This window comes from Streptomyces sp. CG 926 (genome assembly GCF_003148825.1).
Classification (GTDB): Bacteria; Actinomycetota; Actinomycetes; order Streptomycetales; family Streptomycetaceae; genus Streptomyces.
The window spans coordinates 340,850-397,366 of record NZ_QGGZ01000007.1 but is presented as its reverse complement, the minus strand read 5'-3'; the positions used below and the strand labels follow the sequence as shown (position 1 = coordinate 397,366).

The 56,517-nt window shown below is 72.9% G+C and carries 51 protein-coding genes (1 of these 51 running past the window's edge); 25 read left to right on the top strand and 26 right to left on the bottom strand.

Annotated elements, in window-relative coordinates; all coding sequences use genetic code 11:
• The first annotated feature begins 377 nt into the window (after positions 1 to 377).
• The 3 genes from BCL76_RS21025 to BCL76_RS21015 all read left to right on the top strand — a co-directional run bounded on the left by BCL76_RS21025 (position 378) and on the right by BCL76_RS21015 (position 5,995).
• A complete protein-coding gene (locus BCL76_RS21025; RefSeq protein WP_109780978.1) occupies positions 378 to 3,959 on the top strand; it encodes a DNA polymerase III subunit alpha in 3,582 nt (1,193 codons plus the stop codon).
• Positions 3,956 to 4,966: a DNA polymerase Y family protein gene (locus BCL76_RS21020; RefSeq protein ID WP_109780977.1), complete on the top strand. Its 1,011-nt coding sequence runs from the start codon at positions 3,956 to 3,958 to the stop codon at positions 4,964 to 4,966. Before BCL76_RS21025 ends, BCL76_RS21020 begins: the two co-directional genes overlap by 4 nt.
• 168 nt (positions 4,967 to 5,134) lie before the next feature.
• A complete protein-coding gene (locus tag BCL76_RS21015; protein ID WP_109780976.1) occupies positions 5,135 to 5,995 on the top strand; it encodes an esterase/lipase family protein in 861 nt (286 codons plus the stop codon).
• A 25-nt stretch (positions 5,996 to 6,020) separates the two neighbouring features.
• On the opposite strand, the gene BCL76_RS21010 is transcribed toward BCL76_RS21015, so the two are convergent.
• The 5 genes from BCL76_RS21010 to BCL76_RS20990 form a co-directional block, all read right to left on the bottom strand.
• Positions 6,021 to 7,112, bottom strand: coding sequence for a lytic polysaccharide monooxygenase auxiliary activity family 9 protein (locus tag BCL76_RS21010; protein ID WP_109780975.1), 1,092 nt, complete (start codon positions 7,110 to 7,112; stop codon positions 6,021 to 6,023).
• 212 nt (positions 7,113 to 7,324) lie between these two features.
• Positions 7,325 to 8,401, bottom strand: a complete 1,077-nt coding sequence (locus tag BCL76_RS21005) for an HNH endonuclease (protein ID WP_109780974.1) — start codon at positions 8,399 to 8,401, stop codon at positions 7,325 to 7,327.
• 33 nt (positions 8,402 to 8,434) lie between these two features.
• A complete protein-coding gene (locus BCL76_RS21000; RefSeq protein WP_109780973.1) occupies positions 8,435 to 9,109 on the bottom strand; it encodes a histone deacetylase in 675 nt (224 codons plus the stop codon).
• 374 nt (positions 9,110 to 9,483) lie between these two features.
• A complete protein-coding gene (locus BCL76_RS20995; protein WP_109780972.1) occupies positions 9,484 to 9,966 on the bottom strand; it encodes a DUF402 domain-containing protein in 483 nt (160 codons plus the stop codon).
• Positions 9,963 to 10,910 carry a GNAT family N-acetyltransferase gene (locus BCL76_RS20990; protein ID WP_109780971.1) on the bottom strand — a complete coding sequence of 316 codons (948 nt, stop codon included), beginning with the start codon at positions 10,908 to 10,910 and terminating at the stop codon, positions 9,963 to 9,965. The genes BCL76_RS20995 and BCL76_RS20990 overlap by 4 nt, the downstream gene beginning before the upstream one ends.
• 71 nt (positions 10,911 to 10,981) lie before the next feature.
• On the opposite strand from BCL76_RS20990, the gene BCL76_RS20985 reads away from it, so the two are divergent.
• A complete protein-coding gene (locus BCL76_RS20985) occupies positions 10,982 to 11,371 on the top strand; it encodes a GntR family transcriptional regulator (RefSeq protein ID WP_030773253.1) in 390 nt (129 codons plus the stop codon).
• A 127-nt stretch (positions 11,372 to 11,498) separates the two neighbouring features.
• On the opposite strand, the gene BCL76_RS20980 is transcribed toward BCL76_RS20985, so the two are convergent.
• On the bottom strand, positions 11,499 to 12,596 hold the full coding sequence (locus tag BCL76_RS20980; RefSeq protein WP_258309815.1) for a DUF5925 domain-containing protein: 1,098 nt from the start codon (positions 12,594 to 12,596) through the stop codon (positions 11,499 to 11,501).
• Between the two features lie 206 nt (positions 12,597 to 12,802).
• On the opposite strand from BCL76_RS20980, the gene BCL76_RS20975 reads away from it, so the two are divergent.
• On the top strand, positions 12,803 to 13,609 hold the full coding sequence (locus tag BCL76_RS20975; protein WP_109781063.1) for an SGNH/GDSL hydrolase family protein: 807 nt from the start codon (positions 12,803 to 12,805) through the stop codon (positions 13,607 to 13,609).
• Here BCL76_RS20975 and BCL76_RS20970 read toward each other — a convergent pair.
• Positions 13,579 to 15,423, bottom strand: coding sequence for a serine/threonine-protein kinase (locus tag BCL76_RS20970; RefSeq protein ID WP_109780969.1), 1,845 nt, complete (start codon positions 15,421 to 15,423; stop codon positions 13,579 to 13,581). The two genes, BCL76_RS20975 and BCL76_RS20970, sit on opposite strands and share 31 nt — an antisense overlap.
• Before the next feature lie 279 nt (positions 15,424 to 15,702).
• Between BCL76_RS20970 and BCL76_RS20965 the strand changes: the two genes are divergently transcribed.
• Positions 15,703 to 15,972: a hypothetical protein gene (locus BCL76_RS20965; RefSeq protein ID WP_030723188.1), complete on the top strand. Its 270-nt coding sequence runs from the start codon at positions 15,703 to 15,705 to the stop codon at positions 15,970 to 15,972.
• 49 nt (positions 15,973 to 16,021) lie between these two features.
• On the opposite strand, the gene BCL76_RS20960 is transcribed toward BCL76_RS20965, so the two are convergent.
• Positions 16,022 to 17,218, bottom strand: coding sequence for a CaiB/BaiF CoA transferase family protein (locus tag BCL76_RS20960; RefSeq protein ID WP_109780968.1), 1,197 nt, complete (start codon positions 17,216 to 17,218; stop codon positions 16,022 to 16,024).
• Positions 17,219 to 17,662: 444 nt separating this feature from the next.
• Entirely contained in the window at positions 17,663 to 18,787 is a 1,125-nt protein-coding gene (locus BCL76_RS20955) for a type ISP restriction/modification enzyme (RefSeq protein ID WP_181382645.1), read from the bottom strand.
• A gap of 154 nt (positions 18,788 to 18,941) precedes the next feature.
• Between BCL76_RS20955 and BCL76_RS39045 the strand changes: the two genes are divergently transcribed.
• On the top strand, positions 18,942 to 19,106 hold the full coding sequence (locus tag BCL76_RS39045; protein WP_181382635.1) for a hypothetical protein: 165 nt from the start codon (positions 18,942 to 18,944) through the stop codon (positions 19,104 to 19,106).
• 92 nt (positions 19,107 to 19,198) lie between these two features.
• On the opposite strand, the gene BCL76_RS20950 is transcribed toward BCL76_RS39045, so the two are convergent.
• Entirely contained in the window at positions 19,199 to 19,948 is a 750-nt protein-coding gene (locus BCL76_RS20950) for a GntR family transcriptional regulator (RefSeq protein WP_109780966.1), read from the bottom strand.
• A gap of 96 nt (positions 19,949 to 20,044) precedes the next feature.
• Entirely contained in the window at positions 20,045 to 21,358 is a 1,314-nt protein-coding gene (gene hmgA, locus BCL76_RS20945) for a homogentisate 1,2-dioxygenase (RefSeq protein WP_109780965.1), read from the bottom strand.
• Between the two features lie 215 nt (positions 21,359 to 21,573).
• Here hmgA and BCL76_RS20940 point away from each other — a divergent pair, with 215 nt between their 5' ends.
• The 8 genes from BCL76_RS20940 to BCL76_RS20905 all read left to right on the top strand — a co-directional run bounded on the left by BCL76_RS20940 (position 21,574) and on the right by BCL76_RS20905 (position 33,687).
• Positions 21,574 to 23,736 carry a right-handed parallel beta-helix repeat-containing protein gene (locus BCL76_RS20940; protein WP_109780964.1) on the top strand — a complete coding sequence of 721 codons (2,163 nt, stop codon included), beginning with the start codon at positions 21,574 to 21,576 and terminating at the stop codon, positions 23,734 to 23,736.
• Between the two features lie 160 nt (positions 23,737 to 23,896).
• The gene (locus BCL76_RS20935) at positions 23,897 to 24,742 is read left to right on the top strand and encodes a hypothetical protein (protein ID WP_109781062.1); all 846 of its coding nucleotides are present in this window, start codon (positions 23,897 to 23,899) and stop codon (positions 24,740 to 24,742) included.
• 295 nt (positions 24,743 to 25,037) lie between these two features.
• Positions 25,038 to 26,339 (top strand): hypothetical protein, encoded by a 1,302-nt coding sequence (locus BCL76_RS20930; RefSeq protein ID WP_109781061.1) that lies wholly within the window; start codon positions 25,038 to 25,040, stop codon positions 26,337 to 26,339.
• Between the two features lie 36 nt (positions 26,340 to 26,375).
• Positions 26,376 to 26,996, top strand: coding sequence for a TetR/AcrR family transcriptional regulator (locus BCL76_RS20925; protein ID WP_109780963.1), 621 nt, complete (start codon positions 26,376 to 26,378; stop codon positions 26,994 to 26,996).
• 214 nt (positions 26,997 to 27,210) lie between these two features.
• Positions 27,211 to 29,409, top strand: coding sequence for a molybdopterin oxidoreductase family protein (locus tag BCL76_RS20920; RefSeq protein ID WP_109780962.1), 2,199 nt, complete (start codon positions 27,211 to 27,213; stop codon positions 29,407 to 29,409).
• Positions 29,410 to 29,482: 73 nt separating this feature from the next.
• Entirely contained in the window at positions 29,483 to 30,958 is a 1,476-nt protein-coding gene (locus BCL76_RS20915) for a CitMHS family transporter (RefSeq protein ID WP_109781060.1), read from the top strand.
• A 98-nt stretch (positions 30,959 to 31,056) separates the two neighbouring features.
• Positions 31,057 to 32,469 carry an aldehyde dehydrogenase family protein gene (locus BCL76_RS20910; RefSeq protein WP_109780961.1) on the top strand — a complete coding sequence of 471 codons (1,413 nt, stop codon included), beginning with the start codon at positions 31,057 to 31,059 and terminating at the stop codon, positions 32,467 to 32,469.
• Positions 32,470 to 32,601: 132 nt separating this feature from the next.
• Positions 32,602 to 33,687, top strand: coding sequence for a Zn-dependent alcohol dehydrogenase (locus BCL76_RS20905; RefSeq protein WP_109781059.1), 1,086 nt, complete (start codon positions 32,602 to 32,604; stop codon positions 33,685 to 33,687).
• Between the two features lie 47 nt (positions 33,688 to 33,734).
• Here BCL76_RS20905 and BCL76_RS20900 read toward each other — a convergent pair whose 3' ends face one another.
• Positions 33,735 to 34,382, bottom strand: coding sequence for a TetR/AcrR family transcriptional regulator (locus BCL76_RS20900; protein WP_109780960.1), 648 nt, complete (start codon positions 34,380 to 34,382; stop codon positions 33,735 to 33,737).
• 68 nt (positions 34,383 to 34,450) lie between these two features.
• Between BCL76_RS20900 and BCL76_RS20895 the strand changes: the two genes are divergently transcribed.
• From BCL76_RS20895 to BCL76_RS20885, 3 genes are all read left to right on the top strand, one after another.
• On the top strand, positions 34,451 to 35,602 hold the full coding sequence (locus BCL76_RS20895) for an acyl-CoA dehydrogenase family protein (protein WP_109780959.1): 1,152 nt from the start codon (positions 34,451 to 34,453) through the stop codon (positions 35,600 to 35,602).
• Positions 35,603 to 35,709: 107 nt separating this feature from the next.
• Positions 35,710 to 35,997 carry a YiaA/YiaB family inner membrane protein gene (locus BCL76_RS20890; RefSeq protein WP_109780958.1) on the top strand — a complete coding sequence of 96 codons (288 nt, stop codon included), beginning with the start codon at positions 35,710 to 35,712 and terminating at the stop codon, positions 35,995 to 35,997.
• Between the two features lie 97 nt (positions 35,998 to 36,094).
• The gene (locus BCL76_RS20885) at positions 36,095 to 36,733 is read left to right on the top strand and encodes a TetR/AcrR family transcriptional regulator (RefSeq protein ID WP_109780957.1); all 639 of its coding nucleotides are present in this window, start codon (positions 36,095 to 36,097) and stop codon (positions 36,731 to 36,733) included.
• Positions 36,734 to 36,776: 43 nt separating this feature from the next.
• On the opposite strand, the gene BCL76_RS20880 is transcribed toward BCL76_RS20885, so the two are convergent.
• A complete protein-coding gene (locus tag BCL76_RS20880) occupies positions 36,777 to 37,238 on the bottom strand; it encodes a MaoC family dehydratase (RefSeq protein WP_030768259.1) in 462 nt (153 codons plus the stop codon).
• Positions 37,239 to 37,352: 114 nt separating this feature from the next.
• Between BCL76_RS20880 and soxR the strand changes: the two genes are divergently transcribed.
• Positions 37,353 to 37,796 (top strand): redox-sensitive transcriptional activator SoxR, encoded by a 444-nt coding sequence (gene soxR, locus BCL76_RS20875; protein ID WP_109780956.1) that lies wholly within the window; start codon positions 37,353 to 37,355, stop codon positions 37,794 to 37,796.
• On the opposite strand, the gene BCL76_RS20870 is transcribed toward soxR, so the two are convergent.
• The 4 genes from BCL76_RS20870 to BCL76_RS20855 form a co-directional block, all read right to left on the bottom strand.
• Positions 37,777 to 38,499, bottom strand: coding sequence for a 3-keto-5-aminohexanoate cleavage protein (locus BCL76_RS20870; RefSeq protein ID WP_309136860.1), 723 nt, complete (start codon positions 38,497 to 38,499; stop codon positions 37,777 to 37,779). The two genes, soxR and BCL76_RS20870, sit on opposite strands and share 20 nt — an antisense overlap.
• Before the next feature lie 98 nt (positions 38,500 to 38,597).
• Positions 38,598 to 39,197 (bottom strand): hypothetical protein, encoded by a 600-nt coding sequence (locus BCL76_RS20865; protein ID WP_109780954.1) that lies wholly within the window; start codon positions 39,195 to 39,197, stop codon positions 38,598 to 38,600.
• Between the two features lie 95 nt (positions 39,198 to 39,292).
• Positions 39,293 to 40,615 carry a serine-threonine protein kinase gene (locus BCL76_RS39040; RefSeq protein WP_181382634.1) on the bottom strand — a complete coding sequence of 441 codons (1,323 nt, stop codon included), beginning with the start codon at positions 40,613 to 40,615 and terminating at the stop codon, positions 39,293 to 39,295.
• Between the two features lie 83 nt (positions 40,616 to 40,698).
• Positions 40,699 to 41,982 (bottom strand): exo-beta-N-acetylmuramidase NamZ family protein, encoded by a 1,284-nt coding sequence (locus BCL76_RS20855; RefSeq protein ID WP_109780953.1) that lies wholly within the window; start codon positions 41,980 to 41,982, stop codon positions 40,699 to 40,701.
• A 95-nt stretch (positions 41,983 to 42,077) separates the two neighbouring features.
• Here BCL76_RS20855 and BCL76_RS20850 point away from each other — a divergent pair, with 95 nt between their 5' ends.
• From BCL76_RS20850 to BCL76_RS20840, 3 genes are all read left to right on the top strand, one after another.
• Complete coding sequence (locus BCL76_RS20850; RefSeq protein WP_109781058.1) at positions 42,078 to 42,842, top strand: SDR family oxidoreductase; 765 nt, start codon at positions 42,078 to 42,080, stop codon at positions 42,840 to 42,842.
• On the top strand, positions 42,827 to 44,641 hold the full coding sequence (locus tag BCL76_RS20845) for an AMP-binding protein (protein WP_109780952.1): 1,815 nt from the start codon (positions 42,827 to 42,829) through the stop codon (positions 44,639 to 44,641). The genes BCL76_RS20850 and BCL76_RS20845 overlap by 16 nt, the downstream gene beginning before the upstream one ends.
• 68 nt (positions 44,642 to 44,709) lie before the next feature.
• Positions 44,710 to 45,315, top strand: a complete 606-nt coding sequence (locus BCL76_RS20840) for a TetR/AcrR family transcriptional regulator (protein ID WP_033223888.1) — start codon at positions 44,710 to 44,712, stop codon at positions 45,313 to 45,315.
• 157 nt (positions 45,316 to 45,472) lie between these two features.
• Here the strand turns inward: BCL76_RS20840 and BCL76_RS20835 are convergent, their stop codons facing one another.
• The 8 genes from BCL76_RS20835 to BCL76_RS20800 all read right to left on the bottom strand — a co-directional run bounded on the left by BCL76_RS20835 (position 45,473) and on the right by BCL76_RS20800 (position 52,014).
• On the bottom strand, positions 45,473 to 46,672 hold the full coding sequence (locus BCL76_RS20835) for a S8 family peptidase (RefSeq protein WP_109780951.1): 1,200 nt from the start codon (positions 46,670 to 46,672) through the stop codon (positions 45,473 to 45,475).
• Positions 46,673 to 46,861: 189 nt separating this feature from the next.
• Positions 46,862 to 48,094, bottom strand: a complete 1,233-nt coding sequence (locus BCL76_RS20830; protein ID WP_109780950.1) for an acyl-CoA dehydrogenase family protein — start codon at positions 48,092 to 48,094, stop codon at positions 46,862 to 46,864.
• An 11-nt stretch (positions 48,095 to 48,105) separates the two neighbouring features.
• Entirely contained in the window at positions 48,106 to 49,167 is a 1,062-nt protein-coding gene (locus BCL76_RS20825) for a phosphotransferase family protein (protein ID WP_109780949.1), read from the bottom strand.
• 142 nt (positions 49,168 to 49,309) lie between these two features.
• Positions 49,310 to 50,221 (bottom strand): MBL fold metallo-hydrolase, encoded by a 912-nt coding sequence (locus BCL76_RS20820; protein ID WP_109780948.1) that lies wholly within the window; start codon positions 50,219 to 50,221, stop codon positions 49,310 to 49,312.
• Positions 50,222 to 50,299: 78 nt separating this feature from the next.
• Entirely contained in the window at positions 50,300 to 50,596 is a 297-nt protein-coding gene (locus BCL76_RS20815; RefSeq protein WP_109780947.1) for a hypothetical protein, read from the bottom strand.
• Between the two features lie 174 nt (positions 50,597 to 50,770).
• A complete protein-coding gene (locus BCL76_RS20810) occupies positions 50,771 to 51,088 on the bottom strand; it encodes a DUF202 domain-containing protein (RefSeq protein WP_109780946.1) in 318 nt (105 codons plus the stop codon).
• Positions 51,085 to 51,483: a YidH family protein gene (locus BCL76_RS20805; protein ID WP_030768298.1), complete on the bottom strand. Its 399-nt coding sequence runs from the start codon at positions 51,481 to 51,483 to the stop codon at positions 51,085 to 51,087. Before BCL76_RS20805 ends, BCL76_RS20810 begins: the two co-directional genes overlap by 4 nt.
• Before the next feature lie 9 nt (positions 51,484 to 51,492).
• Complete coding sequence (locus tag BCL76_RS20800) at positions 51,493 to 52,014, bottom strand: NUDIX domain-containing protein (protein ID WP_109780945.1); 522 nt, start codon at positions 52,012 to 52,014, stop codon at positions 51,493 to 51,495.
• An 85-nt stretch (positions 52,015 to 52,099) separates the two neighbouring features.
• Here BCL76_RS20800 and BCL76_RS20795 point away from each other — a divergent pair, with 85 nt between their 5' ends.
• Positions 52,100 to 53,755 carry an FAD-binding dehydrogenase gene (locus tag BCL76_RS20795; RefSeq protein ID WP_109780944.1) on the top strand — a complete coding sequence of 552 codons (1,656 nt, stop codon included), beginning with the start codon at positions 52,100 to 52,102 and terminating at the stop codon, positions 53,753 to 53,755.
• A 165-nt stretch (positions 53,756 to 53,920) separates the two neighbouring features.
• On the opposite strand, the gene BCL76_RS20790 is transcribed toward BCL76_RS20795, so the two are convergent.
• On the bottom strand, positions 53,921 to 54,346 hold the full coding sequence (locus tag BCL76_RS20790) for an ASCH domain-containing protein (RefSeq protein ID WP_109780943.1): 426 nt from the start codon (positions 54,344 to 54,346) through the stop codon (positions 53,921 to 53,923).
• Positions 54,347 to 54,720: 374 nt separating this feature from the next.
• On the opposite strand from BCL76_RS20790, the gene BCL76_RS20785 reads away from it, so the two are divergent.
• On the top strand, positions 54,721 to 55,668 hold the full coding sequence (locus tag BCL76_RS20785) for a hypothetical protein (protein ID WP_109780942.1): 948 nt from the start codon (positions 54,721 to 54,723) through the stop codon (positions 55,666 to 55,668).
• A gap of 125 nt (positions 55,669 to 55,793) precedes the next feature.
• On the top strand, positions 55,794 to 56,517 hold the 5' portion of the coding sequence (locus BCL76_RS20780; RefSeq protein WP_109780941.1) for an APC family permease. Its footprint extends 821 nt past the window's final position; the window shows 724 of its 1,545 coding nt (coding positions 1-724); the start codon lies at positions 55,794 to 55,796; its stop codon lies beyond the right edge, outside the window.

Genomic DNA, 56,517 nt, shown 5'->3' with positions numbered 1-56,517 from the left:
CCCCACCCCGGCCCCCCGCCCCGACCCCCCACCGACACCGAGTCACGGACCCGCCAAATCCAGCCCCGCCGGCGATTGAGGCGCAGGGCCCGGCGCAGCCCGAGCCGCACCGCACAGGCACGGGCCCGCCATATTCAGCCCCGCCGGCGTTTGAGGCGCGGGGTCCGGGGCGGAGCCCCGGGGTACGGCCCGCGCGGGCCCGCACATCCAGCCTCGCCGGCGTTTGAGGCGCGGGGTCGGGCAGGGCCCGGGACGCGCCACGCACCGCCGAGCGCCCCGCAAGGGATCGGTCGAACAAGTGTTTCGCACGAATATTCGAATTGCTCTATGGTGGAGAGCGGGGGAGGTGTTCATTCGAGCGAAGCAGGAGGCCGCGGGTGCCTGGTTTTACGCATCTGCACACCGTTTCGGGGTTCTCCATGCGCTACGGAGGCTCACACCCCCAGCGGCTGGCGGAGCGTGCCGCCGAGCGGGGTATGGACGCCCTCGCCCTGACCGACCGCGACACCCTCGCGGGCGCGGTCCGGTTCGCGAAGGCGTGCGCGCAGGCGGGCATCCGGCCGTTGTTCGGAGTGGACATGGCGGTACCGCCCGCCGGATCTCCCGCCGGTACGCCCGCGACGGGCCCGGCCGGGTCGGGGGGCTCGACCGGGTCCGCCGTGGGGGACGGGGCCGGCGAGGCCTCGTACCGGCGGCGCACCCCCGTCAAGGGCGGGGCCTTCGTGGACGAGTCCGCCGCGCGGGCCGTCTTCCTGGCCCGGGACGGGGCCGCCGGCTGGGCCGAGCTGTGCCGGATGGTCACCGCCGCCCATGCGGAGGCCGCCGAGGTTCCGCTGGTGCCCTGGGGGGCCCTGCGCGGGGAGGGTGTCTTCGTGCTGCTCGGGCCCGGCTCCGAGGTGGGGCGGGCGCTCGCCGCGGGCCGTCCCGACCGGGCCGCCCGGTTGCTCGCGCCCTGGCGGGAGATCTACGGTGACTCCCTGCGTCTGGAGGCCGTCCACCACGGCCGCACCGGCACCGGGCCCGGCTCGCTCCGGCTGGCCGCCCGTACCGTCGGCTTCGCCGCCGAGCAGGGCGTTCCGGCCGTGCTGACCAACGCCGTCCGCTACGCCGACCCCGGCCAGGGTCCGGTCGCCGACATCCTCGACGCGGCCCGCCGCCTGGTCCCCATCGACCGCCGGGGCCCCCTCGACAGCGGCGAGCGCTGGCTCAAGGACCCCGCCGCCATGGCCGAGGCCGCCGACCGGATCGCGCAGGCGGCCGGTCTGCGCCCCGCCGACGCCAGGCGTCTGCTCGCGGAGACCCGACGTACCGCCGAAGCCTGCTGCGTGGACCCCGAGGACGACCTCGGCATGGGTTCCGTGCACTTCCCCGAGGCCCGGCTCGTCGGAGCGGCTCACCGCAGCGCCCAGCGGGTCCTCACCTCCCGGGCCTCGGCCGGCATGGTGCTGCGCGGGTACGCGGGCGACCGCGCGTACTGGGAGCGGATGCACCAGGAGCTCGACATCATCGCCTACCACGGATTCGCCTCGTACTTCCTGACGGTCGCTCAAGTAGTGGACGACGTACGGGAGATGGGTATCCGGGTGGCCGCCCGCGGGTCCGGAGCAGGCTCCCTCGTCAACCACCTGCTCGGGATCGCGCACGCCGACCCCGTCGCCCACGGACTGCTGATGGAGCGCTTCCTCTCCAAGCGGCGGCGCGTCCTGCCCGACATCGACATCGACGTGGAGTCCGCCCGCCGACTGGAGGTCTACCGGCGGATCATGGACCGGTTCGGTACCGAGCGCGTCGCCACCGTCTCCATGCCCGAGACCTACCGGGTCCGGCACGCCATCCGCGACGTCGGCGCCGCGCTGTCCATGGACCCGGCCGTCACCGACCGGCTCGCCAAGGCCTTCCCACACATCCGGGCCCGCGACGCCCGCGCCGCGCTGCAGGAACTCCCCGAACTGCGTGACGTGCGCGGGGAGTCGTACGGGCGGCTGTGGGAGCTCGTCGAGTCGCTGGACGCGTTGCCGCGCGGGATCGCCATGCACCCGTGCGGGGTGCTGCTCTCCGATGACTCGCTGCTCGCCCGTACGCCGGTGGTGCCCACCAGCGGCGAGGGCTTCCCCATGTCCCAGTTCGACAAGGACGACGTGGAGGAGCTCGGGCTCCTCAAGCTGGACGTGCTGGGCGTGCGGATGCAGTCCGCGATGGCGCACGCGGTCGCGGAGATCCGCCGCGGCACGGGGCGGGAGCTCGATCTGGACGACCCGGCGCAGGTGCCGCCGGGCGACCGGGCCACGTACGAGCTGATCCGCTCGGCCGAGACGCTGGGCTGTTTCCAGATCGAATCGCCGGGCCAGCGGGACCTGGTGGGGCGGCTCCAGCCGGCGACTTTCCACGACCTGGTCGTCGACATCTCGCTGTTCCGGCCGGGGCCGGTGGCCGCCGACATGGTGCGGCCCTTCATCGAGGCCCGGCACGGGCGGGCCCCGGTCCGTTTCCCGCACCCGGACCTGGCCGACGCGCTGCGCGAGACGTACGGGGTGGTGGTCTTCCACGAGCAGATCATCGAGATCGTGCACGTCATGACCGGTTGCGGGCGGGACGAGGCGGACCGGGTGCGGCGCGGGCTGTCCGACCCGCAGTCGCAGCCGCGGATCAAGGTCTGGTTCGCGGCGAAGGCGGCCGAGCGCGGCTATCCGGTGGAGGTGATCGGCCGGACCTGGGAGATCGTGGAGGCCTTCGGCTCGTACGGCTTCTGCAAGGCGCACGCGGTGGCCTTCGCGGTGCCCACCTACCAGTCGGCCTGGCTGAAGGCGCACCACCCGGCGGCCTTCTACGCCGGGCTGCTCACCCACGACCCCGGGATGTATCCGAAGCGGCTGCTGCTGGCGGACGCGCGGCGGCGGGGCGTTCCGGTGCTGCCGTTGGACGTGAACCGGTCGGCGGCCGCCCATCATATCGAACTGGTGTCCGATGCAGGCGGTGCCGGTGGGGTGTGGGGGCTGCGGCTCGGGCTGTCCGACGTCCACGGCATCAGCGGGGCCGAGGCGGACCGGATCGAGGCCGGGCAGCCGTACGCCTCCCTGCGTGACTTCTGGGACCGGGCGCACCCGGGCCGCCCGGTGGCCGAACGGCTGGCACAGGTAGGTGCGTTGGACGCCTTCGGCGCCAACCGGCGGGACCTGCTGCTGCACGTGTCCGAACTGCACGGCGCGCAGCGGGCCGCAGGCGTGCGCGGTCCCCAACTCCCGCTGGAGGGCGGCCGGTCCACGGCCTCCGTCGGGCTGCCCGACCTGACCGAGGCGGAACGGCTCAGCGCCGAGCTGGGCGTCCTCGGCATGGACGCCTCGCGGCACCTGATGGGGGACCACCACGCCTTCCTGGCCGAACTGGGAGTGATTCCGGCGCGCAGGCTGCGCGACACCGAACACGGGCAGACCGTGCTGGTCGCGGGGGCCAAGGCGGCCACCCAGACCCCGCCGATCCGCTCCGGGAAGCGGGTCATCTTCACGACGCTGGACGACGGGACGGGCCTGGTCGACCTGGCCTTCTTCGACGACAGCCACGAACGCTGCGCGCACACCGTCTTCCACTCCTTCCTGCTGCTGGTACGCGGTGTCGTGCAGCGGCGGGGCCCGCAGAGCCTGAGCGTGGTCGGCGCGGCGGCGTGGAACCTGGCGGAGCTGGTGGAACTGCGGGCGACGGGCGGTCTGGACGCGGTCGCGGCCCGCCTCGCGGAGCCGGCCGAGCCGGTCGAGCCGGAGTCGGCCGCGGGGGAGGGGGCCGCGGGAGAGGGAGCCGCGGGGGAGGGTGCGGCCGACGGCGAGGCGGCCGGGCGGCCCCCGGGCCGCAGGATCCGCATGCCCACGGGGTACGAGATGAACCCCTGGGCCGACCTGCAGCCGCCCGGCACCGGCCCCGCGACCGGCCGCAAGCTGTGGCACTCCAGCCCGGGGAGCGCGGGATGACCGCCGCCGAGCGGGTCGTGATGTGCCTGCGCCCGTACCCCGCCGACGGGGGGCCGCTCGGGGCCCGGGAGTACGCCGGGGTGCTCACGCTGCTCGGGGGCATCACCCCGGCCGTGCAAGCCGTGCCGCCCGACACCGTCCTCGCCGAGGTCCGGGGCGCGCTGCGCTACTTCGACTGCGACGCCACCCGGCTGGCCGCCCTGGTCCGGGTCCGGGCCCTGGCCCTGTACGGCGTGGACGCCGCCGTCGGCGTGGCCGGCAACCCCATGCTGGCCCGGGCCGCCGCCCGCGAGGCCGGGCCCGGACAGACCCTGTTGATCCCGGGGAACCCCGCCGCCGTACGGGAGTTCCTGGCGGGCAAGCCCGTCACCGCCCTCGACGGGGTCGGGCCGAAGGTCGCCCGGACCCTGTGCTCCTACGGCCTCGATTCCGTCGGCCGGGTCGCCGCCGCCCCGCCCGCCGCCCTGCGGCGGATCCTCGGCGCCCGGCTCGGCCGCGAGGTGCACGAGCGCGCCCTCGGGATCGATCGGACCCCGGTCCGGCCGGGCGCCGCCGCCCGCGCCGTCGCTGCCGAGCGGCTCTTCGATCTGGACGAGCTGGATCCCGTACGGCACCGGCGGGCGCTGCTCTCGCTGACGCAGGAGCTCGGAGCGAAGCTTCGTACACAGGAACAGGGCCGGGGGCAGGTCTGCCGAACCCTCTCGCTCACCGTCCGCTGCGCCGACCGCACCACGCTCACCCGGACGCGCACCCTGACCGAGCCCACCGCGCACTCGACCACCCTCACCGCCACGGCCTACGCCCTCTACGCGGGCCTCGGTCTGCAGCGGGCCCGGGTCCGCGCGCTGTCGCTGCGCGCCGAGGACCTGACCTCGGCCGAACGGGCCACGCGGCAGCTGAGCCTGGACCCCGAGGACGAGAAGGCCCGCCGTCTGGAGGCCGTCACGGACCGGGTCCGCGCCCGCTTCGGGCCGCACGCCATCGCCCGCGGCACGTTGGCCGCCTGACGTCCTCTACCTGTTCGTACGGGCGACGCGCGATTTTTTACTGACGCGTAACTTCCCTGTGTTCCTACTCACCCGTAATTTAGCGGCAGCAGCTCCCCCCTTGTGATCCGGATCACGGGACGAACCCCCACGCTCATCCCCTTGAGTCACCCGCGAGGAGATCACCCGATGCTGCCCTGGAGACGCCTGCTCCGCCCACTCGCCGTCCTCACCCTCACCGCCGCCGCACTCGTCGCCCCCACCGGTGCGGCGCAGGCCGCGACCGCCCCCAGCAGCGGCTGGAACAACTGGTCCTGCAAGCCGTCCGCCGCGCACCCGCGCCCCGTCGTGCTCGTGCACGGCACCTTCGGCAACTCCTGGGACAACTGGCTCGGGTTCGCCCCGTACCTCGTGAACCGCGGGTACTGCGTCTACTCGCTCGACTACGGCCAGCTGCCCGGCGTACCCCTCTTCAACGGGCTCGGCCCCATCGACAAGTCCGCCGAACAGCTCGACGTCTTCGTCGACAAGGTGCTGGCCGCCACCGGCGCCGCCAAGACCGACATCGTGGGGCACTCGCAGGGCGGCATGATGCCCCGCTACTACCTGAAGTTCCTCGGCGGTGCCTCGAAGGTCAACGCGCTGGTCGGGCTCGCCCCCGACAACCACGGCACCACGCTGCTCGGATTCACCAAGCTCCTGCCGTACTTCCCCGGGGCCGAGGACCTGATCACCACCGCGACCCCGGGCCTCGCCGACCAGATCGCCGGATCCCCCTTCCAGCAGAAGCTGAACGAGGGCGGCGACACCGTGCCCGGGGTGAAGTACACGGTCATCGCGACCAAGTACGACGAGGTGGTGACGCCGTACCGGAGCGCCTTCCTGGACGGGCCGAACGTACGCAACGTCGTACTCCAGGACCTGTGTCTCCTGGACCTCTCGGAGCACGTCGCCATCGGGATCACCGACCGGATCGCCTGGCACGAGGCGCTCAACGCCCTCGACCCGGCGCACGCCGAACGGACCACCTGCGCCTCGGTCTTCGACTGACCGGGCGCGGGCGGTCCGACACCGGCTAGCGGCCGTGGCGGCCCGTCGTCGTACGCGCGGTGCGACGGCGGGCGGCTGCGAACAGCGCGGCCGCGCCGACGGCGAGGGCGGCGGCCCCGGCGATCGCGATCGTCGGGGTGGCGCTGTTGCCGCCCGTCTCCGCGAGGTTGGCCTTGGCCGTGGCCGACGAGGACGGGTCGGCCGCGATCGGGACGGCGGCGGAGTCCTTCGTGCCGTTCGTCTTCGGGTCGTTGTCACCGTGGCCGTTGTGCTCCACGGTGGACTTGCCGGCGCCGTCGGAGATCTGCTGGTCGGTCGGGGCCGAGGGCTTGTCGACGGGCTTGTCGGACGGCTTGTCACCCGGCTTGTCACCCGGCTTCTCACCCGGCTTCTGGCCGGGCTTCCGGCTCGGCTCGGAACCCGTCCCGGTGGTCGGAGCGGTACCGGAGCCGCCGCCGTTGCCGCCGTTGTCCTTGCCGAAGACCACGTCCGAGCAGGTGTAGAAGGCCTCCGGGCTGTCGGAGCGCTGCCAGATGCTGTAGATGAGGTGGCGGCCGGACTTGTTCGGGACGGTCCCCGAGAAGACGTAGTCGCCGTTCTGCATCCCCGGGTCGGTGACCTTCGCGAACGGCGCGGGCTCCAGGTCGGACCAGGCCAGGGGCTTCGTCGGGTCGTAGCCGTCCTTCGTCACGTACAGCTCGAAGGTGCCCTTGTGCGGGGCCGTGCCCTTGTAGCGGAAGGTGTGCGCGCCGGCGGACATCGGGCCGGCCGGCCAGTCGGCACGGGCCAGGTCCAACCCCCGGTACTTGTCGTTGCCGGCCGAGCAGAGCTGCCCGTTCGGGATCAACGAGCGGTGGTTGCCGGCGGCGTTGGCGATGTTCACCGCGTTCCAGTCGTAGAACGGCTGTGTCCCGGCGGCCGCGACGGCCGCCTTGCAGGCCGCGGACTTCGGGGACTCGGGTCCCTCGGCGTAGCACGCCGCCACCCGGCTGACCGGGTCCGTCATCGAGCCGTGGGCGACCGCGGGAGCCGCGGCGTACGAGGCCAGCGCGAGCGGGGCCAGGCCGGCGGCGGCGATACGGGTCAGCGTGACGGCGGTGCGGCGGCGTGCGGGCATGGGTGATCTCCTTCGGGCACAAGGCAGGGGCGTGCCGGCGGAATCGGACCCCCGCGGTGCGCCGCCCCCCGGCGGCGCCGCACGGGCCCTTCCTGTCCTGGCCCGGCCAAGCTAGCCGCCCCGACCACGGCTTTTGCCCCTACGGGCCCCCCGGAGCGGATCCTTAGGACCCCCTTAAGCCGGAGACAAGAGCCGCCTCAGGAACGAGCCGCTCAGCGCCCGCCCGACCCGGCGCCTCCGACTTCGCGTCGCTCGTCAGCCGCACTGCGGGGTCGCGCAAGGACTCCCGCAGCCCGCCTGTCGTCCGCATGCTTCTGCTCGATGGAGGCTCGCAGCTCCCCGGGGGTCGGCCAGGGCGCGCGCCGGTGGATCATGCGGTGGCAGTTGGCGCATATGAGGGCAAGATCGCTGAGCCTGGTCCGACCTTCGCCGGCCTCGTGCAGAGGGACGACGTGGTGGCACTCGATGTATCCGGCTCCGCGGTCCCCGTAGACCTGCTCGAAGTCGAATCCGCAGGCCTCGCACACGAGCCGGCGGCCCTGGCGCAATACCGCATCGACCTTCTTCTTGCGCAAGGCCTTGTTCCGCTCGCGCTTGCGGTGCCGACCGAGTAGCAACCTGCCCTCGGGCGCGCTGAAGTCGTCCTCCTCGGCCGCCGGTGGCAGGTCCTGGAACTCTCCTGAGCCAAGACCTTGTCGGATGCGCCGGGCCACCTCCGTCATCTCGGCCGGCCGGGCAAGGAAGTCGTTCATGACGTCGACATCCAGGGCGTTGCCGTTCGTGGGCTTGCCGGTGTAGTCGGGGTGCCGGGACGTGATGTCGACCGTCTTGCGTGCTACGCCGTTGGGGTTCCGGAACAGCTCGTTACGTAGCTCCTCGGGATGGATCGGCATGGTCTGGAGCAGTGCAGACAGGTCGATCACGCGTGGATCGTCGAACTCCAATCGCTTCCAGCCGTTGGCCATGGCCAGTTCGCAAGCGAGGATGATCTCGTCACGGGTCCAGTCGGGGCTCCGGGACGAACGGATCGTGAAACCGAGTCGGGCCAGCCATCTGGCGGCGTGGGACCTTCCGCCGACCAGTTCGTCCGGCCTCAACGCTCGACCTTGATCGAACTTGTGGGCCACACCGGCGATGGCCTTCGAGTCGTAGGTTCGGCCCCCGTGCAGGAGGAGATACCCGGTTGCCGGCTTGTACCCGTACTTGGACAGAAACCCGTCCTGACCCAGCTCGTCGTACTCCGTCAGAGCCCTGAAGACGCCGTCTCGACTGATCGCACCTTTATGCATGGTGGAAGCGTAGGACCAGCCCCTGACAGTCGATCAGGGGCGGATCTCGTCGGCCGTCAGGAGCTCACGCACCTGTGCCGGCGTCCAGTTGCCGGCGGCGCCCGGGCGGGACGCGAGGTAGTCGGCGATGTCCTCCTCCTCCCAGGGGCCGGACTCCAGGAGGCCGCCGGCCAGGTAGCGCAGGTACGCGCCCGACGGGTTGAGCACCTCGACGTCCGCAAGGCGCCACGGCGCGGTGAAGGTCAGCAGCGGGATGCCCTCGATCGTGCCCGGGCAGATCAGGGTCTCGTACCGTCCCGGGCCGAGCTCGTCGCGGCCGTCGCGTAGGGCCGTCGTCAGGTCCAGGTCCGCCCCCGGCTTCTCGTACATCTCCTGGGCCGCGATGTCGGACATCTGGCCGACCGTCACCAGGTGGGCCCGTCCGCGGGTGCGACCGCGCGCCGTGGGGTCGTAGAACGCCCGGCCGCCCGTCCACACGGGGGACTCCGTGGCGAAGTACAGGCAGCCCGCCAGCTCGACCGCGATCGAGCGCTCGGGGGCCCTGTGGTCCCGGCAGCCCGGGTACGTGCGCGCCGCGCCGGGCGGGGTCCCGCCGGCGAGGTAGGTGGCCAGGCGGTCCATGTGCATGTTGGACCCGTAGGAGGCGTACCAGATCCGCTCGGGCGTGGAGATCGACTCGGCGAGCGGGGTGGCGGTGTGGACGACCATGCTCAGTTCCTCGGAGATCGGGAGGGGAGAGGGGCGCCGGCAGGCCCGCTGACCTGCGGGCGGCGATCCGGAATCTCCCCTGTCATATGCCTATCCGGCCACTGGGGCCCGTGCGTATGGTGTGGCCCCGGACCATCCCGGGCCCGGCGCCCTCCCGGCTCCCCACGGGAGGGCCGCCGCGCGCCTAGGCCGTCTCTTCCGGATCTTGTCGGGCCCGGCCCGCCCGGCGCGGCACCTCGCGGCGTTGTCGGGGCGCCCGAGTACGTCCAGTACACGGGCGCCCCTCCGCCCGGGGGCCCCTCCCAGCGGTAGCTGGGGGAGAGGCACCGCACCGGACGACCCGGGCTCACCCGACAAGATCCGAAAGAGACGGCCTAGGGGAGGAGCGCGGAAAGGCCCGCCGCGGAGCGGGCCTGGTCGTCCAGCGTGTCCAGGGCCCGTACCGCCTGGGCCGCGGCCTCCGGGTCGCTCACCGCCAGCCCGCTCTCGGCGAACTCGTCCTCGTCCAGCCGCAGCACGGAGCTCCCGTCCGCCGACACCCACAGGTCGAGGTCCAGGTCCTCCACGCGGATCTCCCCGCTCCGCACCAGGGCCGGCCGCGTCACGTCGCAGTACCAGCCCTTGAGGACACCGTCGGCGGTCCACACCTCCTTGACCGCGTACCAGCGGGTCCGCCAGAAGTGCTCGACGAACACGTCGCCCGGCTCGAAGCGCACGAAACCGAAGTCCCGTACGCCCTCGGCCGCCCAGGGGGCGCGTACGGAGATCCGGTCGCCGTCGTCGGCGACCTGCGCCGCCGGGTAGCGGATCTTGGTCCGGCCGGCCTTGGTCAGGACGACGGTCAGCTGTGCGGTCACTGGGTCTCCACCTTCTTCGTGAAGCGCGTCTCGGTCGCGCAGATCTTGTAGCCGAACCACTCGTTGATGGCGAGCATCGGGTCGTTGCCCGCGTCGTTGCCGGTGAAGGCCTCGGTGTACCCGGCAGCCCGGGCCCGGTGCAACGAGACCGTCTTGGCGAGCTTGGCCAGTCCCCGGCCCCGGAACGCGCGCAGGGTGCCGGTCATCGCCGAGCCGTAGCGGGTGGCGCCGTCCGTCTGCACCGCGGCGAAGGAGGCCACCACACCGTCGACCAGAGCGACGGTGGTCAGCTCCTTGTCCAGGGTCGGGTTGTGCCAGATCTGGGCGAGCCAGTCCTCGTAGGCGGACGAACCGACCGCCACACCACCCGGCTCGTCGGCGGTCGCCTCGGCGTCGGCCTCGAAGAGCGGCCGCGGGTCGGCGGCGAAGGCGGAGCCGGAACGCAGTTCGACCCCGGCCGGCAGGTCCTCGTCCCGCGGCAGCTCGGGCAGCGTGACCGCCGTCAGGTCCAGACGCAGGAAGTGCGCCGAGCGGCGGGGCAGGTAGCCGTGCCGCTCGGCGAAGGCGCGATGGGCGGGCTCGTCGAGGACCCAGGCGTACATGTCCACCGCGCCGTGCGCGGCGAGATGCTCCTCGGCTGCGCGCAGCAGGAGGCGGCCGGCGCCGAGACCGCGATGGGCGGGGTCGACGTACGTGTTGAGGTACGACTGACCGGGCTCGGAGCTGTCGTACGCGATGCCGACCCGGGCGGCGCCGATGACGCGGCCGTCCGGGCCCTCGGCGACGAGGATCCGGTGGTGCTTCGCCGGGTGGGCGGAGGAGAGCTCGAAGGCCAGGCCCTCGGCGCTGGTGATCGAGAAGGGCAGGGCCGCGCGGAGTGCCCGTACGACGGACTCCGCGTCCGAGGGGTCGCCGGGGCGAAGGTCACGGATCGATGCGGTCATGCGGCAGACGCTACGTCCGCCTTCGCGACGTGCGCCTCCCAATTAACCGCCGATGGGGGACAATCACCCGCGTGACCTCGACAAACCTGAAGATCACCATCGACGGCTCGGCCGGCTCGGCCGCCCCGTACGAACAGCTGCGCGCGCAGATCGCCGACCGGGCCCGGTCGGGGAAGCTCCCGGCGGGCTTCAAACTGCCGACCGTACGGGGCCTCGCGGAGGAGCTGGGGCTGGCCGCCAACACGGTCGCGAAGGCGTACCGGGCGCTGGAGGCGGACGCGGTGATCGAGACGCGGGGCCGGAACGGGACCTTCATCGCGGCCGCGGGGGACGCGGTGTCCCGGGAGGCGGCCGCGGCGGCCCAGGCGTACGCGGACCGCGTCCGCCGCCTCGGCCTGACCCAGGCCGAGGCGCTCGCGGCCGCGACGGACGCCCTCCGGGCCCGGTACGCCGCCACCTAGGCCGTCGCTTCCGGATCCTGCCCGGCCAGCGCTGCCCGGCACCGCCACGGCACCGGACGACGCGGGCTCGGTCGACGAGACCTCGCGAGGCGCCGCCGGCCCGCGATACCGCAAACCGGGCCGGAGGCTAGAGGTAGAGGCCCGCTTCCGAGTTGTGCGGTTGCGGGGGCAGGATCGCCGCCGGGCCCGTGCCGCGGCGTAGGGCGAACAGCTCCGCCAGGCTGGCGCCCTCACGGGAGACGCCCTCGTCCGTGCCCAGCCAATCCACCGCCTCCCGGTGGGTCAGCCGGCCGACCTCGATGCGGGCCAGGCAGCGCCCCGGTCGGACCACCGCCGGGTGGAGTCGTTCCAGGTCCTCGTTGGTGGTGACCCCGACCAGGACGTTGCGGCCCTGCCCCAGCAGTCCGTCCGTCAGGTTCAGCAGCCGGGACAGCGCCTGCCCGGCCGTGTGGCGGGCCTCGCCCCGGATCAGCTCGTCGCAGTCCTCCAGCAGCAGCAACCGCCAGCGGCCCTTCGCCGTGCCCTCGTCCTCGCCGATCGCGATGTCCATCAGGTAGCCCACGTCGTTGAACAGCCGCTCCGGGTCCAGGACGCAGTCCACCTGGCACCAGTCCCGCCACGACCGGGCCAGCGTCCGCAGCGCGGAGGTCTTGCCCGTACCCGGCGGCCCGTGCAGCAGGAGCAGCCGGCCCGCGATGTCGTCCGGGGTCACCTTCATCAGCCGGTCCATCGCCCCGGCCACCGGAGCCGTGTAGTTGGGCCGCACCTCCGCCCAGGTCCCGGCCGCGATCTGGCGGGTCGTCCGGTACGGGCCGCGGCGCGGGGAGACGTACCAGAAGCCCATCGTGACGTTCTCGGGCTGCGGTTCGGGCTCGTCCTGGACGCCTTCCGTGGCCTGACCCAGCACGCCGGCGGCGAGTTCGTCGCTGACCGCCGTCACGGTGACGTCCGCGCCCCGACTCCAACGCGAGACGAGCATGGTCCAGCCCTCGCCCTCGGCAAGGGTGGCGCTGCGGTCGCTGTCGCGCGCCGAGCGCAACACCTTGGCCTCCGGCGGCAGGAGGGTGGCCTCCGCCTTGACCCGCTCGATCGACACGCTGTGCGAGTACGGCTGCTCGCCGGACGCGAACCGGCCGAGGAAGAGCGCGTCGACGACGTCCGACGGTGAGTCGCTGTCGTCGACGTTGAGCCGGATCGGCAGCGCGTCCTGCGGGTTGGCTGACATGGCGCCCATGATCCGGCACACGATGCCCTCGTGCACCCGTGTTTCGCTGGATCGGGTGCCCAAGTTCCCTCTTCAAACGCATGCGGAGTGAAGGTTCGGGCCGCAACTCTGCCCTGAATATTCTTGGCATGGACACTTCCAGCGGACCTCGGCTGCTTGTACCACGGACTCAGGAGTAACCCCCACAAGGAGCCGCACACATGAGCATGAGACTGTCGCGCTTCGCTGCCCTGACCTCCTCCCTCTTACTCGCCGCGGGCGCCACCCTGTTCGGCGCGGGCCAGGCGGCCGCCACCGCCCGGGCCGACTTCGGCTACGTCGCCCTCGGTGACTCGTACTCCTCCGGCGTCGGCGCCGGCAACTACGACGGCGCGAGCGGCAACTGCAAGCGCACCACCCGCGCCTACCCGGCCCTGTGGGCCGCCGCCCATTCCCCCCAGACCTTCTCCTTCACCGCCTGCTCGGGCGCTCGCACGGGCGATGTCCTCTCCGGCCAGCTCGCCCCGCTCAACTCCGGTACCGACCTGGTCAGCATCACCATCGGTGGCAACGACGCCGGCTTCTCCGACGTCATGACCACCTGTGTGCTCCAGTCCGAATCCACCTGCGTCAGCCGCGTGAACCAGGCCAAGGCCTACGTGGACGCCACTCTCCCCGGCCGGCTCGACCAGGTCTACAACGCGATCAGCAGCCGCTCGCCCGGCGCGCACGTCGTCGTCCTCGGCTATCCCCGCTTCTACAAGCTGAACGGCACCTGCACCACCGGCCTGACCGAGGGCGAGCGGACCGCCATCAACGGCGCCGCCGACCACCTCAACGCCGCCATCGCCAAACGCGCCGCCGACCACGGCTTCACCTTCGCCTCGGTCGCCGGCACCTTCACGGGCCACGAGATCTGCTCCGGCAACCCGTGGCTGCACAGCGTCAACTGGCTGAACATCGGCGAGTCGTACCACCCGACCGCCGCCGGACAGTCCGGCGGCTACCTCCCGGCCTTCACGAACGCCGCCTGATCGGCCGAGGCCGCGCGATCCGTGCGAGCGCGATCCGTGCGGTTCGTTCGGTTCCCGCGATCCGTTCCCTCCGTCCCCTCGATCGGATCCGCCCCCTCCGTCTCCGCCAGATCCATCAGCTCCGTCCGATCCGACCTGACCGTCCCGTCCGGCTCGCCGCTCGCGGGACTCGTCGGAGCGCTCGTCGTCGTCGGGGGCGACGACGACGGCGTCGCCGACGTACTCGGCCCGGGCGAGGGGGCCCCGCTCGTCGGGGTCTCCTCCCGGCACGTCACCGAGGTGGCCACCCACTGGGTGGCCACCTCCGCCGGTCCCCGTACCTCCAGCCGGACCGCGTCCTCGAACGCCCCGTCCGGTTCGTGCGTGAGCTCGGTGTGCTCCAGCCGCCGGCTCCTCGGTCCGCCCTCCTCGTACATGACGGACCGCCAGTCGGGTCCGGAGGTACGCCCGCTGCGCGTGGCCCAGCGGTACTCCAGCACGACCGGGGTGCGCTCCACCTCGACGGTGGCCGTGAAGGCGGGCGCGGACCCCGCCGGTGGTGGGCAGCTGCCGGTGTAGGAGGAGCGCAGCACGTCCACGTACACCGAGACGTGCTGTCCCGTCGGTCCCGAGGCGGACGCCGACACCGGGGCCGACGCGGCCGCCGACGGCGTCGTGGTCACGGTCCGGGAGGCCGTCGCCGAGCCCGTCGGGGAGCCGTTCCCGGCGCCCGTCCCGTCGCTGTTCCCGCGGTCCTCGAAGAGCAACCACCCCACCGCGACCAGGGCCAGCACCATCAGCACGATGCCGACGGTCAGCACCAGCCCGGCGTTCCCCTCGCGCGCCGCCGGGGGCGGCGTCCCGTACGGACCCGGGTGCGCCGGTTGCGCCGCCCGCGTCGGCTGTGTCCGGTACGGCTCGCGCGGGGTGTCCGTCCCCTGCCCGTGGTGCGCGACGACCGTCGGCGCGTCCGGCCCCGACACCGGCCCGTCGGGGGCCCGTACGGTCCCGCCCGCGGCCACCACCCGCAGCATCCGGGCCGCCTCCGCCGCGGGCAGCCGCTCGGCCGGGTCCTTGCGCAGCAGGCCCTCCAGTGCCGGCGTCAGCGCCCCGGCCCGGCGCGGCGGCGGCAGCTCCGTGTCCACCACCGCCCGCAGGGTGTCCAGCGGGGTGGCCTGCCGGAAGGGCGAGACCCCCTCGACGGCGGTGTAGAGCATGACGCCGAGCGCCCACAGGTCCGAGGCGGGCCCCGGATCGTGTCCCAACGCCCGCTCGGGCGCCAGGAATTCGGGCGAGCCGACCACCTCGCCGGTCATGGTGATCGACGAGGAGCCCTCCAGGGTCGCGATCCCGAAGTCGCCGAGCACCACCCGGCCGTCGTTGGCGATCAGGACGTTGCCCGGCTTCACGTCCCGGTGCAGCACCCCGGAGTCGTGCGCCGAGCGCAGGGCGGCGAGCACCTGTTCCCCGATGTGCGCGGCCCGCTGAGGGGGCATCGGACCCTCGGCCTCCAGTACGTCCGCCAGCGAGAGCCCGCGCACCAGCTCCATCACGATCCAGGGCCGTCCACCCTGGGACGCCACGTCGTAGACCGTGACGACCCCGCGGTGCGAGACCCGGGCCGCGGCCCATGCCTCCCGCTCGAGCCGCCGGTACAGCCGCTCCAGTTCGGTGGGTTCCAGCCCGGCCGGCGCCCGTACCTCCTTGACGGCGACATCGCGGGCCAGGACCTCGTCCCGGGCCCGCCACACGATGCCCATGCCGCCGCGGCCGATCGGTTCGAGCAGTCGGTAGCGACCGGAGATGACCCGATCGGAGTTCGATTGGTCACTCACGCGCGCCCCCGAGTGTGCTCCCGTGCGCCCGGGCGTCACCGGACGATCACTCCAAGTTAGCGCAGTGTGGGCCAAGTGGCTCCTGTCGTGACGGGACTCGTGCGGAGGCCTTTCGCAGCGTGACGTCTGTGCGGAGAGTAATCGGCGACTCCGCTGAGTAATCGTCAACTCCCCGTCGCCGCAGGGGTAATTCACACCACCGGGATACCCGGGGGCGACGCGGGGGCGATAGGGTTAACCTGCCCGGGCCGGGTGCCCTCGTACGGGTGGGGAGAGAACATGGAACAGATAGCAATGCGCAGCAGGCCGCCTCGCGTGCCTGCCATCACCTGCGGCAGCAGTGCGACCAGCTCGCGCCTCGACCGCCACCTCTCTGTGCTCGGCGGTCCCGCCGTCCCGCACCGGGAGACCGCCGAGGCGACGCTGCTGATGCGCGAGCTCACCTCCCGCGACCACACGCACCGTCTGCGGAGCCGGAGCGCGCGCGTCTCGCTCTTCGCGCCGCTGCGCCGTCTGCGTCGCACGCTCTTCGGCAGCCGCCGCTCGTAACCGTCCCCGTACCGCAGCCGTCGGCCCTGTGGCCGCCGGCTCCCCGGCCCTACCCGATCACACCGTCCCGGCGCAGGTCCGAGATCTGTGCGTCCGCCATCCCCAGGGCGCGCAGCAGGGACTCGGTGTGCTCGCCCAGCGCGGGCACCGCACCCATGTGCGGTGCCGCGCCGCCCGGCAGCCCGATCGGCGGCAGCAGGGCCCGCAGCGGACCTGCCGGTGAATCCACCTCCCGCCAGCGGTCCCGGGCCGCGAGCTGCGGATGTCCGGCCAGTTGGGCCACGGAGTTCAGCCGCGCGCACGCGATGCCCGCCGCCTCCAGTCGCACGATCGCCTCGTCCGCGCCCAGCCGGCCCAGCGCCTCGGCCACCACCGCGTCGGTCTTCTCCCGGTTCACGGTGCGCGCCGCGTTCGTCGCGTACGCCGGATCGTCCGCCAACTCCGGCCGTTCCAGCACCTGTTGTGCCAGCCGCCGCCACTCGCGGTCGTTCTGCACCGACAGCAGCACCCGGTCCCCGTCGGCCGTCGCGTAGGCGTCGTAGGGCGCGATCACCGCGTGTGCGAGGCCGGTACGTACGGGCTGCTCCCCGCCGTGCATCGTGTGGTGCAGCGGATGTCCCATCCACTCGGCGAGCGCGTCCAGCATGGACACCTCCACCCTGCCCCCGCGCCCGGTGACCCCGCGACGCAGCAGGGCGGCCAGGACGCCCGAGAAGGCGTACATGGCCGCCGCGATGTCCGCCGCCGGGATCCCCGCCTTGACGGGCCGCTCCGGAGTGCCGGTCACGGACACCAGGCCCGCCTCGCACTGCACGAGCATGTCGTAGGCGCGCTTGTGGGCGTACGGGCCCTCGGCCCCGTAGCCGGAGACGTCCACGGCGACGAGCCGGGGGTAACGCGCGCACAGGGCGGCCGAGTCGAGCCCGAGCCGGGCGGCGGCCCCCTGCGCGAGGTTCTGGACGAAGACGTCGGCCCCGGCCAGCAGCTCGTGCAGGACCTCCCGGCCGCGCGGGTCCTTCAGGTCGAGCGCGATCGACTCCTTGCCCCGGTTGGCCCACACGAAGTGCGAGGCGAGGCCGTGCGCGGCCGTGTCGTAGGCGCGGGCGAAGTCGCCGCCGTCGGGGCGCTCGACCTTGATCACCCTGGCGCCGAGGTCGGCGAGCTGTCGGGTGGCGAAGGGGGCCGAGACGGCTTGTTCGACGGCGACGACGGTGATGCCGTCCAGGGGAAGTGGTTCGGTAGCCATGGGCCCTGCCTACCGGGTCGGACGGGCCGCTGTCACTACCGGCCGCGTGCGAACCTGGGCGTGGCCGGCGGGACGAACGGCACGAGCAGCACACCGGACCACAGCGGCGCCCCTTACGGCCGCGCCTCCGCCGTTCCCAGCCAGGTCGCGCACGGCGGGCGGTGGCGACGGCGCAGGAGGCGGCGGTACGCGGCGTGGGCCGTGCTCGGAGGGGGGCGCGCTCGCAGGTAGCCGTGCTCGGAGGGAGCCGTGCCAGGAGGGGGCTGCGCGCGCAGCGGGCGGCGTGCTCGAAGGGGGGCGTGCTCGAAGGGGGGTGGGCTCGGAGGGGGCGGTGCCCGGAGAGGGTCGTGTGCAGAGTGGGGGCGCTCGGAAGGGGTCGGGCTCGGAGGGGGCGTGCCCGGAAGGGGCGTGTTCGGAGGGGGCGTGCTTGGGGGTGGGTCGGTCTCAGAGGAGGGCGAACTGTCCGCCCGGGCCCTCCTCCTGGTGGTCCAGCACGGACGCCGGGCGCCGGGCCCAGGCCGGCGGCGGCAGCACCCCGGCCGTGCGCAGCACCTCGGCCGACAGCTCCGGGCCGGGCTCGAACGCGGCCCGCTCCGGGGCCAGTTCGGCCAACAGTGCCAACGTGGTCACCAGGGCGAGCAGTTCCGAGGTCCAGCTCTGCGGCCACTCGGCCGGCCCCAGTGCGGCCAGACCTTCGCTGTCCGGACCCCGGTGCGCGATGCGCGCGGCGAACCACGCCGGCAGCACACGCACCCCCTGCGCCTCGTACTCCCAGGCCCCGGCCGGGACGGGGGAGACCGTCCCGCTCCCGAGGCTCAGCGTCTCGCTCTCGGCGTCGTACGCGAGCTCGCGCGGCCGGCCCGGGACCGCCGAGCGGACGTACGGCCGGCGCCCGCCGGGCAGCCGGGGCGGTTCACCACCGCGGGCCCCGCGCAGCTGCACGCTCAGCAGCCGGTGTCCCAGCTCCAGCCCGGACCGCCAGCGCTCGGGATCGGCGGCGAGCGGGACCTCGTCCCCGCGCGGGCCCGGGCGGCCCGCCGCGAGCATCCAGCACAGGAGGTCCTCGGGGGTGACGTGGCCGCGGTGGCGCGCGTCCAGCAGGGACAGCAGGCCGGGCGCGAGATTCGGCTCGGCGCCGCCGGGGCGCCGGTGCAGCGGGCGGATCCGGCCGAGGCGGCCGACGGGGAGGTGTGCGGTGACCAGCGGATCCGGAGTCTCGACGAGGAACAGCTGGTGCTCGTCCCGGACCCGCCAGAGCTCGGGGCGGGCCGAGTCGATGAGCCGCTGGTCGGGCAGCAGCCACTGCTCGTCGAAGGGTTCGCGAAGCACCCGTACAGGGTCGGGGCAGGGGCCCGGGTCGTCGGCGAAACGGGCCGTGGCCGCCGAGCGCTGCCCCGGCAGGGCGGCCGCCCCGGCGTCGGGCCGCCGGCTGCGGCTCGGCCGGAACAGCCGCTCCCGCTCGGCCCCTTCGGAGGCGGTCAGGGCGGCCCAGCGGGCGCGCAGGGCCGCCGGATCGGGTGCGGCCACCCAGTCCCGGCCCAGGCGCAGGCCGCCCACGGACCAGGGCATCAGATCCTCAAGCAGCGGTACGTCATCGCTCACGCCGCCGATGGTAGCGACGGGATCCGATGGCCGGGCTGCGTCCAGGCCGAGGAGATAGGCTCCTTATGTAGGTATTCGTACGGTTTCGACCGAGGAGGTCGAGGAGGTCGAGGAGGCGGTCATGAGCCAGTACGACGAATACACGACCCCGTCACAGGCCGAGGGCGAGCGCCTCGACGAGGACATGGACGAGGCCCAGCGCAAGCAGCTGCAGCACCCGCACACGATGCGGACCACGCCGTCCCAGGCGGAGGGCGAACGCACCAGGGAGGACGACGAGAAGTAGGCGCGCGGCCGGCGGAAGAACCGAGGCACCGGAGGCACCGGAGGCACCGGCGGAGCTGGAGGCCGCAGGCCCTCCGGGGCGTCCGAGGGTCGTCAGTGCGCGTCGACCGTCACCGTGAAGGAGAACCGGTCGCCGCGATAGCGGATCCGGGCCACGTCCACCACCCGGCCGTCCTCGTCGTAGGTGACGCCCGTGTAGTGCAGGATCGGGCTCAGCAGCGGCACCTGGAGCAGCTCGGCCGTCTCCGGGTCGGCCAGCCGGGCCTCCACCGTGTCCGTGATCCGGCTGATGCGCACCCCCACGACGTCCCGCAGGACCTTCGTCATCGGCCAGCGTTCGAGATCGGCGAGGTCCACCGCCTCGGCGAACTCCGGGAGGACCGCGTTCTCCGCCCAGTTGGTCGGCTCGCCGCTCTCCCGGTCGTGGCGCAGCCGGCGGTACGTGACCACCTCGGCCGTGTCCGGGAAGTGCTCCAACAGCTCCCCGGACACGGCTGTGCGGCCGTGCCCGAGGATCGTCGTACGGTCGCCCGACTGCTGGGCCACGATCGCGTCGACCGAGCCCAGCAGCCGCACCGGGGTGCTGCGCAGCGCACCCGGCTCGATGAAGGTGCCGCGCCGCCGGTGCCGGCTGATCAGGCCCTCACCCTCCAGCTCCTTGAGCGCCTGCCGCATGGTCAGCACGCTCACCCCGTAGTGCCCGGCCAGCTGCTCCTCGGTGGGCAGGCGCAGCGAGGCGTCCGGGGTGCGCCCCAGTATCGAGGCGCGCAGTGACTGCGACACCTGGTACCAGAGCGGCAGCTTCCGGTTCAGTACCAGCGAGTCGGGAGCGAAGGCGGTCACGGGTGGATCTCCGAAGGGCTGGGCAGGGGGACGTGCGGTGGCCGCACGGTACGGCGCAGGCCGCGTATGCGGCGTATGCAGCGTATGCAGTGCAGGTCAGGCGCGGAAGTGCCGCTGCAGACCCTGCCACACGTCGTCGTACCCGCGCTGGAGGTGATCCGCGCCGGCCGCCTGCGCGGTGGCGGTGATCGGCCAGCGGGTCTCGAACATGAAGGCCAGGCCGTCGTCGATCTTCTGCGGCTTCAGCTCGGCCGCACTCGCCCGCTCGAAGGTCTCGTGGTCGGGCCCGTGCGCGGACATCATGTTGTGGAGCGAGCCGCCGCCGGGGACGAAGCCTTCGGCCTTGGCGTCGTAGGCCCCTTCGATGAGGCCCATGTACTCGCTCATCACGTTGCGGTGGAAGTAGGGCGGACGGAAGGTGTCCTCGCCGACCAGCCAGCGCGGGGCGAAGACCACGAAGTCCACGCCCGCCAGTCCCGGGGTGTCGGAGGGTGAGGTCAGGACCGTGAAGATCGACGGGTCCGGGTGGTCGTAGCTGATCGAGCCCAGGACGTTGAAGCGGCGCATGTCGTACACGTACGGGACGTGGCTGCCGTGCCAGGCGACCACGTCGAGCGGGGAGTGGTCGTAGGTGGCGGACCAGAGGTTGCCGCAGAACTTGTTGATCACCTCGGTCGGGCGCTCGGTGTCCTCGTACGCCGCCACGGGCGCCTGGAAGTCCCGTGCGGCGGCGAGGCCGTTGGCGCCGATCGGGCCGAGGTTGGGCAGCTCGAAGGGCTGGCCGTAGTTCTCGCAGATGTAGCCGCGGGCGTCGGCGTCGAGCAGCTCGACGCGGAAGCGGACGCCGCGGGGGATGAGGGCCATGTCGCCCGGGCGGGCGGCGAGCAGACCCAGCTCGGTGCGCAGCAGCAGCCCGCCGCGCTCGGGGACGATCAGCAGCTCGCCGTCGGAGTCGCTGAACACCCGGTCGGTCATGTCGGCGTTGGCGGCGTAGAGGTGGATGGCCATGCCGGCGCGCTGGGCGGCGTCGCCGTTGCCGCCGAGGGTCCACAGGCCGGAGAGGAAGTCGGTGCCGGGGGCCGGCTCGGGCAGCGGGTTCCAGCGGAGCCGGTTCGGGTCCGCCACGGACTCGGTGAAGGGTGCGGAACGCAGGGCCCCGTTGTCGATCCGGGTGAAGGGCGGGTGCGCGGCCGAGGGGCGGATCCGGTACAGCCAGGAGCGGCGGTTGTGGGTGCGGGGCTCGGTGAAGGCGCTGCCGCTGAGCTGCTCGGCGTAGAGGCCGAGAGGGGCGCGCTGGGGCGAGTTCCGGCCGATCGGCAGTGCGCCGGGGACTGCCTCCGAGCTGTGCTCGTTGCCGAAGCCGGTGAGGTACTCCAGTGCCTCCGCCGTCTTCCTGGCCTGCTCGCTCATGTGCTGCTCCCGCTCCGTCGAAGGAATCCTATGCTCGACAGTAGGATTCTGCGGCTCGTGCGTCAACGGCGAGTCTGCCCCCGACCTCCAGATCGACGGGAAAGGCCGGAATGGGGGGCCGGGGCGTCGTGGGCGAGGGTCGAAAACGCCGGGCGGGAGCACGGATTCGGTCCAGGGGGATCCCAAAAGATGAACATTGCTCTACTCTCACGCGCATGTCGTGGACCCGCAGGTTTCCTGCCGTGCCGGCGGCGCTCCTCGCCGCCCTCCTCGCCCTCCTGTCACTCCTCGTCGCCGCGCCCGCCGCCAGCGCGCACGAGGAGCGCCCGATCACCCTCCCGGACGGCTCCGGATCGGTACCCGAGTACCGCACCGCGGAGCCCGACCTGATCGTCTGCAAAACCGACCGACCCGCCTTCGAGCGCCGGATATCCGCCTTCCCCGAAGAGCTCAGGCAGCGCAACCTCGCCCTGTACGAGCGGTGCGAGAAGAGCGGCTACCGACACCTGCAGGAGGCCGTCGACGCCGTCGACCGGCCCGGGATGAACATCGCGATCCTCCCCGGCCTGTACGAGGAGGAGCCCTCCCTCCCCACACCGACGGGGGAGTGCGCCGCGCTCAAGGCACCCCAGTCCTCGCTCGGATACCAGATCCTGTCCTACGAGCAGCAGGTGCAGTGCCGGCACAACCAGAACCTCGTCGCGATCCTCGGCAAGACGAACCTGCAGATCGAGGGAACCGGCGCGTCACGGCTCGACGTGGTGGTCGACGCCAAGTACCAGAAGCTGAACGCCATCCGCGCGGACAAGTCCAACGGCATCTACTTCCGCAACTTCACCGCCCAGCGCACCACCTTCAACTCGCTGTACGTGCTCGCGGGCGACGGCTTCGTCATCGACGACGTGCTGACCCGCTGGAACGACGAGTACGGCTTCCTGACCTTCGCCAGTGACCACGGGCTCTACAAGAACTGCGAGTCGTACGGGAACGGCGACTCCGGCATCTACCCGGGCAGCGCCTCGAACATCAACGACGGCCGCGGCTACGAGGTCCCCCGGTACTCCATCGAGATCACCGGCTGCCACAGCCATCACAACATGGTCGGCTACTCCGGCACCGCGGGCGACTCGGTGTGGGTGCACGACAACGAGTTCGACCAGAACATGGGCGGCGCCTCGATGGACAGCGCCTTCCCCGGCCACCCCGGACTCCCGCAGAACCACGCGAAGTTCGAGCGGAACCTCATCCACGACAACAACCAGGACTACTACGGCTACGTCGCCGACGGCACCTGCGCCAAACCGCCCATCGAGCGCGGCTACGAGCGGGGCGTGGTCTGCCCGCAGATCTCCATGCCCCCGGGCACCGGCATCATCACCGCGGGCGGCAACTGGAACCTCTACGAGAACAACTGGGTGTACGGGCACCGACGCGCGGGCTTCTTCCTCAGCGCTGTCCCCGCCTTCATCCGGGGTGAGGAGGCGTGGTCGAAGCAGACCGACACCTCCCACCACAACCGGTACGCCGACAACGTCATGGGCAAGGACAAGTCCGGCGCCGCCCGCCCCAACGGCATGGACGTGTGGTGGGACGGCCAGGGGCGCGCCAACTGCTGGCAGGACGGACCCGACGGCTCCACCCCCGGCACCGTCCCGCAGTGCGGTGACCGCCGAGGCCAGGTCTCGGGGGCGTCCGCCCGGCTGGTCGGCGAACCGGTCAAGCTGGTCCAGCTCCTCGTCTGCGCGGACTACAACGTCCAGGCACGCAAACTCCCCGCCGGCTGCGACTGGTACGGCGCGCGCGGGCTGGAGCGGGTGGAAACCCAGCTCGCGCTGGCCGTGGCCGCCGTGCTGCTGCTCGTCGGCGGGGTCCTGTGGTGGCGCCGCCTGCGCGGATCGCTGCCGGGCGGCTCGCGCCTGGGCACGGCGGCCTCGCTGGCCGGGCTGGTGGGTCTGGTCCTGGACGTGGCGGGCTCCACCATGTCCCTCACCGCCACCTTCGTCCCGGCGCTCGCCCTCCTCCTGCTCGGCCTGTGGTGGACGGGCGTCGGGCTGGTGCTGCGGCCCGGCCGCCCCTGGTTGGCCCGCATGACCCTGCTGCTGGCCGGGCTCACCCTGCTGGACGCCTTCGACAAGGCCGTCCTGATGATCCCCTGGACCCCCCTGAGCCCCGCCTGGGTACGGGCCCTGGTCGCCGTGGTCTGGGTCCTGTGGGCCGTGGTGGCCTCGGCCCGCCCGGGCACCCCGGCCCGCCCGTCCGGCCCGGACGGCGACCCCGCGGGAGACCGAGAGCCGGTCCCCGCCGGCCCCGCCCCGGCGCTGACCGCGGCCGCCCCGGAGACCCCGGCGACCCCGGCGACCCCGGACCCCGCGGCGTGACCCCCGCCCAGGCAGCCCCGACCGCAGGAGGCCGGCCGTGACCGACCAGCCCGATCTCCGGCCCGACCTCCCGCCCGACGACGACAACCGGTGCGACGCCTGTGCCGCGCCGCCGCCCCGCGCGGTCCGCAGGCGCCGCCGGGTCGCCCGCGCGGCGGCCCTGCTCGCCCTCGCCCTGCTCCTCGCGGGCGGCGCGGCGACGGGCTGCGGCGGGCGGGCCACCACCCACCACAAGCCCGGCACCAGCCACGAGCAGGCCTCCGGCAGCGTGGGTACCCTGCTCACGGCGACCGACGCGGGCGGCCACCGGCTCCGCGAGGTCCCGGCCGAGGGCGCGCCGGAGGTCCAGCTGACCGTCCGCCCGGACTCGGAGGACGGCTGGAACCTCCAACTGGCGGTGAAGAACTACCGCTTCACCCCCGACAGCACCGGTGGCGCCGCCCTCCCGGGCGCGGGCCACGCCCACCTGGAGCTCGACGGGCGCAAGCTGGCCCGGCTGTACGGCCCCTGGTTCCACCTGCCCGCGGCGCAGGTCCCCGAGGGCGCGCACACCCTGACCGTCCGCCTCTACGCGGACGACCACACCGCCTGGGCGGTCTCGGGCAAGCCGGTCGAGGGCACGGCCCAGCTCACCGCCACCGCCACCGCCCCCGCCCCGGGCCGCACGGGCGGACACACCCACGGGGACACCCCACCGCCGGGCCAGACCCCGCCGTCGGGCCAGGCCCCGCCGTCGGAGCAGGCCGACCGCACGGTCACCATCACCGTCCGGGACGGCAAGGTCAGCCCGGCCCCCGCCCGCACCGAGCTGCGACGCGGAGAGCGGCTGGCCCTGCGCGTCACGAGCGACCGCGCGGACACCCTGCACGTCCACGGCTACGACAAGGAACTCGCCCTGCCGGCAGGCCAGGAAGCCACCCTGATCCTGACGGCCGACCGCACGGGCCTCTTCGAGGTCGAGACCCACGAGTCCGACCTCGTCCTGACCCAACTCCTCGTCCGATGACCCCACCCCACCCCGAACCCACCCGCGAACCCACGCCCGAACCCACGCCCGATCCCACCCCTGAACCCAGCGCCGCGCCCGCGGTCCGGCCCGGGCCCGTGGCTCGGCGCCCGGTTCGGTCCCACGTGCCCGCCGCGTTCCCGAGTGGTGTTCCGTCCCGGCCGTCCGGGCCCGGGGCGGAGTCCGTGCGGTCGGGCCCTCGCACCCGCGGGGCGTCGCCCCGGGTGGGTCGATGGTGAGCCCGTTCGGGCCGGGCCTCGCCCCCGGCGCGGGTGAGGGGGGCCACGGCCAGGGCGTGGTCCTTCACCCGGCCGATCCGCTCACCTCGCTCGCGCACGGGATCGGGTCCCAGCACGATCTACCGATCTCTCCCTTCTATGCCTTCGCCGGTGCCTTCGCCGCGCTGTTCGTCTCCTTTCTCGCGCTCGCCCTGCTCTGGTCCACCTCCCGCTTCCGCGGAGAGCGCTCGGGCCTCGCCCTGCCCGCCGCCCTCCAGCGGGTGGCCGACGCGCCCGCCACCCGAACCGCCCTGCGCGGACTGGGGCTCGCCGCCGCCGCGTCCGTCCTGATCCACCTCCTCCTCGGTCCCGACGACCCCGCGCACAACCCCGCCCCCGGCGCCGTCTACGTCCTCCTCTGGGTCGGACTCGTACCCGCCTCCCTCCTCCTCGGCCCCGTCTGGCGCCTGCTCAACCCGCTCCGCACCCTGCACCGCCTGCTCTCCCGGGCCCTGCGCCGCCGTGGCCCCGGCCGCCCCCTCCCCGCCCGGCTCGGTCAATGGCCGGCCGCCGCCGGGCTGTTCGGCTTCACCTGGCTCGAACTCGTCGCTCCTGATCCCGCATCCACCACCACCCTCCTCATCGCCATCACCGCCTACGCCACCGCCCAACTACTGCTCGCCGCCCGCTTCGGCGAGCGCTGGTTCGACGACGGCGACGCCTTCGAGACGTACTCCACCCTCCTGGCCCGGCTCTCCCCCCTCGGCCGTCGCAGCGACGGCCGCCTCGTTCTCCGTAATCCGTTCCACGGACTCGACGCGACGCCCGAGCGGCCCGGACTCGTCGCCACCGTCTGCGTCCTGCTCGGTTCCACCGCCTACGACGGCTTCTCCGACAACCCGTCGTGGATCAACGCCATACAGACCTCCCCCCTCGGCCGCATCCCCACGGCCACACTCGGACTACTCGGTTCCATCGCCCTCGTCGCCACCCTCTACTGCCTTTGCGCAGCGGTCACCCGCCTCGTCAGCGGTCCGCACCCAGGCCCGCTGACCGCCTTCGCGCACTCACTCGTACCGATCGCGCTCGGCTATCTCATCGCTCACTACTTCTCCCTCCTGGTAGTCGAAGGACCACGCACAGTGAGCATGGCACTCGGCACTGACAACGCCCCCGAACCCGTGCCACCGCTGGGTCCCGGCGGCCTCGCCGCCCTCCAGGTCATCGCCGTCGTCACCGGCCACGTGCTCGGCGTCGTCGCGGCCCACGACCGGTCCGTCCGCCTCTTCCCGCCCGCGAAAGCGGTGGCTGGGCAATTGCCGCTGCTGGCCCTGATGATCACTTTCACCATCGGAGGGATCGGTCTTCTGCTGAACTGAGGACCCCCACCGAACCGAGAAGCGAGGAGCGGCATGATGGACCCCGTGCCTCCCGCCCACTCCCTGCGCCGAACGCCGATCCAACAGCGCAGCGCCGACCGGCTCGCCCGGATCCTCGACGCCTGCGCCGAACTGCTGGACGAGACCGGGTACGAGAACCTCAGCACCCGTGCCGTGGCCCTGCGCGCCGGCGTGCCGATCGGTTCCGTCTACCGCTTCTTCGGCAACAAGCGAGCCATGGCCATCGCCCTCGCCCACCGCAACCTCGACCGCTACGTCGACGGCATCGCGGACCGGCTCGCCGACCTCCCGGCCACCCACTGGCGGCCGGTCGTGGACGCGGTGCTGGACGAGTACCTGGCCATGAAGCGCAGCGTTCCCGGCTTCGCGCTCGTCGACTTCGGCGTGCCCGCGCCGCCGGCCGAGGGGCCGGAGGCGGACCCCAACCACCAGGTCGCCGCCCGGCTGACGGAACTGCTCTCCGCGCACCTCGCCCTGACCCCCGACGCCACCCTGGAGCGGGCCGTCCTCGTCGCCGTCGAGGCCACCGACGCACTGATACAGCTCGCCTTCCGGGCCGACCCGGCCGGTGATCCGGGAATCGTCGCCGAGACCCGCGCGATGATGCACGCGTACCTGGCCCGCGTGCTGGACTGACACCCCCCTTCCGCCTCTTCCGCCCCGCCACCCTTCCGCCCACTCCACCGCGTCCCGGTTCCTTCCGTACCGCTGCCGACGCCCGGCGGGGAAACGGTTCGCCACCACACCGGATCGGGCCCGCACACCTCTCCCCTCCATCCGTACCGGTCGGTATGCTCGATGTACCCGCGTGCCCGCGCCCGTGCAGCAGACCGCCGCCCCTGGAGGGCCCATGTCCCGCACCGCCCTGCGTATCTGCCCCCTCTGCGAAGCCACGTGCGGCCTCACCCTGACCCTCGGGGACGGCGTGGTCACCGGAGCCCGCGGTGACCGCGAGGACGTCTTCAGCCGCGGATTCATCTGCCCCAAGGGAGCCGCGTTCGGAGCGCTCGACTCCGACCCCGACCGATTGACGGGCCCCCTCGTCCGCCGCGACGGCCGATTGCGGGAGGCCACCTGGGAGGAGGCCTTCGACGCCATCGCGGCCGCCGTCCCCGCCCAGGTCCAGGAGTACGGGCCCCAGTCGGTCGGCGTCGTGCTCGGCAACCCGAACGTCCACACCATGGCCGGCGCCCTCTACCCGCCCCTGCTCCTCAAGAGCCTCGGCACGCGCAACCTCTTCACCGCCAGCACCCTCGACCAGATGCCCAAGCACGTGTCCAGCGGGCTGCTCTTCGGCGACCCCTTCGCCATCCCGGTCCCCGACCTCGACCGGTGCGACTTCCTGCTGCTCCTGGGTGCGAACCCGGTCGAGTCCAACGGCTCCCTGTGCACCGCCCCCGACTTCCCGGGCCGGCTCAAGGCCCTGCGCGCCCGCGGCGGCACCCTGGTCGTCGTCGACCCGCGCCGTACGCGCACGGCCGCGCTCGCCGACCGCCACCTCGCGCCGCGCCCCGGCAGCGACGCGTTGCTGCTCGCAGCCCTCGCGCACACCCTGATCGAGGAGAAGCTCGCCGACCCCGGCGCGCTGGAGGAACACTGCGACGACATCGGGGAACTCGGCGTCGCGCTCGGGAGTTTCACCCCTGAGGCCGTCGCACCCGCATGCGACCTCACCGCCGCCGAGATCCGCACCCTCGCCCGCGAGCTCGCGGCCGCACCCACCGCCGCCGTCTACGCCCGGATCGGCAGCTGCACCGTCGAGTTCGGCACGCTCGCCAGCTGGCTGGTCGACGTACTGAACATCCTCACCGGCAACCTCGACCGGCCGGGCGGAGCACTCTTCCCGCTCTCCGCCACGGCTCCCGCCGGGCGCCCCGCGGGCCCGGGCAAGGGGTTCGCGCTCGGCCGCTGGTCGAGCCGGGTCTCCGGCCACCCGGAGGTCAAGGGCGAGCTACCCATGGCCGCGCTCGCCGAGGAGATCGAGACCCGGGGCGACGGGCGGATCCGGGTCCTGTTGGCCATCGCCGCCAACCCGGTCCTGTCCGCACCCGACGGCGACCGGCTGGACCGGGCGCTGGCCGGGCTGGACTTCATGGTCTCGATCGACCCCTACCTGAACGAGACCTCACGCCACGCCCACGTCGTCCTGCCGCCGCCACCGCCCTCGCAGAGCGCGCACTTCGACTTCGCGTTCAACGGATTCGCCGTACGCAATCAGGTCCGCTACTCGCCCGCCGCCCTCCCGCCGGCGGACGGGCGCATGGACGAGTGCGAGATCCACGCCCGCTTGATCCTCGCCGTATCCGGGCTGCACGGAGCGCCGCCGGAGGCGGTCGACGAGCGCGTCATCGCCGACAGCCTGGCCCGGGCCGTCACCGATCCCCGCTCACCGCTGCACGGCGGCGACCCGCAGGAGCTGGCCCGCCTGCTGACCGGCAGCACCGGACCCGAGCGGCGCCTCGACCTGATGCTGCGCACGGGTCCGTACGACCTGACGCTCGACGATCTGCGGCAGGCTCCGCACGGCATCGACCTCGGCCCGCTACAGCCACGGCTACCGGGCGTGCTGAAGACCCGCAGCGGCAGGATCGAGCTGCTCCCGGACCCGATCGCGGCCGAACTCCCCAGGCTGCGCGGGGCGCTCGCCGACCGCCCCGCCGCCCTGGTGCTCGTGGGCCGCCGCCATCTGCGGTCCAACAACAGCTGGTTGCACAACGTTCCGGCCCTCACCGGAGGTTCCAACCGCTGCACCCTTCAGGTCCATCCGCAGGACGCGGACCGGCTCGGCCTCGTCGACGGAGGGCAGGCCAGGGTCACCGCCGACGGCGGGAGCCTGGAGGTGCCCGTCGAGGTCACCGACGCCATCCGCAGCGGCGTGGTGAGTCTGCCGCACGGCTGGGGCCACGACCGAGCCGGCTCGCGGTTGTCGGTGGCCGCCGCGGCACCCGGCGTGAACGTCAACCAGCTGCTCGACGGCACCCGCATGGACCGGCTGTCCGGCACGGCGGTGCTCAACGGCTTCCCCGTCGAGCTCACACCCCTGCCCTGAGCTGGGCTTTTGCTCGTATTGCTCACGCGTGGACGTCTTGTTGGCGCACGGCGGGGGCACCTACCTTCCCCACATGCTGACCTTCCTCGGCTTCGCCATGATCGCGACATTCCTGGTCCTGATCATGATGAAGAAAATGTCGCCCATCGCGGCGCTCGTCCTCATCCCGGCACTCTTCTGCGTCTTCGCGGGGAAGGGCGCACACCTCGGCGACTACGTCATCGACGGCGTCGGCAAGCTCGCGCCGACCGCCGCCATGCTGATGTTCGCCATCGTCTACTTCGGCGTGATGATCGATGTCGGCCTCTTCGACCCGATCGTCCGCGGCATCCTGCGCTTCTGCAAGGCGGACCCGATGCGGGTGGTGGTCGGTACCGCCGTCCTCGCCGCGATCGTCTCGCTCGACGGCGACGGATCGACCACCTTCATGATCACCGTCTCGGCGATGTACCCCCTCTACAAGCGGCTCGGCCTGAGCCTGGTGGTGATGACGGGCGTCGCGGCCACGGCCAACGGCGTCATGAACACCCTCCCCTGGGGCGGGCCCACCGCCCGCGCCGCCACCGCCCTCAAGCTCGACGCCGCCGACATCTTCGTCCCGATGATTCCGGCGCTCGCGGTGGGCCTGCTCTGCGTGTTCGTCCTGGCCTACGTCCTCGGTGTGAAGGAACGCCGTCGGGTCGGCACGCTGGTGCTGCCCGGTCAGGTGGAGCGGGAGGCTGCCGAGGAGGAGCTGGCCCCGGCCGCTCCCGCTACGTCCGGCGCCTCTGCCTCCATCTCCTCCTCCTCTACTTCCACCGCTGCCTCTGCCTCCGGTGCAGGCGGCGCCGGTTCCGCCGGGGGCCCCGCCACCAGTTCCGCTTCCGCCGCGCACGGGAGCGGTGGCGCCGCCACCCCCGAGGACGGCTTCCAGGGCCTGGATCCGCACCGCCCCACTCTGCGCCCCCGCCTGTACTGGTTCAACGCCGGCCTCACCGTGGCCCTCCTCACCGCGATGATCATGGAACTGCTGCCCATCCCGGTGCTGTTCCTGCTCGGCGCCGCCCTCGCCCTCACCGTCAACTTCCCGCACATGCCCGACCAGAAGGCCCGGATCGCCGCCCATGCCGACAACGTCCTGAACGTCGCGGGCATGGTCTTCGCCGCCGCCGTCTTCACCGGGGTCCTCACCGGCACCGGCATGGTCAAGCACATGGCCGACTGGCTCGTCGGCGCCATCCCCGAGGGCATGGGCCCGCACATGGCCCTGGTCACCGGCCTGCTCAGCCTGCCGCTCACCTACTTCATGTCCAACGACGGCTTCTACTTCGGCGTCCTGCCCGTGCTGGCCGAAGCCGGCGCCGCCCACGGCGTCTCCCCGCTCGAGATCGCCCGCGCCTCGCTCGTCGGTCAGGCCCTGCACATGTCGAGCCCGCTGGTTCCGGCCGTCTACGTCCTCGTCGGCATGGCCAAGGTGGAGTTCGGCGACCACACCCGGTTCACCGTGAAATGGGCGGCCCTGACCTCCCTCGTGGTCCTCGCGGCAGGGATGCTTTTCGGCATCATCTGATACCTGGCGCCCTCTGGCCGGCAAAAACTACCGACGCTAGTTTGTAGGGTGTTCGCGAGGTCGGATCTACGCGCTCGTGCGTGCTCGGGAGGAATGCCATGAAGGCCCACGACGGGATGTACATCGACGGCGCGTGGCGGCCCGCCGTCGGCAGCGATCTGATCGAGGTCGTGAACCCGGCCGACGGCCAGGTCATCGCCCAGGTCCCGGCCGGCACCGAGGAGGATGTGGACGCGGCCGTCCGCGCGGCCCGTGCGGCCCTCCCCGGCTGGGCGGCCACGGCCCCCGCCGAGCGCGCCGCGCTGATCGGGGCGCTCCGCGACGCACTGCTGGCCCGCACCGGCGAGCTGACCGAGACGATCACCGCCGAGCTCGGGTCCCCGCTCGGCTTCTCCAAGGCGGTCCACGTCGGAGCGCCGATCGCCGTGGCCTCCTCCTACGCCGAACTCGCCTCCTCGTACGCCTTCGAGGAGCGGGTCGGGAACTCGACCGTGCTGCTGGAGCCGATCGGGGTGGTCGCGGCCATCACCCCCTGGAACTATCCGCTGCACCAGGTCGTTGCAAAGGTGGCGCCCGCTCTCGCCGCCGGCTGCACCCTCGTCCTCAAGCCGGCCGAGGACACTCCGCTGACCGCACAGCTCTTCGCCGAAGCCGTGCACGAGGCGGGCATCCCGGCCGGAGTCTTCAACCTGGTGACCGGCACCGGTCCGGTCGCGGGCCAGGCCCTGGCCGCGCACGAGGGAGTCGACCTCGTCTCCTTCACCGGCTCGACCGCGGTCGGCAAGCAGATCGGCGCGACGGCCGGCGCCGCCGTCAAGCGGGTCGCGCTCGAACTGGGCGGCAAATCGGCCAACGTCATCCTGCCCGGGGCCGACCTGGTCAAGGCCGTCGCGGCAGGCGTCGGGCACGTCATGAACAACAGTGGCCAGAGCTGCAACGCGCTCACCCGGATGCTCGTCCACCGGGATCACTACGAGGAGGCCGTCTCGCTCGCGGCCGCGGCCGTCGCCGACTATCCCACCGGTGATCCTCGCGAGTCCGGTGTCCGTGTCGGCCCGGTCGTCAACGCCAAGCAGCACGAGCGCGTCCGCGGTTTCATCACCAAGGGCGTGGAGGAGGGCGCGCGCCTTGTCGCCGGCGGGCCCGACGCGCCGCTGGAGCAGGGGTACTTCGTGGCGCCGACGGTGTTCGCCGACGTCACGCCCGACATGACGATCGCCCAGGAGGAGATCTTCGGCCCGGTGCTGTCGATCCTCCGCTACGAGGACGAGGAGGAGGCCCTCCGCATCGCCAACGGCACCGTCTACGGCCTGGGCGGCGCCGTCTGGGCCGCCGACGACGCGACGGCCGTGGCCTTCGCGCGCCGTATGGACACCGGACAGGTGGACATCAACGGAGGCCGCTTCAACGTGCTCGCGCCCTTCGGCGGCTACAAGCAGTCGGGCGTCGGCCGTGAGTTGGGCGCGCACGGCCTGGCGGAGTACCTCCAGACCAAGTCCCTGCAGTTCTGATCGTTCGGACGGTCCGGATCACCCGGACCGTCCGGACGGACGTCGGCACCCGCCCGACCCGATCGACCCCGCCCCGGCCGCACGCGCCGTAACCACGGCACCCGCCCGCACCGGAAAGACGAGATGACGACCATGGTCCGCGCCGCTGTCCTGCCCGCCGTCGGAGCCCCGCTGGAGATACGGGACATCGTGCTGCCGGATCCCGGCCCCGGGCAGGTCCGGGTGCGGCTCGCCGCGGCCGGGGTGTGTCACTCCGACCTCTCCCTCACCAACGGCACCATGCGGATCCCCGTGCCCGCCGTCCTCGGCCACGAAGGCGCGGGCACGGTCCTCGCGGTGGGGGAGGGCGTCACCCACGTCGCCCCCGGTGACGGCGTGGTCCTCAACTGGGCCCCGTCCTGCGGGGAGTGCCACCACTGCACGATCGGCGAGGTCTGGCTCTGCGCCACGGCGCTCACCGGGGTCGGGGCCGTCTACGCGCACGACGCCCAGGGCACCGCACTGCACCCCGGGTTGAACGTGGCCGCCTTCGCCGAGGAGACCGTCGTCGCGGCCAACTGCGTGCTGCCGGCCCCTGCCGGGATCCCGCTCGCCGAAGCGGCCCTGCTCGGCTGCGCCGTGCTCACCGGGTACGGGGCGGTCCGCCACAGCGCCCAGGTCCGACCGGGCGAGTCGGTGGCCGTCTTCGGAGTCGGCGGGGTCGGCCTGGTCGCCCTCCAGGCCGCCAAGATCGCCGAGGCGGGCCCGATCATCGCCGTCGACGTGTCCCCGGCCAAGGAGGAACTGGCCCGGGCGGCCGGGGCCACCGAGTTCGTACTCGCCTCCGACACCACCGCCAAGCAGATCCGCGCATTGACCGGCGGGCAGGGCGCCGATGTCGCCGTCGAGTGCGTCGGCCGGGCCGAGACCATCCGGGGCGCCTGGGAGTCGACCCGGCGCGGCGGGCGCACCACGGTCGTCGGCATCGGCGGCAAGGAGCAGAAGGTCACCTTCCACTCCATGGAGATCTTCCACTTCGCCCGCACCCTCACCGGCTGCGTCTACGGCAACAGCGACCCGGCCCGCGACCTCCCGGTGATCGCCGAGCACGTCCGCGCGGGCCGCCTGGACCTCGGCGCCCTGGTCACCGACCGGATCACCCTCGACGGCATTCCGGCCGCCTTCGACGCGATGCTGGCCGGCAAGGGCGGCCGCTCGCTGGTCGTCTTCCAGCCGTAGGGCGCCGTCGGCGTCCCCGCGGAGCGCTCGCGGTCCGCCGACAGGGCTCAGGAGGCGGGCAGCGCCTCGTACTGGAGGGCCAGCCCGTCCAGCAACGCCGCCAGCCCCGTCTCGAAGGCGCCCTCGTCCACCTCGCGCCCGCGCTCCGCCAGCAGGTGGGCCTGGCCGAGGTGCGGGTAGTCCGCCGGGTCGTAGGCCGTGCGGTCGTCCACGAAACCCCCGGCGAAGGAGGCCACCGCCGAGCCCAGGATGAAGTACCGCATCAGGGCGCCGATCCGGGTCGCCTGCGCCGCCGGCCAGCCGGCCTCCGTCATCGCCCCGAACACCGCGTCCGCCAGGCGCAGCCCGGCCGGCCGGCGGCCCGGCCCGCGAGCCAGGACCGGCACGATGTTCGGGTGGTCCGCCAGCGCGTCCCGGTACGAGTGCGCCCACGCGTGCAGGGCCGCCCGCCAGTCCTGGCCGCCGTCGAACATCGACAGGTCCACCCGCGCGCTCACCGCGTCCGCCACCGCGTCCAGGATCTCGTCCTTGGTGCGGAAATGGTTGTAGAGCGAGGGCCCGCTGACCCCGAGCGCGGCGGCCAGTCGCCGTGTCGACACGGCCTCCAGCCCCTCCGCGTCCACCAGGGCGCCGGCCGCCTCGACGATGCGGTCCCGGCTGAGGAGGGGCTTGCGCGGTCTGGCCATGCGCCACATAGTAGGGCCTGCCCGCCATAAACTACCGGTGCTAGTTAAAGGTGCCGATCCCGCCCCGGAGGTGCCCGGTGAATCTGGAGCTGAGCGAGGAGCAGGCCGCCGTCCGCAGGCTCGCCCGGGAGTTCACCGAGCGCGAGGTCGTCCCGTACGCCGCCGAGTGGGACCGCGCCGAGAGCGTGGACCGGGCCATCGTGAAGAAGCTGGGCGGGCTCGGCTTCCTCGGACTGACCGTCCCCGAGGAGTACGGCGGCTCCGGCGGCGACCACCTCTCCTACGTGCTGGTCACCGAGGAGCTCGGCCGCGGCGACTCCGCCGTACGCGGGATCGTCTCCGTCTCCCTCGGCCTGGTCGCCAAGACCATCGCCGCCTGGGGCTCGCAGGAGCAGAAGCGCGCCTGGCTACCGCGCCTGTGCTCCGGCGACGCGCTCGGCTGCTTCGGGCTGACCGAGCCCGGCACCGGATCCGACGCCGGCAGCCTCACCACCCGCGCCGTGCGCGCGGGGGACGCGTACGTCCTCGACGGCAGCAAGATGTTCATCACCAACGGCACCTGGGCCGACGTGGTGCTGCTCTTCGCCCGCACCGGCGACGAGCCCGGCCACCGCGGAGTCTCCGCCTTCCTCGTCCCCACCGACACCCCCGGCCTGACCCGCCGCGAGATCCACGGCAAACTCGGCCTGCGCGGCCAAGCCACCGCCGAGCTCGTCCTCGACGGCGTCCGCGTGCCCGCCTCGGCCATGCTCGGCCCCGAGGGCAAGGGCTTCTCGGTCGCCATGTCCGCCCTCGCCAAGGGCCGGATGTCGGTCGCCGCCGGTTGCGTCGGCATCGCACAGGCGGCCCTGGATGCGGCCGTCTCGTACGCCGCCCAGCGCGAGCAGTTCGGCCGGCCGATAGCCCACCACCAGCTGGTCCAGGAGCTCATCGCCGACATCTCGGTCGACGTGGACGCGGCCCGGTTGCTGACCTGGCGGGTGGCCGACCTCATCGACCGCGGGCAACCCTTCGCCACCGAGTCCTCCACCGCCAAGCTCTTCGCCTCCGAGGCCGCCGTGCGGGCCGCGAGCAACGCCCTCCAGGTGCACGGCGGGTACGGATGCATCGACGAGTACCCGGCCGGCAAACTGCTGCGCGACGCCCGCGTGATGACCCTGTACGAGGGCACCAGCCAGATCCAGAAGCTGCTCATCGGCCGTGCCCGTACCGGGGTCTCCGCCTTCTGAGGAGTGGTGGGAGGACCTTCCGAGGATCTGTGCGAGGGGGCCGACTGAGTACCGGCATGAGTACGCGCGCGGATGTGCTCGCCCTCGCTCGGCCCGATTCTCGAACCATGAACGAGACACCGGTCAAGCAGCAGAGCACTGGGGCGTACTACGGCCAGGCCGTCGCCTCCTTCGGTATCGCCATGGGCGCCGTGGCCGTGGGGATCTACAACCTGGAGACGAACGGCTGGGTCCGGGCCTTCCTCGGCATCGCCGTCCTCTACCTCACCACCTCGGCCTTCACCCTCGCCAAGGTGATCCGCGACCGCCAGGAGGTCACGCAGATCGTGAGCCGGGTGGATCAGGCCAGGATGGAGAAGATGATGGCCGAGTACGACCCCTTCGCACCGAAGTAGTCGCACGTCGGTCCCGGCCGGGCCGCCCGACATCGCTAAGCGCTTGCTCACCCTCCGGTAGGGTGTTCACTTCCACACGGTGAAGGGTGAGTGAGCGATGGGCAGCGCGGAGGATACGGTCGACGGCTACCGGCCGTGGTCCGAGGTCACCCCCGACGCCGCGCGGCGGCTGCTCGTCGCCGCCGTCGACGCCTTCGCCGAGCGCGGGTACCACGCCACCACCACACGTGACATCGCGGGCCGTGCCGGGATGAGCCCGGCCGCGCTCTACATCCACTACAAGACCAAGGAAGAGCTGCTCCAGCGGATCAGCCGGATCGGCCACGACAAGGCGCTGGAGATCCTCACCACCGCCGCCGACGGCCCCGGCAGCGCCGCCGATCGGCTCGACGCCGCCGTACGGTCCTTCGTGCGTTGGCACGCGGCGCATCACACCACCGCGCGCGTGGTCCAGTACGAGCTCGACGCCCTCGCTCCGGAGCACCGTACCGAGATTGTCGAGCTGCGCCGGCAGAGCGACGCGGCCGTGCGCCGCATCATCGCCGACGGGGTGGCCGCGGGGGAGTTCGACGTCCCCGACGTGCCGGGCACCACGCTCGCCGTGCTGTCGCTGTGCATCGACGTGGCCCGCTGGTTCAACGCCGCCGGCCGGCGCACGCCCGACGAGGTCGGCGGACTCTACGCCGACCTCGTGCTCCGCATGGTGGCCGCGCGGCCCGGCCCGCAGCAGCAGTAGCTCGGGAGGGCTGGTTCGGAAGCGCTGGTTCGGAAGCGCCGGCTCAGAAGTAGTAGCGCGAGACCGACTCCGCCACGCACACCGGCTTGTCGCCGCCCTCGCGCTCCACCGTGACGGTGGCCGTCACCTGTACGCCGCCACCCGCCTCCGTGACCTCCGTGATCACGGCGGTGGCGCGCAGCAGCGAACCGACCGGCACCGGCGCGGGGAAACGGACCTTGTTCGTCCCGTAGTTGAGACCCATCCGCATGCCCTCGACCCGCATGATCTGCGGCACCAGGCTGGGCAGCAGGGACAGGGTCAGATAGCCGTGCGCGATGGTGGAGCCGAAGGGCCCGCCCGCCGCGCGCTCCGGGTCCACATGGATCCACTGGTGATCACCGGTGGCGTCCGCGAAGAGGTCGATCCGCTTCTGGTCCACCTCCAGCCACTCGCTGGGCCCGAGCGGTTCACCGATCCCGGCGTGCAGCTCCTCGGCGGACGTGAAGACCCTCGGCTCGGCCATGCCCTGTTCCTGTCTCTCGCGGACGACTGACGGACGAACGAACGAATAAGCGCTTGCTCAGCATGCTGGGGGGCGTATGCGTATGTCAACGGACCTCCGACTACGCTCGGCCGAGTGCCGCAGATTCCCGAGAAAATCCACGAGCTCACCGTCGGTCAGTTGTCCGCCCGCAGCGGCGCGGCCGTCTCGGCGCTCCACTTCTACGAGGCCAAGGGCCTGATCAGCAGTCGTCGCACCGCTGGCAACCAGCGCCGCTACACGCGTGACGCACTGCGCCGGGTGGCCTTCGTACGCGCCGCACAGCGCGTGGGTATCCCGCTGGCCAGCATTCGCGAGGCGCTGGCCCAACTCCCCGAGGAGCGTACGCCCAACCGCGAGGACTGGGCCCGTCTCTCGGAGGCCTGGCGCACCGAACTCGACGAACGCATCAGCCGGCTCGGCCGGTTGCGCGATCATCTGACGGACTGCATCGGCTGCGGCTGCCTGTCGATGGAGACCTGCGCGCTGTCCAACCCGGACGACGTCTTCGGTGAGCGGCTCACCGGCTCGCGGCTGTAGCCACCGCCTGCGCCACCATGTCCCGGGCCGCCGACACCAGTTCGGCATTGGACCGCGCCGGACGCCCGTCGGGCAGGTACGTCACATCGCCTACGCCGGTCCGTACGCCCGTGCCGCACCGCGCGGCCAGTCGCAGCACGGGCCAGGCGGCCGCGTCCCGCCCGTACAGCAGCACCGGTACGGGCGGCAGCGCGCGCAGCCCCGCCACCAGGGCCGGATCGGCCGCAGCCAGCTCGGCCGAGAGCCGCACCCGCCCGGGTTCGCGCACCGGCCAGGCCAGGAACCGGGCCAGCGGCTCCGCCCCGGCCGCCCCACCCAGCGGTACCACCGCGTCCACCGCGACCCCCCGCGCCAGCAGGGCCTGCGCCAGCTCCCCGGCCCCCGGCTCCCCGAAGTGCACCACGGCCCGGTCCGGCAGCACCGTCCACGAGGCCAGCCGTGCCCGCCGCCCCGCGGGATCGGGCTCGGCCGCGATCGACACCGGTACCGACAGCGCTGCGCCGACCCCTGCGCGCCGCAGCACCTCCAGCACCGGCCCGACCACCCGCGGCGACAGGCTCTCCCGCCCGCACGGCGTCCGCGGATGCACCAGCACCTCCTCGGCCCCCGCGGCGACGGCCGCGAGCGCCGACTCCGCCAGCGCCTCCGGCGACAGCGGCACGGCCGGGCCGTCGGCGGCACTCCGTGAGCCGTTCAACGACACGGACAACGACACGGACGACGACGCCGGCGACGGTATCGGTGACGACAGCGACACCGGTGACGACACCGGCGACGACACCGGTGGCGGAACGAAGGACTTCACGCGGCTCCCGCCGACGGGGTCTCCAGCAGCATCGGGGTGTCCACCAGGGCCGGTCTGGGCACCACGATCCCGCAGCCCGCGCACACCGGCCCGTCCCAGGCCAGCGCCCCCGCCCAGGGCCCGACCGGAGCCACCTCCGGCCAGTGCAGTTCGGTGTCCCCGCACACCGGGCACACCGTCCCCGGCGCCGACTCCAGCGCCCGCACCAGCCGCCGTAGCACCTCGCCCAGCGCCCCCTCGGGCCGAACACCCGGATCCGCGCACCGCACCACCGCGTCCCCGCTCCCGCCCCAGGCCCACTCCGGCCGGCGCAGCCCGTGGTGCTTCTCACGCCGCCGGCGCTCCGCGAACTGGCGCTCGTACTCCAGCCAGACCGCCCGCGCGTCCTCCAGCTCCTCCAGGGCGGCGACCAGCCGCAGCGGATCGGCCCCCCGGTCCTCCGGGGCGATCCCGTGCCGGTCGCACAGGTGCCACCACGTCGCCCGGTGCCCGTAGGGCGCGAATCGCTCCAGGCAGCGGCGCAGGGAATGGCGCCGCAAGGCCCGGTCATTGCGCGCGTCGCGCACCTGGTAGGCCAGACTTCGGAATCCCGCCATCACACCATCACCTCCGCCGATGTGCCCAACATGCCCGGTCGGAGGCGGGCGCATGCGGGGGCGGTCGAGGCGTGCGGGTGGCACATGGCCAGAACTCAGCGCCCCATGCGCCCCGCGTCCACCACCAGCCGGGCCAGTTCCTCGTGGCAGATGTCGCTGTGCGCCCCCGACGGGGCACCCCCGCGCCGCACCACGGAGTCCGCGTCCACACTGACGCAACCGGCCGCGGGCACCCCCTCGCGCAGGGCCGCGTCGAGGGTCAGCCGGGGCGCACCCGGAACGGCCTGGACCCCGTCGTGCCCGATGGCGCCCCAGCGCTCGTCGAAACCCAACAGTCCGGCCGAATCCCCTGCCATCCGGGAGGCCAGCGGATAGAAGATCTTGAGGGCGGAGTCGTAGGGGGAGTGGCAGGCGACCACCGGCCCGTCGACCCGGCGCTGGAGGCCGCGCAGGGCGCCGCCGTGGCCCTTGTCGTGCGGCAGTCGGTCGGCGAACGCGTAGTGGGAGAAGGCGCCTTGGAGCAGGGTCACGGATTTCACGTAGCGGGCCCGGTCCGGGACCGCGCGCAGGGAGAAGGAGACGACGCGCGCTCCGAAGCTGTGCCCGATCAGGTGGAACCGCAGTGCGGGGCGGGCGGCCGCCAGCTGGGCCAGCACGGGGCCGAGGCCGCGTTCGCCGACCACGCCCGCCCGCTTCTTCATCTTGTAGTACGCGGCCTGTCGTAGCAGTTCTTTGGCGCCGTCCCACAGGCCGCGCAGCCCGCCGCCGACCGTGAGCCCCGGACCCTCGGGGGCCGCCGCAGCCGGTGCGCCCGCCCTGACCAGGGCGAGGGAAAGGGCCTGGCACACCTCCAGCACATCGTCCGTGAAGATCGCGGGTACCGAGGGCGCGACCATCGCCGGAACCGCGTCCACCCCCGCCAACTCACGTACCAAGGCGCCGAACTCGATGAAGGCGGCCGCCGAGTCCGGCCGCTCGGCCAGCAGTTCCGCCACCCGGTCCAGCTCCGCCCGCCGCTCCGGCCAGAACTCCCCGAGCGCCCGGCGGGTGAGCGGATCCAGCGCACCGCCGAGGCCCGGTTCCGCCAGGGCGCCGGGAGCGTCGAAGTCCGGTATCGGCTCGTCGGAGAAGCGCATCGAGGGCCATACGACACCCACATAGCCCAGGCGCACCCCCGATCCCACCAGCCCCTCGAAGGGCGCGAAGAACCGGTCGTAGAGGCGCGTCGCCGTGGACCGGTCACTGTTCCAGCCGTGGGCGAAGACCAGCAGGTCGGTGGCCTCCATCCGGGACACCGCGCCCTGCGTCACCCGGTCGACGTCCCCCTCGGAGTCGAAGGTCAGCTCCGCGTACGGCCGGACCCCGACCCCGACCCCGACCCCGATCCCGATTCCGAATCCGCCACCGACGTCCGCCATGACGCCCCCCTCCACGCCGTGCCTCCGGTGCAGTCAGCATCCTGCTGCGGCGCCCGCCCGGCCAGCCCCCCGACGCGGTCGGATCACGGGTACATCAGGTACTCCTCGCGCACCGCCGCGAAGCGCGCCAGCCCCGCCGCCCAGTCGCCCGCGACCTCGTCCACGTCCGCCCCGGAGTCCACCAGGGTCCGGACCCGGTCGGAGCCGGTCAGCCGGTCGATCCAGTGGTCCGCGCGCCAGCCGAAGCCGCTCCACACCCGGCGCGCCGTGATCAGCAGTCCGATCCCGGCCCGGACCGGGTCGAAGGCCTCCCGGTCGTGCACGATCAGCCGGACGCCGCCGCACACCTTCCCCACGTGCTTGGAGAAGGTCGGAGTGAAGTACGCCTCCCGGAACCACACCCCGGGCAGCCCCAGCGCGTTCGCCGCCTCCGCCCACCGCCGGTCGATCCCCTCCGCGCCGATCACCTCGAAGGGCGTGGTCGTCCCGCGCCCCTCGGAGAGGTTCGTCCCCTCGAACAGGCAGGTACCGGCGTACGCGAGAGCCGTGTCCGGGGTCGGCATGTTCGGGCTCGGCGGCACCCAGGGCAGCCCGGTCTCCGCGAAGAACGACTCCCGCCGCCACCCGGACATCGCCACCGTCCGCAGTGCGACCGGCCGGTCCGTCAGGAACTCGCCGTTGAAGAGCCGGGCCAGTTCGGCCGCCGTCATGCCGTGCGCCAGCGCGATCGGCTCCCGGCCGACGAAGCTCGCGTACGGTCGCTCCAGCACGGGTCCCGCCGCCCGCCGGCCGCCCACCGGATTGGGCCGGTCCAGCACCACCACCGCCTTGCCGGCGAGCGCGGCCGCGCGCATGCAGTCGTAGAGGGTCCAGATGTAGGTGTAGAAGCGCGCCCCGACGTCCTGGATGTCGAAGACGACGGTGTCGATCCCGGCCGCTTCGAACACGTCGGCGAGCTTCTGCCCGCTCTTGTCGTACGTGTCGTACACCGGCAGCCCGGTCGCCGGATCCCGGGAGGCCCCCTCCGAGTCGCCCGCCTGCGCCGTCCCGCGGAAGCCGTGCTCCGGCCCGAACACCGCCACCAGGTCGACCCGTTCGTCCGCGTGCAGTACGTCGACCAGGTGCCGGGCGTCGGCGGTGATCCCGGTGGGGTTGGTGACCACCCCGACCTTCTGTCCGGCCAGTACGGCGTACCCGTCCGCGGCGAGCCGTTCGAACCCGGTACGCACCCGCCCTCCCGCCCCGGCGGCCCGGCCCGCCGCGGTCCCGGCGGCCCCGCGGGTCCCGTCCGCGGCGCCCGCGCCCAACGCGCCGGCCGATCCGATGGCCCCTGCCAGCCCCAGCACCCCGCGTCGCGACAGTGTCATCCGGCCACGCTAGGGGTCACGCCCCTTTCCTCCTGACATACCGACCGGTTAGTCTGCCCGCCATCCGGCATCCGGCCGCACGAGAGGTGGACCCCGTGAGCGCGTACCAGAACCAGCGAGTCGTCGTCACCGGCGCGGGCGGCGGCATCGGCGCCGCCCTCGCCCACCGCTTCGCGGCCGAGGGTGCGACGGTGGTGGTCAACGACCTCGACCCGGCCAAGGCCGCCGCGGTCGCCGCCGCCATCGGCGCCCGGGCGATCCCGGTACCGGGCGACGCCTCGGCGATCGTGGCCGAGGCCCGCGAGGCCCTCGGCGGGACGGTCGACGTCTACTGCGCCAACGCCGGACTCGCCTCGGGCGGCGACGCCTTCGCCGACGAGGCCGTCTGGGAAGCGGCCTGGGACACCAACGTCATGGCCCACGTCCGCGCCGCCCGACTGCTGCTGCCGGACTGGCTGGAGCGGGAGAGCGGCCGCTTCGTGTCCACGGTCTCGGCCGCCGGGCTCCTGACCATGATCGGAGCGGCCCCGTACAGTGTCACCAAGCACGGTGCGCTCGCCTTCGCCGAATGGCTCTCGCTGACCTACCGCCACCGCGGGGTCCAGGTCCACGCCATCTGCCCGCAGGGGGTGCGCACCGACATGCTGACCGCCGCGGGCTCGGCGGGCGAACTCGTCCTCGCACCGACCGCGATCGAGCCGGAAGCGGTCGCGGACGCGCTGTTCGACGGCATGGAGAAAGGCCGGTTCTTGATCCTCCCGCACCGCGAGGTCGCCGACTTCTACGCCGCCCGCGCCACCGAGCCGGACCGCTGGCTGAGCGGCATGAACCACCTCCAGCAGAAATGGGAGACCCGGTGACCGCCTCCCGGTACGCCGCCAAGCCGTGGCTCGGACTGCTCGCCGCGGCCCAGCGGGCGTCCGTCGCGCCGCCACCCACCGTGCTGCACGCCTTCCGCGAGGCCGTGGCCCGGGCCCCCGAGCGCACCGCCCTGGCCTACTTCGACGGCCGGATCGGCTACGCGGAGGCCGACGCGCTCTCCGACTCCGTCGCCGGGCACCTCGCGGCGCGCGGCGTCCGTCGCGGGGACCGGGTCGCGGTCATGCTGCAGAACACCCCGCACTTCGTGCTCGCCGTCCTCGCGGCCTGGAAGGCCGGGGCAGTCGTCGTACCGCTCAACCCCATGTACAAGTCGGGCGAGGTCGGGCACATCCTGCGCGACTCCGGGGCCGCCGCGCTGGTCTGCGAGGGCGGCGCGTGGACGGCGTACCTGCGCGAGGCCGCGCGGGACAGCGCCGTGCGGACCGTGCTGACCGCGTCGGACCTGGACTTCCAGACGCGCAACGACCCGCGCGTCTTCGGCCCGACCCCGAACTCGACTTCGACCTCGGCCCCGACGTCGGCCGCGGCCCCCCTCCTGCCGTTCGTGCCCGCCCAGGCGGGCGCGCCCGACGCGGCGCCCGACCGGCGGCCCTCGCCCGGCCCGCGCGCCGTCGATCCCGTCACCGATCCCACCGTCGATCCCACCGACGTTCCCGCCGTGGACCTCCTCACCGTGGCCCGCGGCCGGCGGCCCGCGCCGGACGCCCCGCCCCTCACCGCCGCCGACACCGCCCTCATCAGCTACACCTCCGGCACCAGCGGTACCCCCAAGGGCGCGATGAACCCGCACGGGGCGCTCACGTACAACGCCGTCCGGCAGGTGACCTCCCACCCCCTCCCCGAGGGCGCCGGCTACTTCGCCCTCGCGCCCCTGTTCCACATCACCGGCATGGTCTGCGAGCTCGCCGCCTGCTTCGCCAACGCCGGCACCCTGGTCCTCACCCACCGCTTCGACGCCGGCGCCGTCCTCGACGCCTTCCTCGAACACCGCCCGGCCTACACGGTCGGCCCGGCCACCGCCTTCATGGCCCTCGCCGCCCACCCCGGGGTCACCCCGGACCACTTCGCCTCGTTCCAGGTGATCTCCTCCGGCGGCGCCCCGCTCCCGCCCGCGCTCGTGGAGCGCCTGCGCACCGCCTTCGGCTTCTACCTCCGCAACGGCTACGGCCTCACCGAGTGCACAGCCCCCTGTGCCAGCGTGCCCGTGCACCTCGAAGCCCCCGTCGACCCCGCCTCCGGCACCCTCTCCGTGGGCCTGCCCGGCGCCGACACCGTGGTCCGCATCCTCGACGAGCAGGGGGCCGAGGTGCCCTTCGGCGAGACCGGCGAGATAGCCGTCCGCGGGCCCCAGGTGGTGCCCGGCTACTGGGGTCTGCCCGCGGAGTCCGCCAAGGCCTTCCCCGGCGGCGAACTGCGCACCGGCGACGTCGGATTCATGGACCCCGACGGCTGGCTCTACGTCGTCGACCGCAAGAAGGACATGATCAACGCCGCCGGCTTCAAGGTCTGGCCGCGGGAGGTCGAGGACGTGCTCTACACCCACCCCGCCGTCCGCGAGGCCGCGGTGGTCGGCGTGCCCGACGCGTACCGCGGGGAGAGCGTGAAGGCGTACGTGAGCCTGCGCCCCGGCACCTCGGTGGAGCCGGCGGAGCTCGCCGCCTTTTGCGCCGAGCGCATCGCCGCGTACAAATACCCGCGTCAGGTGGAGATCCTGCCTGTTCTTCCGAAGACGACCAGTGGCAAGATCCTGCGACGGGAACTGCGCGATCGCGGCTGAAAACAGTCGGAGGGTCGTACAGCTGGTCCCAGTGACCAGGCAGGAACGAGGAAGGGAAGGTCAGCGCCATGGCGGCACGGACCACGGAACCCGCAGGCACGCACGAGGCCCCGGTACCGCAGCGGCTGCTGGCCGTCGCCACCCGGCTCTTCGCCGAGCGCGGCTACGACCGCACCTCGGTCCAGGAGATCGTCGAGGCGGCCGGCGTCACGAAGGGCGCGCTCTACCACTACTTCGGGTCCAAGGACGATCTGCTCCACGAGGTGTACGCGCGGATGCTGCGGCTCCAGCAGCAGCGCCTGGACGCGGTGGCCGATTCCGACGCGCCCGTCGAGGAGCGGCTGCGCGCCGCGGCCGCCGACGTGGTCGTCACGACGATCGAGAACCTCGACGACGCGATGATCTTCTTCCGGTCGATGCACCAGCTGAGCCCGGAGAAGTCCAAGCAGGTACGGGCGGAGCGCCGGCGCTACCACGAGCGCTTCCGGGCCCTGGTCGAGGAGGGCCAGCGTACGGGGGTGTTCTCCGACGCCACCCCCGCCGACCTGGTGGTCGACTACCACTTCGGGTCCGTCCACCACCTGTCCACCTGGTACCGGGCGGACGGCCCGCTCACGCCGCAGCAGGTCGCCGATCACCTCGCCGACCTGCTGCTGCGCGCACTGCGCCCTTAGAGGCCGCTGAGCCCCTGGAGGCTGCTGCGTCCTTGGAGGCCCAGCGCCCCCCGGAAACCGAGACACCCCTGGAGGTCGTCGGGCCTCCAGGGGTGTCCTGTCGAGCAGGGTGACCGGGCCGGGGGTCCGCCCGCCGGCGGACCCCCGGGCCCGTCGACTACTCGGCCACCTTCAGCAGCTTGTTGGCCGTGCCCGCGGACGGGTTGGTGACCGCTCCGGACGTGGCCGCCCCCGTCAGGGCCGCGGCCGTCTGCGCCGGAGTCGCGGACGGGTGTCCCGCCAGGTAGACCGCCGCCGCGCCGGCCGCGTGCGGGGCCGCCATGGAGGTGCCGGAGATGGTCTTCGTCCCCGTGTCGCTGTCGTTCCAGGTGGACGTGATGTCCGAGCCCGGCGCGTACAGGTCCACCACGGAGCCGAAGTTCGAGAACGACGACTGCTCGTCGTCGATCGTGCTCGACGCCACCGTGATCGCCTCCGGGACCCGGGACGGCGAGCCCTGACCGGCGTCGGCCGACTCGTTGCCCGCGGCCACCGTGAAGGTGACACCCGAGGCGACGGCCCGGCGCACCGCCTCGTCGAGAGCCTCGTCGGCGCCGCCGCCCAGGCTCATGTTGGCCACCGAGGGTCCCTTGTGGTTCTGCGTGACCCAGTCGATGCCCGCGACCACCTGTTCGGTGGTGCCGGAGCCGTTGTTGTCCAGCACCCGCACCGCGACGACCTTCGCCTTCTTGGCGACGCCGTGCGAGGTCCCCGCGATGGTGCCGGCCACGTGCGTGCCGTGGCCGTTGCCGTCGTCGGCGCTGTCGTCGTTGTCCACCGCGTCGAAGCCCGACGTCGCACGGCCGCCGAAGTCCTTGTGGGTGGTACGCACGCCGGTGTCGATGACGTACGCCGTCACGCCCTCGCCGCCGCCGTCGGGGTAGGTGTACTTCTTGTCGCCGGCCTGAGCGGTCTGGTCGATCCGGTCCAGACCCCAGGAGGGCGGGTTGGTCTGGGTGGAGTTGATGGTGAACTTCTTGTTCTGCACGACCTTGCCGACGGCCGGGTCCGCGGCGAGCCGCTTGGCCTCCGTCTCGCTGAGACCCGCGGCCGAGAAGCCGTTGACCCCGGAGCCGTAGGAGCGCTTCAGCTCGCCCCCGTACTTGCGGGCGAGCTGTTCCTTGTTCGCGGATGCGTCGAGTATCACGACATAACTTCCGCTGATCGCGCCGGGCGCGCCGAGGCCGTACACCGTGCCTTCGGCCGGTGTCGCCGCTCCCGCGAGGGGGGTGGCGAGCAGGGCCACGGCAGCCGCCGTGGCCGCTCCGGTACCGACTGCCGCGTACCGGAAACCGCGCGAGCGCTTGTGAGTTGCCATCTGGAGGGTTCTCCTCGTGTTGACGTTGGGGGCGTCAGACCTTCTGGAGAACCCTCTTCCGATTGACAGGCGCAAATCAAGAACGCTTTGGGGTTCTGGGGTTGTTCAACAAGGTTTCTTAAAGGGTCCCCCGCACCGCCTTCACCTCGCACACAGGTTCATAAGAACTCCCGCACGATTTCCACACGTTCACGGGCGACCGGCCTCGTAGCCCTTCAACTCCCGCCGCGCCAACGACCGCTGGTGCACCTCGTCCGGCCCGTCGGCCAGTCGCAAGGTCCGCGCCGCCGCCCACAGTTCGGCCAACGGGAAGTCCTGGCTCACCCCGCCCGCACCGTGCAACTGCACCGCGTCGTCCAGGATCCGCACCACCGCCCGCGGGGTCGCGATCTTGATGGCCTGGATCTCGGTGTGCGCGCCCCGGTTGCCGACGGTGTCCATCAGCCAGGCCGTCTTCAGCACCAGCAGCCGCAGCTGCTCCACCGTCACCCGGGCGTCGGCGATCCAGTTCTGTACGACGCCCTGGGCGGCCAGCGGCTTGCCGAAGGCGGTACGTTCCACCGCGCGCCGGCACATCAGCTCGATGGCCCGCTCCGCCATCCCGATCAGCCGCATGCAGTGGTGGATGCGGCCCGGGCCGAGCCGGGCCTGGGCGATGGCGAAGCCGGTGCCCTCCTCGCCGATCAGGTTCGCCGCCGGGACCCGGGCCCCGTCGAAGACCACCTCGGCGTGGCCGCCGTGGTCGTGGTCCTCGTACCCGTACACCGTCATCGCCCGGCGCACCTCGACCCCCGGGGTGTCGCGCGGCACCAGGATCATCGACTGCTGACGGCGCGGATCGGCGCCCTCCGGGTCGGTCTTGCCCATCACGATGAAGATCTTGCAGTCCGGGTTCATCGCCCCGGAGATGAACCACTTGCGGCCGGTGACCACGTACGCGTCGCCGTCGGCCGTGCGCTCGATCCGCGTCTCGACGTTCGTGGCGTCCGAGGAGGCCACCTCGGGCTCGGTCATCGCGAAGGCGGAGCGGATCTCGCCGGCCAGCAGCGGCTCCAACCACTGCTTCTTCTGCTCCTCGTTGCCGAACTGGGCGAGCAGCTCCATGTTCCCGGTGTCCGGGGCCGCGCAGTTGGTGGCCATCGGCGCCAGGTGCGGGCTGCGGCCGGTGATCTCCGCGAGCGGCGCGTACTGGAGGTTGGTCAGCCCGGCGCCGTGCTCCGCGTCCGGCAAGAAGAGGTTCCACAGGCCCTGGCGGCGCGCCTCGGCCTTCAGTTCACCGAAGACGGCCGGGGTGTCCCAGGGCGAGGCCAGCCGTGCGCGCTGCTCGGCGGCGACGGGCTCCGCCGGGTAGACGTACTCCTCCATGAACGCGAGCAGCCGCTCGCGGAGTTCCTCGGTCCGGGCGTCGAATGCGAAATCCATGGGTGGGTGCCTCAGCCTTCCTGGCGGTACGGGCGGTTCTGGTCCTGGTCCTGGAGAGTGGTCAGTCCGTGCTCGATGAAGACCGGGACCAGCTCGCCGATCCGGTCGAAGCCCGCCCCGACGGTCTGCCCCAGCGTGTAGCGGTAGTGGATGCCCTCGAGGATCACGGCGAGCTTGAACCAGGCGAAGGCCGTGTACCAGGCGATGGCCCCGGTGTCCCGGCCCGAGCGGGCGGCGTACCGCTCGACGAGCTCGGCCGGCGTCGGATGGCCCGGCGCCCCGCTCGTCGTGCTGACCGGCGATCCGGTCAGGCCCAGGTCCGAGCTGTACATCACCAGCAGCCCGAGGTCGGTCAGCGGATCCCCGAGCGTGGACATCTCCCAGTCCAGCACCGCTCGGATGGTGTCGTCCGGACCGCCGATCAGGACGTTGTCGAGCCGGAAGTCCCCGTGCACCACCGTCGGGGCGGGGGAGACGGGCAGCCCGCGGCCGAGCGCGGAGTGCAGCTCGTCGATCCCGGCGAGCTCCCGCCCCCGGGAGGCCGCGAGCTGCTTGCCCCAGCGGCGCAGCTGCCGGTCCAGGAAGCCCTCGGGCCGGCCGAAGTCACCGAGACCCACCGCTTCCGGGTCCACCGCGTGGAGGTCCACCAGGGTGTCCACCAGGCCCAGTACCGCCCGCCGGGTCCGTTCCGGGCCGATCGCGGCGAGCTGCTCGGCCGTCCGGTACGGGACCCCGTCCACGAACTCCATGACGTAGAACGGAGCCCCGAGCACCGCCTCGTCCTCGCACAGGAGCAGGGGCTCGGGCACCGGCACGGCCGTCCCGTGCAGCGCCTCGATGACCCGGTGTTCGCGCCGCATGTCGTGCGCGGTGGCCAGTACGTGGCCCAGGGGCGGCCGCCGGACCACCCAGCGGGCGGTCCCGTCCGTGATCTCGTACGTGAGATTGGACCGGCCACCCTCGATGAGCCGGCCGCGCAACGGGCCGGTCACCAGGTCCGGCCGGGCCCGGTCGAGATGACCGCGCAGCCGCTCCAGGTCCAGGCCGCGCGGGTCGGCCGGGGCTGAGGTCATGGTGCGCACCTCCGTGCGAGTCGACGAGGAGAAGAGCGACGGGGCGTCGGCGCACCGTCGCCAGCCATCATGCCGACCAGTCGGTATGTCGTCCAGAGGCAGGGCGGAAAGAAAACTCTCCGCCCGGCGATGTCCGCCGATGTCAGGCGTGACAGAGGATCGGTGTGCCGCCGTTCATCACGGTCATGTCCGTCAGGACCGCCAGGATGTCCAGCGGCGCGCCCTCCGGCAGGCCGGCCAGTTCCGCGTACGCCCGGTGCACGTTCGCCACCAGCCGCTCGCTCTCCCGCCAGCCGCCGAACTCGCCGAGATCGGCCTGCCGGGCCACCTCCAGCGGGGACAGCCCCTTCGCCCGACCCTCCCGGGCGAGTTCGTCCACGTACCGCAGATAGCGCTCGGTGGAGTCGTAGGCGGAGGGGTCGGTCAGGGGCCCGTGGCCCGGTACGACGGTCTCCGCGTCCAGCGACCGCAGCAGCTCCAGCGCCCTCAGCGAGCCGGCGAGGGAGCCCATCGCGAGGAACGGGGTCCCCCCGGCGAAGATCAGGTCGCCGGTGAACACCACCCGCTGCGCGGGCAGCCATACGACCGAGTCCCCGGTGGTGTGCGCGACACCCGGGTGGATGACCCGCACCTCCGTGGCGCCGACGTGCACGGTGGCGCGGTCGCTGTAGGTGAGGTCGGGCGGGACGATGTCGATGGCGCCGAAGTCCGTGGCCGGCCAGATCAGCTCCAGCTGGTGCCCGGCCGCGAGCTGCTCGGACCGCGCCCGGTCGTGCCCGAGGACCAGCGCCTCGGGGGTGAAGACCCCGTTGCCGTACGTGTGGTCGCCGTGGTGGTGGGTGTTGACCACGGTGCGGGGGAGCGGCACCCCGGCCGCCACGACCGCGTCGCGCAGGGCCAGGGCCCGCCGCTCCGTGGCGGCGGTGTCGACGAGCAGGGTCCGGCCCCCGTCGGTCACGAAACCCGCGTTGTTGAGGCACCAGCCGCCGTCCGGCTGGACGTAGGCGTACACCCCCGGTGCGGGCTGGACGAGGTACGGCTCTTCGACGGGCATCTGCGCTCTCCCCGGGTCGCTTCGACGAACGCTCGGCATCCTGCCGGCCGTTGCCACCCGGGGGGAGGGCGGGTCCGGTCAGTGGTCGTCGTAGTGTCCGTCGTGCTCGGCGTGCCGGTGCCCGTCGTGGAGGTAGTCCATGTGGTCGCCGTGCCGGACCGTCTCGTGCCCGCAGGCCGGGCCGTGCGCGTGCGCGTGGCCGTCGTGCGCGGTGTGTCCGCCGGGCTCGCATTCGTCCCAGTGTCCCGAGTGCTCCCGGTGCAGATGGCCGTCGTGGGCGTAGTCGACGTGGTCGCCGTGCGGGACCACCTGGTGCCCGCAGCCCGCGCCGTGCGTGTGCTGGTGCGTGGGGTGTTCGTGGTGCAGGGTCGTCATGGCGCAGAGGTTAGTGCGCATTGTCGGGTATCGCCCGTTGTGTCGCAGTGGCGCGGCGAAGCGCGATCATCACACCGGCCGGCGGACGGTCGCCGGCCCGGACACCGTCCGACGGTCCCGTACACCGTCCGACGGCCCGGACACCGTCCGACGGCCCGGACGCCGTGCACCGGTTCACAGGATCACCGTCACCGCGAAGGCAGCCAGCGCCACCGTGCACGCCACCACCGCCAGGGCCGCCCGCGGCGCGAGCTGCCGCGGCCGGCCCGCCGCCAGCGCCCGGATCCGCCGGTGGGCCACCCACAGGAACGCCAGCCAGATCAGCGCGATGGCCGCCGCCCCGGTCAGCTCCAGCGGCGCGCCCGACCCGCGCAACGCCTGCCGTACCGCCAGCACCGCCACCACCGACGAGGCCAGCGTCGTACGCCGCCACGCGAGCCGGGTCCGCTCGGGCTGCAGCCCCGCATCGCGGTCCGCGCCCGAGCTGCTCATCGCCCCGTCGTCCAACCCAGCAGCACGACCACCACCATCGCCACCGCCACCAGCCCCACGCCCAGGCTCAGCAGCACCGGGAACCGCGACAGCGGCAGGTCCTCGCCCCGCCGCATCGCCCGCTCGCACCGCACCCAGTGGTTCACCGCCCGCAGCGCACAGGCCGCACCCACCGCGAGCAGCGTGAGGGCCATGCCGACCCGCACCCCCCAGCGCAGGTCCGGCAGGAACTGGTCGACGGCGAAACCGCCGCCCACCAGGGCCAGCGAGGTCCGGATCCAGGCGAGGAAGGTCCGTTCGTTGGCCAGCGAGAAGCGGTAGTCCGGGGTCTCGCCCTCGTCCCTCAGCCGCGAGGGTGCGAACCAGAGGCGCACGTCCTTGACGAAGTCGATCACCCGATAAATCTACAAGCGGGATTCCCGATGCGCGCGCAGCCGCCGGTACGCCTCCAGGCCGTCCGGCACCCAGGCCCACCCCCCGTCGTCCACCCGCCGGTCCAGCTCCTCCTGCGTGAGGTACGTGTGCCAGTCGACCTCCGAGGCCTGCGGGGCCACCGGCAGCTCGCACCGCACCTCGTACACGGACGACCACCAGGCCCCGCCCGGACCCTCGTACAGGAACGTGAACAGCGGCGTCGGCTGCGCCAGCCCCCGTACGCCCAGCTCCTCCTCCGCCTCGCGCAGCGCGGCCTCGGCGTAGCTCTCGCCGGCGCCCAGCACCCCGCCCACGAACATGTCGTAGTGCGAGGGGAAGACCAGCTTCGAGGCGGTCCGCCGGTGCACGAAGATCCGCCCCTGCGCGTCCCTGGCCTGCACGAACGCACAGCGGTGCAGCAGCCCCCGGGCATACACCTCGCCCCGCGGGGCCTGCCCGACGACCCGGTCCTCCCGGTCCACCACGTCCAGTACTTCGTCAGCGGCACTCATACAGGTCATCCAACCACCGCTGTTGACTGGTTACCGCTCCGTAGCCAAGGATCTGCCCCACCATCGACGGAGGACGGGTAACCGCATGACGTACGACGCAGACGTGATCGTGATCGGAGCCGGGCTCGCGGGGCTCGTGGCCACCGCCGAGCTCGTCGACGCGGGCCGCAAGGTCATCCTGCTCGACCAGGAGCCGGAGCGGTCGATCGGCGGCCAGGCGCACTGGTCCTTCGGTGGACTGTTCTTCGTGGACTCGCCCGAGCAGCGCCGGATGCGGATCAAGGACAGTCACGCCCTCGCCCTCCAGGACTGGATGGGAACCGCCGGGTTCGACCGCGAGGAGGACGCCTGGCCGCGCCGCTGGGCCGAGGCCTACGTCGACTTCGCGGCCGGCGAGAAGCGCTCCTGGCTGCACGCCCAGGGCGTCCGCTTCTTCCCGGTGGTCGGCTGGGCGGAGCGCGGCGGCTACGACGCCAACGGCCACGGGAACTCCGTCCCCCGCTTCCACATCACCTGGGGCACCGGCCCCGGACTGGTGGAGCCCTTCGAGCGGCGGGTCCGGGCCGGCGTGGCCCGCGGCCTGGTCCGGTTCGCGTTCCGCCACCGGGTCACCGGACTCTCGGCCACGGCCGGCGCGGTGGACACCGTGACCGGCGAGATCCTGGAACCCTCCGACGCCGTACGGGGCTCCGCCAGCAGCCGGGAGGCCACCGGGACCTTCTCCCTGCGGGCCCAGGCCGTGATCGTCACCAGCGGCGGGATCGGCGGCAACCACGACCTCGTCCGCGCGCAGTGGCCGGAGCGGCTCGGCACCCCGCCGCAGCGGCTGCTCTCCGGGGTCCCGGCGCACGTCGACGGCCTGATGCTCGGCATCGCGGAGCGGGCGGGCGCCAGCCACATCAACAAGGACCGGATGTGGCACTACACCGAGGGCATCCAGAACTGGGACCCGATCTGGGCCCGGCACGGCATCCGCATCCTGCCCGGCCCCTCCCCGCTGTGGCTGGACGCGACGGGCAAGCGGCTGCCCGTACCGCTCTTCCCGGGCTTCGACACCCTCGGGACCCTCGACCACATCATGAAGACCGGCCACGACCACACCTGGTTCGTGCTCAACGAGCGGATCATCGGCAAGGAGTTCGCCCTCTCCGGCTCCGAGCAGAACCCGGACCTCACCGGCAGGTCGGTGCGCGATGTCTTCACCCGCGCGCGCCAGGCCGTACCGGCCCCGGTCCGGGCCTTCATGGACAACGGAGCCGACTTCGTCGTCGAGCGGGACCTGTCCGCCCTGGTCCGCGGGATGAACGCGGTCACCAAGGAGGACCTCCTCGACGAGGCCACCGTCCGCGGCGAGATCGTGGCCCGCGACCGGGAGATCGCCAACCCCTTCACCAAGGACCTCCAGGTCACCGCCATCCACGGCGCCCGCAGGTACCTCGGCGACAAGCTGATCCGCACGGCCGCACCGCACCGGATCCTGGACCCCAAGGCCGGGCCGCTGATCGCGGTGCGGCTGTCGATCCTGACCCGCAAGTCCCTGGGCGGCCTGGAGACCGATCTCTCCTCGCGCGTCCTGACCGGGTCCGGCGAACCGCTGCCGGGCGTCTACGCGGCGGGCGAGGCGGCCGGATTCGGCGGCGGCGGGGTGCACGGGTACCGGGCCCTGGAGGGCACCTTCCTCGGCGGCTGCATCTTCTCGGGCCGGGCGGCGGGCCGCGCCGCGGCGCAGGCGGTCGGGTGAGTCCGGCCCCGGCCCTGGCTCCGGCCCTGGCTCCGGCCCCGGCTCCGGCCCTGGCGAGGCTCCGGCCGAAGCCGCGCCGACGCGTGCGGCGAGCGGCCGGCCCGGCGCTCGCGGCCCGGCGTGGGGGACCGGCCGGCGCGTACGGCCCGTAGCGGGCCGGGGGCGTCAGCCGAGCCGCTCGGTGACCCGGAACCGTTCCGCGATGACGAGGGTGTCGTCGTCGACCGTGAACCCCGGGTCGCCGATCACCGTACGCACCGGTTCGCTGTGCCAGAACTCCTCGTGTGCCGTACGCCATTCGGCCACCGACGTGTACCCCTCGCCCTCGTCGAGGGCGTGTCCCAGTCCCACGTCGGCGAGCCTCAGTACCTCCACGGCCGTGACCTCCACCACCGCCACCCCGTGCTCGGCGGAGTCGACGAGCAGGGACCGCGCGCCGGGCTCCGGCAGTGGTTCCTGCTCGGCCTCGTACTCCGCGAGCAGGCCGGTCGTGCTGGTTTTCGCCCCGCTCAGCACGGCCGCGACCAGCTGGTCGCGCAGGGGGCCGGGGAACCCCAGCAGGTACGGCGGAAGATCGTCATATGCGGTCATAGGGCCACCCTATGGCGCCCCCCGCGGCCTGTCGGAATGAATATCGACCACCCAACTGGCACGACCTTCAGAGCAGTTGAAACTCGCCACGCGGTGGACTGGACCTTGACTCGGAGCTACGCGTACCGCTTTGCTGTGCGTGATCACCAGAGTGCTCAACGGAGTTCCGACCGGATTCCGCACGTACGTCGCAGATCCGAACCAGCACCATCCCCGTTCCTCGCCGTTCCTCCGCAGTCCTCGGGAGCCCCTCACGGGGGCTCCACCGGCACGATCCCCGGATCTCACGGCCCGACCGCGCGCGCGTCCTGCGCGCGGGGAGGCCGCAGCCGCCCCGCCCCTCGTCCGCCCGCGTCCTGGAGGGAAACCCGCGGATGTCCCCGCCTCCGCCGCCCCTCGGCCGCGCCCGCAAGCGGGACGCCCAGCTCTTCGACCCGGCCCTGTGCGACGCCGAACTCGTAGACGTACGCTCCCAGTTCACCCAGGGTCGGTGGGCCCGGGCCCGCGCCCTCCTCGTCGGCACCGGTGACGACTGGGACCGCCGCGGCCATCGCGTCGTCGTCCTCGCGCAGACCCCGGCGGCCTCCGCCTGGGCCCGCGAATGGCTGCTCGCCGAACCGGAGAGCGCCGACGCCGCCACCCTCCTCGCCTGCGCCACCGTCTTCGCCGCCCTGCGGCAGAAGGGGAGCCCGGCCGCGGCCGAGGAGGCCTGCCGCCGGGCCGCCGCCCTGCTCCCGGCGGACCCCACGCCCTGGCTCGGCCTGCTCCTCCTCTCCCGTGCCTTCGGCGCCGAGGAGGAGTTCAGCCGTCACTTCGACCAGGTCCGGGCCCGCCACCGTGAGCACCACCACGCCCATCACCTGATGGTCGCCAAACTGGCCGAGCGCGCCCTCGGCTCCGGCCAGGACCCGCTCCACGAGGTCTACGACTTCGCGTCCTGGGCCGCCGAGGAGTCCCCGGCCGACTCCCCGCTCGCCGTGCTCCCCGTCGTGGCGCACGCCGAGCGGTACCGGGTGCTCGCCGCCACCCGCGGACACTCGCCCGAGGCCGCCGCCGCGCACTGGGCGGGCCGCCGCGCCCGCCAGGTGCTGCGCTCCGCCTTCGACTGGTGGCTGGAGTGGGAGCGCGAGGACCACCCCCGCAACCGCGTCGACCTCAACTTCCTCGCCCACGCCAAACTCTGCGAGGGTCGCCCCGCCGAGGCCGCGGCGCTCTTCCACCGCATCGGCAGCCATGCCACCCGCGCCCCTTGGTCCTATCCGGACCGGGACCCGCAGAAAGCCTTCCTCGCCGCCCGCGGCGTCGCACTCGGCACCGCCTGACCCGCGCCGCCCGCGCACCCCCCGGACGCACGGCGCGGCTCCCCGGACGTACCCCACGGACACCCCACGGACGCACCCCCCCGAGCACCCATCCCCGAGCACCACGCCCCCGAAAGGACGCCGCCATGCCGACGGGCAGATCCTCCACGCTCCAAGAACCGGCCGAGATCCGTACGTACAAGGGCCAGGACCGGGCCCTGCGGGCCGACCGCCTCGGCACCGCCGGTCTGCTCCTGTCCGTGCTCGCCGCCAGCGCGCCCCTGATGGTCGTCGCCGGTGTCATGCCCACGACCTTCGGCGTCATGGGCATCGTCGGCCAGCCCCTGCTCTTCGTCATCCTCGGCGCCGTCCTCGCGCTCTTCAGCGTCGGCTACGCCGAGATGAGCCGCCACGTCCACAACGCCGGCGCCTTCTACGCGTACATCGCCCGGGGCCTGGGCCCCACCGCCGGGGCGGCCGCCTCCCTCGTCGCCCTCGTCGCGTACAGCGCCATGCAGGTCGGCGTCTTCGGCATCCTCGGCTTCGAGATATCCGGCCTCTTCGCCACCTACCTCGACATCGAACTCGCCTGGTGGATACCGGCCCTGCTCGCCGTCGCCGTCACCGGCGGACTCGGCTGGCTCAAGATCGACCTGAACGCCAAGGTCCTCGGCGTCCTCCTCCTGATCGAGTGCGTCCTCGTCGTCGTCTTCGACATCGCCGCACTCAGCAAGCCGGCCGCCGAAGGCCTCTCGCTCCACGCCTTCAACCCCGAGACCCTCGGCGGAGCCGGCTTCGGCACCGCCCTCTGCTTCTGCATCGCCGCCTTCGTCGGCTTCGAGCAGTCCCCGGTCTACGCCGAGGAGACCA

Bases quoted from the DNA above. Each gene is read 5' to 3' on its own strand.
- BCL76_RS20905 (WP_109781059.1), top strand. From the start codon at position 32,602: ATGGTCCGCGCCGCTGTCCTGCCCGCCGTCGGAGCCCCGCTGGAGATA.
- BCL76_RS20785 (WP_109780942.1), top strand. From the start codon at position 54,721: ATGTCCCCGCCTCCGCCGCCCCTCGGCCGCGCCCGCAAGCGGGACGCC.
- BCL76_RS21005 (WP_109780974.1), bottom strand. From the start codon at position 8,401: ATGCATAAAGGTGCGATCAGTCGAGACGGCGTCTTCAGGGCTCTGACG.
- BCL76_RS20790 (WP_109780943.1), bottom strand. From the start codon at position 54,346: ATGACCGCATATGACGATCTTCCGCCGTACCTGCTGGGGTTCCCCGGC.
- BCL76_RS20835 (WP_109780951.1), bottom strand. From the start codon at position 46,672: ATGGCAACTCACAAGCGCTCGCGCGGTTTCCGGTACGCGGCAGTCGGT.
- BCL76_RS20820 (WP_109780948.1), bottom strand. From the start codon at position 50,221: ATGCCCGTCGAAGAGCCGTACCTCGTCCAGCCCGCACCGGGGGTGTAC.
- BCL76_RS20825 (WP_109780949.1), bottom strand. From the start codon at position 49,167: ATGACCTCAGCCCCGGCCGACCCGCGCGGCCTGGACCTGGAGCGGCTG.
- BCL76_RS21015 (WP_109780976.1), top strand. From the start codon at position 5,135: ATGCTGCCCTGGAGACGCCTGCTCCGCCCACTCGCCGTCCTCACCCTC.
- BCL76_RS20910 (WP_109780961.1), top strand. From the start codon at position 31,057: ATGAAGGCCCACGACGGGATGTACATCGACGGCGCGTGGCGGCCCGCC.
- BCL76_RS20885 (WP_109780957.1), top strand. From the start codon at position 36,095: ATGGGCAGCGCGGAGGATACGGTCGACGGCTACCGGCCGTGGTCCGAG.
- BCL76_RS20840 (WP_033223888.1), top strand. From the start codon at position 44,710: ATGGCGGCACGGACCACGGAACCCGCAGGCACGCACGAGGCCCCGGTA.
- BCL76_RS20890 (WP_109780958.1), top strand. From the start codon at position 35,710: ATGAACGAGACACCGGTCAAGCAGCAGAGCACTGGGGCGTACTACGGC.
- BCL76_RS20795 (WP_109780944.1), top strand. From the start codon at position 52,100: ATGACGTACGACGCAGACGTGATCGTGATCGGAGCCGGGCTCGCGGGG.
- BCL76_RS20975 (WP_109781063.1), top strand. From the start codon at position 12,803: ATGAGACTGTCGCGCTTCGCTGCCCTGACCTCCTCCCTCTTACTCGCC.
- BCL76_RS20980 (WP_258309815.1), bottom strand. From the start codon at position 12,596: ATGTCAGCCAACCCGCAGGACGCGCTGCCGATCCGGCTCAACGTCGAC.
- BCL76_RS20855 (WP_109780953.1), bottom strand. From the start codon at position 41,982: ATGACACTGTCGCGACGCGGGGTGCTGGGGCTGGCAGGGGCCATCGGA.
- BCL76_RS20815 (WP_109780947.1), bottom strand. From the start codon at position 50,596: ATGACGACCCTGCACCACGAACACCCCACGCACCAGCACACGCACGGC.
- BCL76_RS20865 (WP_109780954.1), bottom strand. From the start codon at position 39,197: ATGGCGGGATTCCGAAGTCTGGCCTACCAGGTGCGCGACGCGCGCAAT.
- BCL76_RS20925 (WP_109780963.1), top strand. From the start codon at position 26,376: ATGGACCCCGTGCCTCCCGCCCACTCCCTGCGCCGAACGCCGATCCAA.
- BCL76_RS20960 (WP_109780968.1), bottom strand. From the start codon at position 17,218: ATGGCTACCGAACCACTTCCCCTGGACGGCATCACCGTCGTCGCCGTC.
- BCL76_RS39040 (WP_181382634.1), bottom strand. From the start codon at position 40,615: ATGGCGGACGTCGGTGGCGGATTCGGAATCGGGATCGGGGTCGGGGTC.
- BCL76_RS20830 (WP_109780950.1), bottom strand. From the start codon at position 48,094: ATGGATTTCGCATTCGACGCCCGGACCGAGGAACTCCGCGAGCGGCTG.
- BCL76_RS21000 (WP_109780973.1), bottom strand. From the start codon at position 9,109: ATGGTCGTCCACACCGCCACCCCGCTCGCCGAGTCGATCTCCACGCCC.
- BCL76_RS20800 (WP_109780945.1), bottom strand. From the start codon at position 52,014: ATGAGTGCCGCTGACGAAGTACTGGACGTGGTGGACCGGGAGGACCGG.
- BCL76_RS20955 (WP_181382645.1), bottom strand. From the start codon at position 18,787: ATGCCCTGGTCCGTGGGCGGCCTGCGCCTGGGCCGGGACTGGGTGGCC.
- BCL76_RS20965 (WP_030723188.1), top strand. From the start codon at position 15,703: ATGGAACAGATAGCAATGCGCAGCAGGCCGCCTCGCGTGCCTGCCATC.
- BCL76_RS20845 (WP_109780952.1), top strand. From the start codon at position 42,827: ATGGGAGACCCGGTGACCGCCTCCCGGTACGCCGCCAAGCCGTGGCTC.
- hmgA (WP_109780965.1), bottom strand. From the start codon at position 21,358: ATGAGCGAGCAGGCCAGGAAGACGGCGGAGGCACTGGAGTACCTCACC.
- BCL76_RS20920 (WP_109780962.1), top strand. From the start codon at position 27,211: ATGTCCCGCACCGCCCTGCGTATCTGCCCCCTCTGCGAAGCCACGTGC.
- BCL76_RS21010 (WP_109780975.1), bottom strand. From the start codon at position 7,112: ATGCCCGCACGCCGCCGCACCGCCGTCACGCTGACCCGTATCGCCGCC.
- BCL76_RS20990 (WP_109780971.1), bottom strand. From the start codon at position 10,910: ATGACCGCATCGATCCGTGACCTTCGCCCCGGCGACCCCTCGGACGCG.
- BCL76_RS20880 (WP_030768259.1), bottom strand. From the start codon at position 37,238: ATGGCCGAGCCGAGGGTCTTCACGTCCGCCGAGGAGCTGCACGCCGGG.
- BCL76_RS39045 (WP_181382635.1), top strand. From the start codon at position 18,942: ATGAGCCAGTACGACGAATACACGACCCCGTCACAGGCCGAGGGCGAG.
- BCL76_RS20915 (WP_109781060.1), top strand. From the start codon at position 29,483: ATGCTGACCTTCCTCGGCTTCGCCATGATCGCGACATTCCTGGTCCTG.
- BCL76_RS20810 (WP_109780946.1), bottom strand. From the start codon at position 51,088: ATGAGCAGCTCGGGCGCGGACCGCGATGCGGGGCTGCAGCCCGAGCGG.
- BCL76_RS20940 (WP_109780964.1), top strand. From the start codon at position 21,574: ATGTCGTGGACCCGCAGGTTTCCTGCCGTGCCGGCGGCGCTCCTCGCC.
- BCL76_RS21020 (WP_109780977.1), top strand. From the start codon at position 3,956: ATGACCGCCGCCGAGCGGGTCGTGATGTGCCTGCGCCCGTACCCCGCC.
- BCL76_RS20900 (WP_109780960.1), bottom strand. From the start codon at position 34,382: ATGTGGCGCATGGCCAGACCGCGCAAGCCCCTCCTCAGCCGGGACCGC.